Consider the following 53,930-nt stretch of genomic DNA (forward strand, 5'->3'; position numbering starts at 1 on the left):
CGATGATGCCCATCGGCCCGTACTTCCACTGCACGAGCTGCTCGAACCCGATGGCCAGAGCGGCGACGACGAGGGCGATGAGCGGCATGGTGGACCCCCTGTTCACCGTGGTGGCCAACCCTTGGGAGGTTCGACCACGTTGCTCAAGTTGGCTGCCAACTTCACTTTACTTATCTCCGCTTGGAAGCGACTCATAACCACCTTCGCTTGAACTGCCCAAAGATGGCGGGAAGTTGTAGTGTTTGGTCGTGGAGCCGGAACATGCCCCCGTCAACGGACGGAAGAGACCGCAGCGGCCACAGGTGACGCCTCGCGAGGTGGCCGACGAGCTGCGCGCCCGGATCAGGTCCGGTGAGCTGCGGCCGGGCCGGCGCATGCCCACCCAGGCCCAGCTGGCCGACGAGTTCGGCGTGGAGCGCGGCACCGTCCGCCAGGCCCTGCGCGTCCTGCAGTCGGAACGTCTGCTCACCAATGTGTCCAAGGGGAGCCCCGCGACCGTCGCGCCCGATCCGCGCGGCGCCCCGACCGGGTCCGAGGCGCCGCCGATGCCCACCACGGCCGCCCTCGCGCCCCGGATCGCCGAGGCCTTCGCCGCCCCCCACGTCGAGATCGACGCCCTGTGCCTGACCTCGGTCTCCCTCACCCTGGCCCTCGGCGAGGCCCTGCGCGAGGTCCACGCGGGGCGACGCAAACCGGCCAAGATCGACGTGCGCGTGCTGCTGCCGGGCCGGGACATCGAGCTGGCGTTCCCGGTGGCGGTGAGCGGCCGCGGGGACGGGGACCCGGTGCACGAGCGGTGGCTGGCGATGCGCAACGCCCAGGGCCAGGTGCTCCAGCACAATCTGCTGAGCCTGCGGGCCACGCACGGCATCGACGTGCGCGTCACCTTCCGGGCGCTGCCCTTCACGCCGCCCGTGAAGCTGTACGTGCTCAACCGCACGGAAGCCCTCCTCGCGTACTACACCGTCGGCCGGCGCGAGCAGGAGATCGATCACGAGCCGATGGAGACGTACGACGCGGAGGGCATCCGTTCGACGCTGTTCGCCTTCGAGCGGACCGGTGGTCTGCGCGACGGGGCGTTCGTGCGGCAGTCGCGGAAGTGGTTCGACGCGCTGTGGGAGACGATCAGTTCGGAGCTGCTGCTCACGGCGTGATCACCTCCCGGTCACAGCGCGGGGCCCGCGACCAGGAGGGCCAGCACCACCGCTCCGGCGGAGCTGACGGAAGGGCTCTTCGCCTTGATGCCCACGGTGAGCAGGAGCAGGCCGATGAGGCCGGTGGCGCCGTACTTCCACTGGACGATCTGCTCGAAGGCGACGACGAGGAGCGTGGAGAGAAGAGCGAGGACGGGCATGGTCTTTCCCCCTTCGGAAGTTCGGGACGGGAAAACTTCCGCCAACTAGACCAAGTTGGCAACCAACTCTGACTATGTTGTCCCCACTTGGCTGCTAGTTATAAACAAGTTTCAAACAACTCCCTCTAGGTAGGTCGGAGTTGTAGCGTTTGGTCGTGACTCAGGAGAACGTCTCGGTGAACGGCAGCAGAAGGCTCTCGTCCCAGGAGATCGCCGATGTCCTGCGGGAACGGATCCGCGGGGGAGATCTCAAGGCGGGCGACCGCCTGCCCACCCAGGCCGAGCTGGCCGACGAGTTCGGCGTGGAGCGCGGCACCGTCCGCCAGGCCCTGCGGGCGCTCCAGGAGGACGGCCTGCTCACCAACGTCAGCAAGGGCAGCCCGCCCCGCATCGCCGAGCCCGCCACCCCGCGGGGCGAACCGCAGCCGACCATGGTGTCCCTCGGACCCCGGCTGTCGGAGGCGTTCTCCGTACCGCGCGTACGGGTCGACGTCGTGTGCCACACCTCGGAGACCCTGATGCTGGCCCTGAGCGAGCCGCTCCGCCTGATCCACGAGGGCCGCATCCGTCCGGAGGCCATCGACTTCCGCGTCCTGATGCCGTCGCGGGACATCGCGCTGGCCTTCCCGGTCCTGGTCGAGGACGAGCCGGACGACCCGGTCCACCAGCGCTGGCTCCAGATGCGCAACGCCCAGGCCCGGGTGCTCCAGCACAACCTGCACGCCGTACGGTCCACCCACCGCGTCGACGTGCACATCGCCTTCCGCGCGCTGCCGTTCACCCCGCCGGTGAAGCTCTACCTGCTCAACGGCGAGGAGGCGCTGTTCGGCTACTACATGCTCACCCGGCGCGAGGAGGAGTACGAGAGCCGGACGCTGGAGATGTACGACGCCCTGGGCTCCCAGTCGCTGCTGTTCTCCTTCCTCAAGCGGGCGGGGCACCGGGACGCGGTGTTCGTGGAGGAATCGCAGAAGTGGTTCGACGCCCTCTGGGAAACCATCACCTCGGACATGACACTCTCCTAGTGACTTCTGATGCGACGCGGACCGGGCCGGCGGCGGACACGGGGAACCTCGAGCGACTGGTGAGCGGTGCCCGCTTCGTGCTCTGGGACTTCGACGGGCCGATCTGCCGCCTGTTCGCCGGGCACCGGGCGGATCTGGTGGCGGGCGACCTCGTCGACTGGCTCGAACGGCGGGGCCTGCGCGGGCTGCTGACCGAGGACGAACGGGAGTCCCCCGACCCCCACGCGGTGCTGCGCGCGGTCGACCGCCGGCACCCGCGCAGCGACCTGGTCGAGGAGCTGGAGGAACGCCTCACCCACGAGGAGCTGCGGGCCACCGCCTCCGCGATGCCGACCGCGTACGCCGATCCGCTGATCCGGACCTGGACGGCGGTGGGTGTGCGGCTGGCCGTCGCCACCAACAACTCCCCGCGGGTCGTGCGCACCTACCTCACCGGCCGCGGCCTGCTGCCGTGCTTCACCCCGCACATCTACGGGCGCACGCGGGAACTCGGCCTGCTCAAGCCCGACCCGCACACAGTCGTCCGCGCCCTCAGCGCGCTGGGCGCCGCCCCGTCCGACTCGCTGTTCATCGGCGACACCCCCTCCGACTGCGAGGCCGCCCGGCGGGCCGGCGTCCCCTTCCTCGGCTACGCCCGCGACGCACGCAAGGCGAAGCTCCTCAGGGACGCCGGCGCCCAGACGCTCGTCGACTCCTTCGAACCGCTGCTGCGCCTGCTGCGGAGCCCCAGGAGACCCTGACGTCCCCTCCGGGTGGTCCGACGGCCCGTCCGGGTGGTCCGACGTCCCGTCCGGGTGGACGGAACCGTTCGGGCGTGCGCCTGTTCCCCCGGGGGCGGGCACGAGGGTGTCCGAGGGCCGGGTTCTCCACGCGCGCTCCAGGACCGTGCAGTAACGTGCCGTCCGTCTTACCCCACTGGCACCACCGGGACGGGCAGAACGCACAGGATGACACCCCGACTGGCCTCGCCCGTCAGGCAGCGAGCCGAAGCGATGAGTGGTGGCGCGTCCCTGGTCAGGGGCCCGCTCCGGGGCTACCACCACGAGACGTACGTGCTCTCGCCGCCGGGCGGGGCGGGACCCGTGAAGCTGCGGGAGCCGCGCTCCACGAGCCTCTGGTTCGACCGCAGGTGCTTCCGGTCGGAGGAGGAGCTGCTCCGGGGCCTGAAGGGCCGGATCGACCGGGTGCCCGACGTCGTCGACGTCGAGGGCATGGGACTCCAGACGTTCATCGAGGGCCGGACCCTCGGCGCGCACCGCTGGTGGGGCCGGCGGGTGCCCGACCCGGTGTTCGAGCAGATCGTCGGCCTGTTCCGGCAGATGGTCCCCATCACGGCCCGGACGCTGCGCGTGGAGCGGCGCTGCTCACCGCGGGACGCTCCGGAGGACGGGGACACCGAGGGTTTCCTGCGACGCCTCGTCGCCTTCGTCGAGGAGCAGGTCTACGCGGCCAACCGGCCGGAGTTCGGCGCGCTCTTCGCGGACCTCGGCGTACGGGACGCATCCCTGGTCCGGCTCTCGGAGAACGTGACCGGACTGACCGAGCGGCCCTTCTGCCTGCTCCACGCGGACCTGCACCGGGAGAACCTCGTCATCGACCCGGAGGGCGGCCTCTGGACGATCGACTGGGAGCTGGCCATGGTCGGTGACCCGCTCTACGACCTGGCCACCCATCTCTACCTGATGCGGTACCCGGCCGATCAGGAGGAGCGCCTGATCCGGGAATGGTGCGGGGTGGTGGAAGGGATCTGCCCCGGCAGTTCCCGCGGATGGGAACGCGACCTGCGGTTGATCACGGATTTCAAGAGGGCTCAGTCGGTGTACACGGACATCGTGCGCGCCGCGATGTCCCTGCGCGACGAGACCGGCCTGCGCTGGTCCGCCCTTCCGCGGGTGGCCGGGAAGCTCCAGGACGTCCTGACCGCCGCCGCCGGACCGCTCGCCCTGGAGGACGTGCCGAACCGGCGGCAGATCATGGCGGCGCTGGTCCGCCGGCACCGCGAGTCCGCCGGGATGCCGGCCGGGGAGCCGGAGGCCCCGGGGCGCTAGCTTCCCCGGGAACGCCCCCTCCCCGCGGCGCCCTCCCGTCAGCGCCCCGTGATCACCTCGCCGACGCGGCTGTAGCCGTCGGTGCCGTGGCCGCGGGCGATGACCCGGCGGGCCTGGCCCTCGATCACCCGCATCAGGCTCGCGTCGATGCCGTGGGCCTCGGAGGCGTGGACGACGTGCGCCATGGTCGAGGCGGCCGAGGTGATCGGGTTCAGCTCGCCCGAGTACGTGCCGGCGTCGGTGTCGGCGGCGAACTCGGTGAACAGTTCCGGCAGGATCGCGGCGATGCCCTGGGCGAAGGGCGCGAACTCGGCGCCGGTGATGCCCTCCGCCCGGGCCAGGGCGAGGGCGTGCGTGAAGCCGGCCGTCGCCGTCCAGAAGACGTCGAGCAGCGCGACGTCGTAGGCGGCGGCCCGGCCGGCGTCCTCGCCGAGGTGGGTGTGGCTGCCGCCGAGCGCCGCCAGTACGGGGCGGTGTTCCCCGTACAGCTCCTCGGGACCGCTGTACAGGAACACCCCGTCGTCCGTGCCGATGGTCGTGGTGGGCGTCATGATCGCGCCGTCCAGGTAGCGGACGCCGTGCCGGGCGGCCCACTCGGCCGTGTCCCGGGCGCGCTCGGGGATGTCGGCGCTCAGGTTCGCGACCGTACGGCCCTTGAGGGCGGCGATGACGGCCTCCTGCCGCAGGACGGCGTCCGAGGCGTCGTAGTTCACCACGCAGACGACGGTCAGCGGGGATGCCGCGACGGCCTCCGCGGCCGAGGACGCCGACACCGCGCCCCGGGCGACCAGGTCGGTGTCCCGGCCGGGCGTGCGGTTCCAGACGGTGGTGCGCAGCCCGGCGTCCAGGAACGCGGCGGCCAGCGCCCGGCCCATCGGGCCGAGCCCGAGGACGGTGACGGCGGCGGGCTGGTCGGTCTGTGCGGTCATGCTGCAACTCCCGTAACGTAGTGAACAATTGCTGAGGAATGGGGGCGTGAGATGGCACACCGGCGCCACGATCCGAACGTCTGCGGAGTGACCGCCGCGATCGCCGTGATCGAGGGCAAGTGGAAGACCACGCTGCTGTGGCTGCTGGAGTCCGGCCCGCACCGGCCGGCCGAACTGCGCCGGAAGGCGCCCGGTCTCACCGAGAAGGTGCTGACCCAGGCGCTGCGGGAGATGGAGACGGACGGCCTGGTGGACCGACGGGTGTACGACGTGCTGCCGCTGAAGACCGAGTACTCGCTGACCGCGTTCGGCCGCGATCTCGCCGAGGCCCTCTCCCCCCTCTCCGACTGGGGCCACCGCCGCCTGGACCGGCTGGCCGGCCCGGAGGCCGCCGTACGCCCGGCCTCCTGATCCCTGCCCGCCCCCTCAGCTTCCGACGGTGGCCTCGCCCTGCCAAGTACCCACAAAAAAGTGGGTAGGGGGACACGCGGCGGCGTGTAGCGCACTATTGCAAGCACCTGCTTGCAATAGTTAGCGACGTGCTGCATGGTGGAGGCATGGCATCGCTCAACGTCGGCAATCTCGGTGAGTACCTGCGCGAGCAGCGGCGCAGTGCGCAGCTGTCGCTGCGCCAGCTCGCCGAGGCCGCCGGCGTGTCCAACCCGTACCTGAGCCAGATCGAGCGCGGGCTGCGCAAGCCGAGCGCGGAGGTGCTCCAGCAGGTCGCCAAGGCGCTGCGGATCTCCGCCGAGACGCTGTACGTGCGCGCCGGGATCCTCGACGCGGAGCGGGACCGGGACGACGTGGAGACGCGTGCGGTCCTCCTCGCCGACCCCTCGCTCAACGAGCGGCAGAAGCAGGTGCTGCTCCAGATCTACGAGTCGTTCCGCAAGGAGAACGGCTTCGGGCCCGACGCGGACGACGCGGACGGCGCGGACGGCGCGGACGGCGAGGCGGGGTACGAGGACGCGACGGCGGGCGGCACCGCCGGGGTGGCGGCCTCCATACCCGGCCACGACCCCCGTACGACCGGCGGCAGCGACGCCGGCCCGCCGCGGACGGCCGGATGAGCGGGAGCGAGCAGCCGACCGGGCGCGGGACCACCACACAACCCTCAGTCGAACGTATTTTCCGGAGGACCATCACCATGGCCATCACCGACGACCTGCGCAAGACCCTCAGCGACCCCACCCCGCTCTACTTCGCCGCGGGCACCGCCGACCTGGCCTTCCAGCAGGCCAAGAAGGTGCCGGTGCTGGTCGAGCAGCTGCGCGCCGAGGCACCGGCGCGGATCGAGGCCGTGCGCAACACCGACCCGAAGGCCGTCCAGGAGAAGGCGACGGCCCGCGTCAAGGAGACGCAGGGCAGCCTCCAGGCCAAGGCCAACGAGCTGTTCGGCTCCCTCGACTCCGACTTCAAGAAGTTCGGCGAGACCGCCCAGGACCTCGCGCTGCGCTCGGTCGGCGTCGCCGCCGAGTACGCCGTCAAGGCCCGGGAGGCCTACGAGAAGGTCGCCGAGCGCGGTGAGCACGCGGTGCGCACCTGGCGCGGCCAGGCCGCCGACGGCATCGAGGACGTCGCCGCGGAGGTGGAGGAGCTGGCCATCGCGGTCGAGCCCGCCAAGCCCGAGTCGGTCGAGGTCACCGACGACAAGTCGGCCGCGGCGAAGAAGACGCCCGCCCCGCGCAAGGCTCCGGCCAAGAAGAGCACCACCGGCAAGAAGACGGTGCCGCCCGCCCAGTAGGGGCGCGGGGCACGGCGAGTGGGGAGCGGGCCGGGCACCCTTGGGGTGTCCGGCCCGTTCTCCGGGTACGGTGACCGCGTAAGGACGACCCGAGTCTGGTGGTGGACGTTGTGCTGATGCAGGGGTTCGCAGGCTTCATGTGGCTGCTGAGCATGGCCCTGATCGTTTTCAGCGGCTTCGCTTTGATCGACGCCGCCACGCGCCGTGAGGACGCCTACCGCGCGGCCGACAAGAAGACCAAGCCGTTCTGGCTGATCATCCTCGCGCTCGCCTTCGTGGTGAACCTGATCTTCAACGTCCTGTCGTTCCTGCCGATCATCGGCCTCATCGCGACGATCGTGTACATGGTCGACGTACGGCCCGCGCTGCGCGGCCTGCCGGGCGGCGGACGCAGCAGCCGCCGCGGTTCCAGCAGCGACGGCCCGTACGGTCCGTACAACGGCGGGCGCTGAAGCCGGCCTCGGGCCGCGTACCCGGGAGCCGAGGCCGAGGCGGGACCGGGCGGCTCAGGCCGACCGTTCCGGCAGGACAGCTCAGGCCGACCGTTCCGGCAGGACAGCTCAGGCCGACCGTTCCGGCAGGACAGCTCAGGCCGACCGGTCCAGCAGGACCACGGCCACGTCGTCCGCCAGCTCGCCGCCGTTGAGCCGGCGGACCTCGTTGACGGTCGCCCGCAGCAGATGCTCGCCCTGCAGACCCTCGGCGAGCTGGCGGCGGACCATCTCCACCATGCCGTCCTGGCCGAGCCGCTCCCGGCCCTGGCCGACGTGGCCCTCGATGAGGCCGTCGGTGTAGAGCATCAGGCTCCACTCGGCGCCCAGCTCCACCTGCATCCGCGGCCAGCGGGCGCCGGGCAGCAGCCCCAGCGCCGGGCCGTTGTTGTCGTAGGGCAGGAGCCGTGCGGGCGTGCCCGGGCCGGCGATCAGCGGTGCCGGGTGCCCGGCCAGGCACAGGCCGGCGCGGCGGCCGTCCGGGGTGATGTCCACGGTGCACACGGTCGCGAAGATCTCGTCGTGCGCGCGCTCGTGCTCCAGCACCTGCTGGAGCGTGCCCAGCAGCTGGTCGCCGCAGAGCCCCGCGAGGGTCAGCGCCCGCCAGGCGATCCGCAGCTCCACGCCGAGGGCCGCCTCGTCCGGCCCGTGCCCGCAGACGTCGCCGATCATGGCGTGCACGGTGCCGTCCGGGGTGCGGACGACGTCGTAGAAGTCACCGCCGAGCAGCGCGCGGGAGCGGCCCGGGCGGTAGCGGGCGGCGAAGCGCAGCGGGGAGCCGGCCAGCAGCGGCGTGGGCAGCAGGCCGCGCTCCAGCCGGCGGTTCTCCTGGGCGCGCAGCCGGCCCTCGGCCAGACGCCGCTCCGCCGAGTCGGACCGCTTGCGCTCGACGGCGTAGCGGATCGCCCGGCTCAGCAGGCGGCCGTCCAGCTCGTCCCGGAACAGGTAGTCCTGGGCGCCGACCGCCACGGCCTCCGCGCCGCGCTCGGCGTCGCTGGAGGAGGTGAGGGCGAGCACGGCGTGCCGGGGCGCCAGCTCCAGCACGTGCCGCAGCACCGCCAGCTCGTCCGCTCCGTCACCGGCGCCGTCGCCGCTCTCGGCGCCGGTGCGGGCCGGTGCGGGCGACAGGGCGAGGTCCAGCAGGATGCAGTGGACGTCGTCGGTCAGCAGCCGCCCGGCCTCGGTGAGGTTGCGGGCCGTGCGGACGCGGATCGGCCGGCCCGCCGGGTCGAGCAGGTCGGGCACGATCGGCGAGCCGCCCGGATCGTCCTCGATCAGCAGCACCGTCAGGTTGGTGGGGACGGCGCTCTCGCGCTCGTCCCTGGTCCGTTCCGTCGTCTTCTCGCGCTTCTCCGTCGGGTTCTCTCGCTGACTGGTGGGGCTTTCGGCCGGGGTCGTCCCGGGCGGGGCCAGTTCCGTGGAAGGGCCGCTGTCCGGGGACGCGGCGGGCGCCTGACCACACTCCACGGCCGGGATCGCCCTCTGCCGCGGTACGGGTACGGGCATCGTCTTGGTTTCCTTCCCTCCCCCCGAGGGCATGGCGGGGCGAGGGACCTCGACCCACCGACGGGGACCATAGCGGGTGACGGCGCCGCTGCGGAATGGTCCAGGACACGCCGGACCGCCATCGGCCACTGTCATATGCCGCGTTATGTACCGCAGTTGGACACGTCGACTGGGTGCCGGGGATGACGAACGTCACGCGGGGGGCGCGTCAGGGCGTGGAGTGGGTCACGTGGCCCGCTTCACGCCCGTGGCGCGAGGCGTGTGGCCGGGGTCACCGCGAGGGGGTCGTGCCCGTGTCCGGGCGGACCACTCCGAGGATGGGCATCGAGCCGGCGCCCGCGATCGTGATCGAGCGTCCCGGGCGGGGGGCGTGCACGACGGAGCCGCCGCCGACGTACATGCCGACATGGCTGGCGTCGTCGAAGTAGATGATCAGGTCGCCGGGCCGCATGTCCTCGACGTCGACGCGCGTCAGCTGCTTCCACTGCTCCTGCGAGGTGCGCGGGATCGGCTGGCCGGTCGACACCCAGGCCTGGGAGGTCAGGCCGGAGCAGTCGTAGGCCTTCGGGCCCTCCGCCCCCCACTGGTACGGCTTGCCGACCTGGGCGGTGGCGTACTCCACGGCCTTCCTGCCGCGCTCGGTCGCCTCGGCGTCGAGGTCCTTCAGGATGCCGGAGGCGAGCCAGGCGGTCTGGGCCCTGGCCTGGGCCTCCCGCTCCAGTCTGGCGAGGCGCTCCTTCTCCTCCTGCGCCAGGTCGGCCTCCAGCTTCTCGGCCGCCGCGATCTGCTTCTCGATCTTCTTCTGGGCGGTGGCCTTGGCCTTGCGGTTCGCCTCCAGCTTCTGGAACTGGGCGGAGGCGTCCGCGGCGTAGGCCTTCAGGTCCTGCTGGGTGCGCGTCATCTCGCCGAGCAGGCCCTTGGTCGCGCGCTGGCCCTGCATCACCCGGCCGGTGCCGTCGAGGAAGTCCGCGGGGTCGTCGCTCAGCAGCAGCTTGGCCTCGTCGGGCAGGCCGCCGGTGCGGTACTGGGAGCGGGCCGCCGCTCCCGCGCGGTCCTTCAGGCCGTCCAGCTTCTCCTGGCCCTTGACGATCTTCTTGGCCAGTTCGACGATCTCGGCGGACTGCCGGTCCGCCTTCTCCTGGGCGGCGTTGTACTCGTCGGTGGCCGAGGCGGCCGCGCGGTAGAGCTTGTCGAGCTTCTTGCGTACGGCCTCCAGGTCCTTGCCGGGCGTTGCCGCCGGGGCGGGGGAGGCGCTGGGGGTGCCGGGGGTGCCGGGCGACGGGGTGGGTCCGGGGTCGGCGAACGCCGTGCCCGGTGCCGCGAGCACGGTGACCGCGCACACCACGGTCACGGCAGCGGTCATCAAGCCATGCTTCCCCGTACGCATACCTCGCCCCCAAACTGATTAACCGTCAGTAACATAGGTCGCCTGGGGGATCGTGCCACGTCGGCGGGGAAAGCGACAGAGGTCGTGCTTTCCTTCTCCTTCCCCCCTTCTGTCTCGCCGTACGACGATTCCCCCGCTGTGTGACGAACGCCGCGGGGAGATCGTTCCCGGGGCTGGGCTGGGCTGGGCTGGGCTGGGCGGGGCTGGGCTGGGCGTGCGGGACCTGTTCGGCCGTTCACCCGCGCGGCGCCAACGCCTCCCACCGCACCGTCACTTCGCCCTGGCGCCACCGCACCGGCCCGTCCGACACCGGCCAGTCGGCCCGCAGGTCCCGCACGGCCCGCATCCAGCGCTGGCGGGCGCCGTAGGAGGCGTAGGGCGCGGCGGCGGCCCAGGCGCGGTCGAAGTCGCGCAGGAAGGCGTGCACGGGCTCCCCGGGGACGTTGCGGTGGATGAGCGCCTTCGGCAGCCGTTCCGCCAGGTCGGAGGGGCGGTCGAGGGAGCCCAGCCGGGTCGCGAAGGTGACCGTGCGCGGTCCCTCGGGTCCGAGCGCCACCCACACGTGCCGGCGCCCGATCTCATCGCAGGTCCCCTCCACCAGGAGCCCCCCGCGGGAGTGCTCCGAGGCCGGCGCGAGGCGCGCGCACAGCCGCTGCCAGACGGCGGCGACCTCGTCCTCGTCGTACTGGCGCAGCACGTTCGCCGCACGGATGAGGAGGGGTCGGCGGGAGAGGGGGACCTCGAAGCCGCCGTGCCGGAAGACGAGCCCCTCGCGCGCGTACGGCTCGGCCGCCGCCACCCGCGCCGGGTCGATCTCCACGCCCACCACGCGCACGCGCGGCGCGACCGTGCGCAGGCGGTGCAGCAGTTCGACGGCGGTCCAGGGGGCGGCGCCGTAGCCGAGGTCGACGGCGACGGGATCGGCGGCGCGGCGCAGTTCCGCGCCGTGCGCGGCGGCGATCCAGCGGTCCATGCGGCGCAGCCGGTTCGGGTTGGTCGTCCCGCGTGTCACCGTGCCGACGACCTGGGGTCCCCTGCCCGACGGGCCGGGCCGGGAGCGGGGGTGGTCGGTCGGGCGGGGAGGCATGCGTACGAGGGTATGCGGCGGGATGCCGGGGGGCGTACGGGCGGGGGTGGGGCCGGGAAGGGGTGCGACCGGGCGGCTGCGGCCGGGCACGGATGCGGCCACGAAGGGCTGCGGCCGGGAAAGGGTGCGGCCACGAAGGGCTGCGGCCGGAAAAGGGCGTCCACCCCTGGGCGCACCTCTCCCTTCCGACGCTTCTGACGCAACGACCGCTCGAACGGTTGATCGATCGGCGGTAATGATTCGGCAAAGGTCGGAAAACCGGAAATGGAGCACCGTGATCGGGTGTTCCCACCTCTTGGAGGGCGGCGCGTGTCCTCCGACCGGCATGCCCGCAGCGAGGAGGATCGGCTCGTGAGCCAGTACGTCAGCAGGCTCGGGCGTCGCTCACCGGCGGCTTCCCCGCGGCTCCGGCTGCTGCGCAGGCCCCGCCGCGTCGCCATGCTCTCCGTGCACACCTCACCGCTCCACCAGCCCGGCACCGGGGACGCCGGCGGCATGAACGTCTACATCGTCGAACTCGCGCAGCGCCTCGCCGCGATCAACATCGAGGTCGAGATCTTCACGCGCGCGACGACCGCCGCCCTGCCCCCCACCGTCGAGCTGGCGCCCGGCGTCCTGGTGCGACACGTCGACGCGGGCCCCTACGAGGGCCTGGCCAAGGAGGAGCTGCCCGCCCAGCTGTGCGCCTTCACGCACGGGGTGATGCAGGCCTGGGCCGGTCACCGTCCCGGCTACTACGACCTGGTCCACTCCCACTACTGGCTCTCCGGTCACGTCGGCTGGCTCGCCGCGCAGCGCTGGGGCACCCCCCTGGTGCACGCCATGCACACCATGGCCAAGGTCAAGAACGCCAGCCTGGCCGAGGGCGACACCCCCGAACCGGCCGCCCGCGTCATCGGTGAGACGCAGATCGTCGCCGCCTCCGACCGGCTGATCGCCAACACGGCCGAGGAGGCCGACGAACTCGTCCGCCACTACGCCGCCGACCCGGCGAAGGTCGCCGTCGTCCACCCCGGCGTGAATTTGGACCGGTTCCGTCCCTTCCCCCGGGGCTCCGACCCCGGCGCCGGGGACATCGCCTCCGCCCGGGCCGCCGCCCGCGCCCGCCTCGGACTGCCCCAGGACGCCCTGATCCCGCTCTTCGCCGGCCGCATACAGCCCCTGAAGGCGCCGGACGTGCTGCTGCGCGCCGTGGCCGTCCTCCTCGGTGAACGCCCCGAGCTGCGCTCCCGCATCGTCGTCCCCGTCGTCGGCGGCCCCAGCGGCAGCGGCCTCGCGAAGCCGGAGGGGCTCCAGAAGCTCGCCGCGCGGCTCGGCATCGCCGACGTCGTACGATTTCGGCCGCCGGTCGGTCAGGAGCAGCTCGCCGACTGGTTCCGGGCCGCCTCCGTGCTGGTGATGCCCTCCTACAGCGAGTCCTTCGGGCTGGTCGCCATAGAGGCCCAGGCCGCCGGTACGCCGGTGCTCGCCGCGGCGGTCGGCGGTCTGCCGGTGGCCGTGCGGGACGGGCACACCGGCCGGCTCGTCGAGGGGCACGACCCCGCCGCGTACGCGCGCGTACTGCGCGACTTCGCCGACCACCCGGAGCTGACGTCCCGGATGGGCGAGGCCGCCGCCCGGCACGCCCGGTCCTTCGGCTGGGACGCCTCCGCCGCCGCCACGGCCGACGCCTACACGGCCGCGATCCAGTCGCACCGCCGTCGCGTACGCTCCCACCATGGCTGACGCACCGAAGACGGCTGACGCACCGAAGACGGCTGACGCACCGAAGGCGGCCCAGATCCTGGAAGGCGCCCTCAAGGACGCCGAGCTGGAATGGGAGAGCCCCGAGCCCGGCACCTACGTCGCCAAGCTCCCCGGCACCCGCAAACTCTCGACGACGGTCTCCCTCATCGTGGGCCGCCACTCGCTCTCCCTGAACGCGTTCGTCATCCGCCACCCCGACGAGAACGAACCGGCCGTCCACCGCTGGCTGCTGGAGCGCAACCTCAAGCTGTACGGGGTGAGTTACGCGGTCGACCGCCTCGGCGACATCTACGTCACCGCGAAGCTCCCCCTGGCCGCCGTCACCGCCGACGAGATCGACCGCCTCCTCGGCCAGGTCCTGGAGGCCGCCGACGGCTCCTTCAACACCCTGCTGGAGCTGGGCTTCGCGTCCGCCATCCGCAAGGAGCACGCGTGGCGCACCTCGCGCGGGGAGTCGACCCGCAACCTGGAGGCGTTCCAGCACCTCATCGAGCGCCCCGGCGACTGACCCGGCCCCCCGCTCACCGTCCGCCGGCGCGGTACCGCCCCGGTGTGACCCCCACCAACCGCTTGAAATGCCGGGTCAGATGGGCCTGGTCGTAGAAGCCGGTGGCCCCCGCCACGTCCGCCGGGGAGCGCCCCGCCAGCAGCAGCCGCCGGGCCCGGTCGACGCGGCGGGACATGAGGTACTGGTGCGGCGCGATGCCGTAGGCGCCGCTGAACGCCCGTACGAGATGGGCCGGGTGAGCGGGCACGAGCGAGGCCGCCTCGGCCAGCCCGATCCCCGGCACGACCCGCTCGTCGAGCAGCTCCCGCAGCCGCCGCGCGAGAACGGGGTCCCGGCGCACCCCGCGCGCGTCGTCCCCGGGCCGCAGGTGCTCGTGCAGCCGCTCGCCGATCAGCGTCAGCCTGCTCTCCGCCTCCAGCTCCTCCCCGGGCCGGGCGAGCGCGGCGTGCAGCTGTCCGACGCGCCGCCGCAGCACCGGGTCCCGCAGGTCGGGAGCGTCCACGGCCGGGCCGATCAGGTCCTCGCCCAGCCGGGTGGCGTCCAGGTACAGGACCCGTTTGCGGAAGCCGTCCGGAGTGGCGGGGGAGCCGTTGTGCGGCACGTGCGGCGGCAGCAGCGTCACCGTGTCGTGCGGGGTGCCGTGCTCGTGCCGGTCCAGGTCGTACCGTACGGCCCCGGCGTCGACGATGAGCAGCGTCCAGGCCTCGTGGACGTGCATCGGATAGGCGTACTCGGTGTAGTGGGCGTGGAAGACCTCGACGACGCCCGGGACATGGGGTCGCCAGGCGGAGACGGTCCGCAGGTCGCTGCCGTCCCTCCCGTCGTTCCCGTCCTTGCGCCGGCCGGCCATGCAAAAAACGTACAAGACCGGGCCGCCCGCCGACCGGCAGTCTCACTCCATGAGCATGCGCGACACCGACGAACCCATCCGCTTCGACACCAAGATCGCTGTCCTGCTGCGCGAGGACCTGGAGACCTGGCAGCGCCTCAACGTCACGGCCTTCCTGGTCAGCGGCCTGAGCACACAGTTCCCCGAGGTGATCGGGGAGCCGTACGAGGACGCCGACGCGGTGGGCTATCTGCCGATGTTCCGCCAGCCGGTGCTGGTCTTCGAGGGCACCAAGGAGACGCTGAGGAACGCCCACACCCGCGCGTTGTCCCGGGCCCTGCCCCGCGCGCTGTTCACGTCCGACCTCTTCACCACGGGCAACGACCGCGACAACCGAGCGGCGGTGCGGGCGGTCACCACGGCGGAGCTGGACCTGGTGGGCCTCGCGGTGTACGGCCCGAAGAACGCGGTGGACAAGGTGCTGAAGGGGGCGCGGATGCACCCGTGAGGGGAGGGAGGCGGCAGGGGCGCCGGCGTGCGTCAGGCGGCGCCGACCTCGTCCTTCGTCGGCGCGGCGGCCTGGGAGGGGCCGGCTCCGGAGAGGGCCGTCGCATCGTCGTCCTCGCGCGGCAGCCCCCGCATCAGCGCCCAGTACCCCGCCGCGGCCACCGTGCCGACGACGGCGCAGACGCCCCACAGCCACTCGGCGCCCCAGTGGTCGATGACGAAGCCGGACATCAGCGGGGCGACGAGGGCGGCGACCGCCCAGGACATGGTGTACATGCCCTGGTAGCGCCCGCGCCCGTGCACGGGGGAGAGGCGGACGACCAGCCCGGTCTGGGTCGGCGCGTTGACGATCTCGGCCAGCGTCCACACGCACACGGTCAGGGCGAACACGCCGACGGACCCGGCGAAGGCGGTGAGCCCGAAGCCGTACCCGGCGAGCAGGGACGAGGCGACGAGCAGCAGCCGCGGGTCCCGGTGCTGGATGAACCGGGTGACGGGAATCTGCAGGACGACGATCAGAACGCCGTTGACGGCGATCGCGAGCCCGAAGTCCGCGGGGGTGAACCCGGCCTCGCCCATCGCCACCGGCAGCCCCACGTAGGCCTGCTGGAAGATCAGGGCGATGAGGAAGGACAGCCCGACGACGCTCATGTAACGCCCGTCGCGCAGCACCGTCCCGAGGGAGACGGCCGGCTCGCCCGCCGCGGGGACGTCGCCGCCGGGGCCCTTCCCGGGCGACCGCTCCGGCCGGGACTCGGGCAGCTTGACGAAGATCAGGACCGCGCAGGCCATGGTCATGCCCGCCTCGATCAGGAACCCGGCGAGGTAGCTGGCCTCGGCGATGAACCCGGCCGCCATGGAGGAGATCGCGAAGCCGAGGTTGATGGCCCAGTAGTTCAGCGAGAAGGCCCGGATACGGTCCTCGGGGCGCACGATGTCCGCCATCATCGCCTGCACGGCGGGCCGGGAGGCGTTGCTGGCCATACCGACCAGGAAGGCGACGGCCGCGATGGCGACGGGGTCGCGCACGAAGCCGAGCAGGGCGACGGACAGCGCGGTGGAGACCTGGGCGACGAGCAGCGTGGGCCGCCGCCCGAACCGGTCGGTCATCACCCCGGCCACCAGCGAGGACACGACCCCGCCGAGCCCGTGCAGGGCGGCGACCATACCGGCGTACGAGGCGGAGTAGCCGCGGTCGACGGTCAGGTACAGCGCCATGAAGGTGGCGACGAAGGCCCCGAGCCGGTTGACCAGGGTGCTGGTCCACAGCCACCAGAACTCGCGAGGGAGCCCGGAGACGGTCTCGCGTGCGGCACGTCTCAGTCCGGCGACTGACATGGGACCCCCGTTGAGTTGGCGCGACCGGCAGGTGTAAGCGGCGGAGGCGGCACGCACGTCTTACGCACCCCCTACGACGCACAACCTACGAACGGGCGGCCCGACCCGGCCAGTGAATTAGCACTTCCCGTCAACCGTCCGTCCATCGGGCGCCCCGCGCGGACGGTGAGGGGGTTCGATTACGCTCGGACCCATGGCCGACGCACCGTACAAGCTGATCCTCCTCCGCCACGGCGAGAGCGAGTGGAACGAGAAGAACCTGTTCACCGGCTGGGTGGACGTCAACCTCACCCCCAAGGGCGAGAAGGAGGCGACGCGCGGCGGCGAGCTGCTCAAGGACGCCGGCCTGCTGCCCGACGTGGTCCACACGTCCGTGCAGAAGCGCGCCATCCGCACCGCCCAGCTCGCACTGGAGGCCGCCGACCGCCACTGGATCCCCGTCCACCGCCACTGGCGCCTCAACGAGCGCCACTACGGCGCCCTCCAGGGCAAGGACAAGGCCCAGACCCTCGCCGAGTTCGGCGAGGAGCAGTTCATGCTGTGGCGCCGCTCCTACGACACCCCGCCGCCGGCGCTGGACCGCGACGCCGAGTACTCCCAGTTCTCCGACCCGCGCTACGCGACCCTCCCGCCGGAGCTGCGCCCGCAGACGGAGTGCCTCAAGGACGTCGTCGTCCGGATGCTCCCGTACTGGTTCGACGCGATCGTCCCCGACCTCCTCACCGGCCGCACGGTCCTGGTCGCGGCCCACGGCAACTCGCTGCGCGCCCTGGTCAAGCACCTGGACGGCGTCTCGGACGAGGACATCGCGGGCCTGAACATCCCGACCGGCATCCCGCTCTCCTACGAACTGGACGCCGAGTTCAAGCCCCTCAACCCGGGCGGCACCTACCTCGACCCGGACGCGGCCGCGGCGGCGATCGAGGCGGTCAAGAACCAGGGCAAGAAGAAGTAGCCTTCGTGATCATGCCCCCACCCTGCGCATACGGCACTGGGTGGGGGCTTTGGTATACCGGCTGATGCGCCTTGCATACTCCAGTATGCTGGCCCTATGTCGTCGACGACTCGCATCACCGTCACGCTTCCCAGTGATCAGGTGGCGGAGCTCCGCAAGCTCACGGACAACGTCTCCGGCTATGTAGCGGAAGCCGTGGCCCGCCAGATCCGGCACCAGCTTCTGGGTGACGACCTTCGCCGGTACGAAGAAGAGCACGGAGGCTTCAGCGACGAGGAGCTCGCCGAGGCGCACGCGAAGATCTTCGGCGGCGACGGTTCCGCCGAGGGCGCGGACGCCGCGTGAGTGAGCGCATCGAGACCGTGGTCCTGGACGCGGAAGGGCTCTCCGCCTGGATCGCACAGGACCGCAAGCTCCTCGCGATGCTCCAGGTCTTCCACGACATGGGCGCCGACCTGGTGATCGGGGCCAACACCATCGTGGAAGTCACCCACTCCCGCACCCACATGCCCCGCCTGAACTGGGCCCTCTCCCGCGTCAAGGTGGAGCCGGTCACCGAACAGGCGGCGAAAGCGGCAGCGGAACTGCTCAAGGGCGCCGGGCTGCATGGGCACAAGTACGCCCTCGACGCCACGGTCGCCGAGGTCGCACTGCGCCAGCCGAAACCCGTTGCCCTCCTGACTTCCGACGGTGACGACATTTCCAAGCTCTGCGGAAACCAGGTCCGCATCATCTCCCTCTGACGCGTCGGCCCACCCGGAGCACACTCCGCCGGGCACGGGGCTTCCTGCTGTCCCGCGTCCCGGGGAGATGCGTGTCCGCGGATGTGGGTGGAGGGTGGAAGGGGCGGTTGTTGCGGCCGCCGAGCCGGGGTGCGGGGCTGTGTCGTGCGCGGGGTGCGCAAAGGGCGCGCGGGGGCTGGGGCGGCGCGGTCGTTCGTGACCTGAGCAGCCCGATTCCGCTGACTGGACTTGAGGCCATTCATGGAAAACGAAACGAAAGCCACTCTGGGCGCGGCCCTCGCGGCCGGATATGTCCTAGGACGCACGAAGAAGGGCAAGGTCGCCGTCGGGGCCGCCTCCCTGCTCGCCGGACAAGGGCTGCTGACCCCGAAGAAGTTGATCACGCGGGCCCTGCACACCGTGGCCGAGAGTCCGCAGGCCGTACAGCTGCTGGGCCAGGTCCGCGGGGAGCTGATGGACTCCGCCCGGTCCGCGCTGTCCACGACGGCCGACCGCGGCCTGGGAGCACTCGCCGACTCGCTGCAACAGCGCACCGAGTCTCTGGTGCGGCAACCCGACGACGAGGAAGAAGAGCCGGCCGAGGACTCGGAGGACTCGGAGGACTCGGAGGACTCGGAGGCAGAGGGCGAGGAGCAGCCGGACGACGAGCAGGCGGACGACGAGCAGCCGGACGACGAGGAGGAGCGGGAAGAGGAGACCGAGGCGCCGCCCCCTCGAAGCGCGGCCAAGAAGAAGACTGCCGCGAAGCGGCCCGGAGCCGGAGCGCCTCCGGCGAAGAAGGCGCCCGCCGGGAAGAAGGCCGCCGCGTCGAAGAAGCCTGCGGGAAAGAAGTCCGCCGCACCGAAGCCTGCCGGAAAGAAGACCGCCGCAGGTAGGGATGCGACCCGCAGCAGCCGTAGGAGGTAGGCCATGGCCAAGACGGAGGAGAAGTCCACCCCCACCGGTACCTCGGGCCTGGACCGGCTCAAGGAGCAGGTGGCGGCCTACGCCACGGCGCAGGGACAGCGGATGGCGGACAAGGCCGGGGGCAAGATCGGTGATCTCGCGCAGGGCCTGGGAGACGTCGGCGACGGCAACAGCACGTTGCTCAACGTCGGCAAGCGCGTCCTGGGTGAGGGGGATTCGCCGGTCAAGGCGTTCCTCGGCGAGAAGACCGGCGAGATGAAGGACAAGGTGGTCGACACCGTCAAGGGCGCCTTCGGCCGCGGTGGCAAGGCGGGCAGCGTGAAGGTCACGAACATCGTCGAGGTCATCGACGTTGGCAAGCCGCTACGTACCGTGTACGACCGCTGGACCCAGCTCGAGGAGTTCAGCGGCTTCACCAAGGGTGTCCAGAGCGTCTCCCAGTCGGACGAGACGGAGAGCGACTGGAAGGCGAAGATCGCGTTCTCCAGCCGCAGTTGGAAAGCCACCGTGCAGGAGCAGATCCCGGACAAGCGCATCGTCTGGAACTCCGAGGGGGCCAAGGGCACCACGCGCGGTGCCGTCAGCTTCCACGAACTGGCCCCGGAACTCACGCGCGTCGTCGCCGTCATCGAGTACTACCCGTCCGGCTTCTTCGAGAAGACCGGCAACATCTGGCGAGCACAGGGGCGTCGCCTGCGCCTCGACCTCAAGCACTTCCTGCGGTACGCCACCCTCTCCGACGACGAGGATCTCGAAGGCTGGCGCGGTGAGATCCGCGACGGCGAAGTGGTCCGCTCCCACGAGGAGGGCCTCGAGGCGGACAGTCAGAACGAGGAGGAGCAGGACGGCGAGGAGCAGGGTGACGAGTCCGAAGAGGACGACACGGACAACGACGACGCCCGCTACGAGGACGACGAGGACGAGGAAGACGAGGAGGAGGACGAGGACGACGAGGAGGAGGAAGACGAGGAGGAGGACTACGAAGACGAGAAGTAGGCCCACCCGAGCAAACCCTCAGTCCACGGTTTCCCCCGGGGGCGGGGCTTGCTCGTCGGTGCGGGCCTACTGACCTGCCGTGCTCCAGCGACTCCGACGCCGTCGGCCGTCTCGGTTGTCGCCTCGCAGGCGATGACCCGGCCCCCGCGGAGTCTCGTGCGAGGCGGCCGGCGGAAGGGAGACAGTACGCTGAGGGCCGCGGGAGTGGACCCGCCGCGCAGTGTCCGGGAGGCATGTCATGAGTGCCGAGATGGTGGCCCCGGCGTGGATGCACGAGCAGATCACGGCGGAGGAGTACGAGTCGTGGTCCGCGGAGCAGTGCGCCGGCGTCGAGATCGTGGACGGAATGGTCGTCGTGAGTCCCAGTGCGTCCAAGCGGCACAACCGTCTCGCCCGGGTTCTGGCGAACGCCCTGGATGCCGCTGCCGGACCCGACTGGAACGCCGACACGGACTTCGACGTCCGGTTGCAGGACGTCCCGCTCACCAATCGCCGCCCCGATGTCATCGTCTACCGCGCGGACACGATCGACGTCACGCCCACCCGGCCCGAGCATGTGCTCCTGGTGGCCGAGGTGGTGTCGCCGGGTTCGGAGACCACCGACCGGGTCGTGAAGGTCGACCAGTACGCCAGGGCCGGGATCGGCTTCTACTGGCGGATCGAACAGGCCGCGACCGGCGTTCCGTTGGTCTACACGTACGTACTCGACCCCGCGACGAGGACCTACCGGGAGGGTGACGTGTTCGCCGGTGTGGTGAAGGTCCTCGCTCCCTTCGAGGTCGAGGTGGATCTCGGCCTAGTCTGAGGCGGGCGTCGGCGCCCCGGGCTCGGTGAGGGTCGTGCGCAGGAGGTGGGCCATCGTGCGGCCGGCCACGCGCAGGGGTTCCGGGTCGCGGGTGGCCCTGCTGAGCATGAACGCGCCCTCCAGCATCATGACCAGGGAGTACGCGAGCGACCGGGCCGCCTCCGGGTCGGGGACCCAGCGGGTGAACCACCCGGCCGCGGCTTCCACCCACTCCTCGAAGACCTCCGCCGTCGCCGTCCGCAGGACCTCGTTGCTGCTCGCCACCTCCAGGGCCACCGTCCCGATCGGGCAGGCGTCGGCGTAGTCGGCGGCGGCCAGGTCGGTCGCGGCCGCGTCGAAGGCGTGGACGAGGGACTCGGCGGGGTCCGGGACGGAGTCGAGCAGGGCCAGGACCATGCGGCCGTACGCGGGGCCCGAGGTGCGGATCATGTCCTCGGCCAGTTGCTGCTTGCCGCCGGGGAAGAAGTGGTAGATCGAGCCGAACGGCGCCTGGGCCTCCGCGGCGACCCGCTTGAGGCCGGTCGCGGAGTAGCCGTGGCGGCGGAACAGGGTCCCGGCCGCATCCCGGATTCTGGCCCGCGTGTCCGGTCGTCCCGTTCCCGTTCCCGTTCCCGTTCCCGTTCCCGTATCCGTTCCCGTGTCGGGTCGTCCCGTTCCCGTACCCGGCTCCGCTCCCATTGCCGTCCGCCTTTCCGGCCGTCACACTGGCAGTAGAACACTCTATCAAGTGGGGGAGCCGCGATGCCGAGTGTCGAGCTGTCGTCCGGGCCGGTCGAGTACCAGGACACCGGGGGTGAAGGGCCGGTCCTGGTCTTCGGCCACGGGATGCCGATGAGCGGGACCCAGTGGCGCAAGGTGGTGCCGCTGCTGGACGGGTACCGGTGCGTGCTGCCCACGTTGCCGCTCGGCGGACACCGCCGGCCGATGAAGCCGGACGCCGACCTGTCGCAGCGCGGTGTGGCCCGGCTGCTGGGGGAGTTCGTCGAGCGGCTCGGGCTGGAGGAGGTGACGCTCGTCCTCAACGACTGGGGCGGGGGCCAGTTCCTGGTGACGGAGGGGCGGGACGAGCGGATCGCCCGCATGGTGCTGGTGGCCTGCGAGGCCTTCGACAACTTCCCGCCCGGGCCCGCGAAGGCCATGTCCCAGGTGTGCCGCATCCCCGGTGGCGTCCGGCTCCTGATCCGGCTGATGGGCGTCCCGGCCGTGCGGCACATGCGCTCCGGCTACGGCGGGATGAGCCTGCGCGGCATCCCCGACGAGGTCATGGACGACTGGCTCGCCCCCGCCGCCCGCAGCAGGGACATCCGCCGGGACCTGGCCAAGTTCGCCACCGGGGCGCCCGACCGCCGGACCCTGCTGGCCTGGAGCGAGGGGCTGCGGGCGTTCGACCGTCCGGTCCTGGTCGTCTGGGCGAAGGAGGACCGGCTGATGCCGCGGGAGCACGGCCCCCGGCTGGCCGCGCTGTATCCCCGGGGGCGGCTGGTCGAGATCGCCGACTCCTCCACCCTCGTCCCCGAGGACCAGCCCGAACGGCTCGCCGAGGTGCTGACCGACTTCCTCGTCGAGACGGGGGCGGAGCCGGCCCGGCGCACCCCCTGAGGAGCGGTCCCCGGGGCCGCCGTCCGGCCCGCCCGCTCAGGACCGCACGCGGTACGTCACGTGCGTGACCTGGGTCGCCGGGCGGGACTCCACCTGGTCCAGGCGCAGGGGCGGTACGTCCTCGAAGAGGCGGGTGCCGGTGCGCAGGGTGAAGGGGGCGATGTGCAGGCGCAGTACGTCCGCCAGACCGGCGGCGAGGTACTGGTTGATCGTGGTGGCGCCGCCCAGGACCAGGACGTCACCGTCGCCGGCCGCCGCGCGGGCCCGGGCCAGCGCCGGGGCGATGCCGTCGGTGACGAAGTGGAACGTCGTACCGCCCGCCATCGGCTGCGGCTCGCGGGCGTGGTGGGTGAGGACGTACACCGGCGCGTGGAACGGGGGGTCCTCGCCCCACCAGCCGTTCCAGGGCCGGTCCCACGGGCCGCGCACCGGGCCGAACATGTTGCGGCCCATGACGAACGCGCCGGCGTCGGTCATGGCCGCGATCTCGGCCCGGTTCTCGTCGGGGGTGTCGAACATCCAGGCGTGCAGCCCGGCGCCCGTACCGTCGCCGCCGTCGTCGCCGAAGGGGCGCTCCTCGGTCTGGCCGTGGCCCGCCGAGAAGCCGTCGGCCGAGATCGTGATGTCGCAGATCACTCTGCCCGTGCGTACGGTCATGGCGCTCTCCTGCTCCCGGGTGGTCGCGTCCATCCTCCCGTGCCGGGGTGCCCCGCCGCAGGGCGTCGCCTCAGCCCGCCGTCGTCAGCCGGCTCCGGCGTTCCCGCCGCCCGCGCAGGGCCCGCCAGGCCGTGCCCAGCGCCAGCGACTGGGCCAGGGCCGAGACCGCGATGCCGCCGACGAAGAACCAGGTCGGCGCCTCGCCGCCCCAGGTCGCCTCGCCGAGCCACGCCACGAAGCCGAAGGCCGGGAAGGTGAGCAGGGCCGGCCAGACCCAGGCGAGGGAGGCGTCGGGGCCGGACGCGAACAGGGGCTCCAGCGCGGCCACGGCCGTCGCGCCGCCGACCAGCGCGAGGTACGCGGCCGAGGCGGGGTTGGCGACGGCGCGGCGGGTGAGCGCGCGTATCGGGCTGGGCTTCGTCGGTTCCGGGTCGGGCTTCATACGGTTCTCGTCTCCCCGTGGGTCACCGTGGGTCGTGGGTCGTCTTCCGTGTCCAGGGTGGGACGGAGACAGGCCCCCGGGCCTGAGTAGCCGTACTCAGGTCGAGGGACGCGGCACCCAGGGGAGCCGGGACCGGAGGAGGCTCACACCGTCAGCGGGACCTCGTGGATCTCGTCCGCCCGGTGGCCCGCGCGCTCGTGGACGCGCTGGACCGCCTCGGCCGACGGTCCCTCGGAGAGGCAGTAGACGGTGCCGGAGCCCGGGTCCGCCCAGGCGCGTTCGAAGTGGACGTCCTCGTCCTTCTCGACGGCGAGGTCCGCCTGGTGGGCCTCGTGGAGCTGGTCCGAGGTGATGCCGTGCATCCCGTGGTGCACGTCCATGAAGTGAGCCATGGCCTCGCACCCCCTTCAGGGTCTCCCCTCCAGGGTGCGCCCCCTCGGCGGCCGGGGCGAACCCGGTCGCCGAGGGGGCGCGTGTGGGCCTGCCGCTGCCGTCGGCGGGTCAGCCGCACTGGCAGGGGTTGCCCGACTGACAGCCGCAGCCGCAGCCCGAGCCGCAACCGCAGGCGGCGACCAGGGGCAGGCTGCGGAGCTCGGGCGGTCGCTCGGTGCGGCGTTCCTCGGTGGGAGTGGGGTCGGTGCTGGGGGACTCGGCCATCGGGTTCCTCCTGGGGGCTGGTGCCTGGCCCCATTGCACGCCCCGAGCGGCCGTCGCATCAACGGCGCACTGGGGCGATGGCGCGCGCCCCCGGCCCGCCGCGCCCGCGCGGCGGAGTCAGGCCCCCTCGACCTGGGTGGGCGGCTGGATGTCCGCCTGGAGGTCGTCCGCGTGCTCGCCGGTGACCAGGTAGACGACCCGCTTGGCGACCGCGACGGCGTGGTCGGCGTAGCGCTCGTAGTAGCGGCCGAGGAGGGTGACGTCCACGGCCGTCTCGATGCCGTGCTTCCACCGGTCGTCCATCAGGTGCTGGAAGAGGGCGCGGTGCAGGAGGTCCATCGCGTCGTCGTCCTGCTCCAGCTGGAGGGCCAGGTCGACGTCCTTGGTGATGATGACCTCGGCTGCCTTCGCCATCAGGCGCTGCGCGAGCTGGCCCATCTCCAGGATCGTGGCGTGCAGGTCGCTCGGGACCGCGCGCTCCGGGTAGCGCAGCCGGGCCAGCTTGGCCACGTGCTGGGCCAGGTCGCCCGAGCGCTCCAGGTCGGCCGACATCCGCAGCGACGTGACGACGATGCGCAGGTCCGTGGCGACCGGCTGCTGCCGGGCCAGCAGGGCTATCGCCCGGGCCTCCAGCTCGTGGTGGAGCTCGTCGACCTTCTGGTCGCCCTCGATCACGTTCTCGGCCAGCTTCAGGTCCGAGTCCAGGATGGCGGTCGTGGCGCGCCCGATCGCCGACCCGACGAGCCGGGCCATCTCCACCAGGCTGTCGCCGATCGAGTCCAGTTCCTCGTGGTACGCGTCCCGCATCAGGATTTCCCTCTCGTACGTCCATTTCGGGGGCTCGCACCGGCTCGGCACCGGCTCGCACCCTTGCCGTGCCCCCACGCTTACACGGTCCGGCCCCTACGCGTCCGTTTCCGGCATCACAAATGAACCATCCCTGGCTCCAAGGTGAACTCTGGGCGACGAGTGTTCGAGGTCGCAGTCCGATGGCTGGGGCGGGGCCGTTCGGCATGCCTAACCTGGATGCATGGACGTGAACGCGGCGGTCGCCGCAGCGGCAGCGATCGCCGGAGTACTCACCGGTGTCATCGCCGTGCTGGCGTTCCGCTGGAGCGAGCGCGACCAGAAACGCCCCACGCGGACCTCCCTGCACACCGATCCGGTGCTCCCGCCCGGTGTGGACACCGTCCTGTCGGTGCTCCGCTCCTCCGCGGTCGTCCTCGACGAGGCCGACGCGGTGGTCAAGGCCAGCTCGGCGGCGTACGCCCTCGGCCTGGTCCGGGGCGGCAAGCTCGCCGTCGAGCCGATGCTGCAGATGGCCCGGGACACCCGGCGGGACGGTGAGATACGGCAGGTCGAGCTGGACCTGCCGAGGCGGGGCACCGGACGCGGTGAGGCACTGGCCGTCTCCGCGCGCGTCGCCCCGCTCGGCTCCCGGCTGGTGCTGCTGCTCGTCGAGGACCTCACCGAGGCCCGTCGCATCGAGGCCGTACGCCGCGACTTCGTCGCCAACGTGAGCCACGAGCTGAAGACGCCGGTCGGCGCCCTCTCCCTGCTCTCCGAGGCCGTCATGGACGCCTCCGAGGATCCGGAGGCGGTGGAGCGGTTCGCCGGACGCATGCAGATCGAGGCGACCCGGCTCACCAACCTCGTGCAGGAGCTGATCGACCTCTCCCGGGTCCAGAACGACGACCCGCTCGACGACGCCGAGCCCGTCCGGGTGGACGAGCTGGTCGCCGAGGCCATCGACCGCTGCCGGCACGCGGCCGGCACCAAGCAGATCACCATGGCCGCCGGAGGAACGGCGGATCTGCACGTACGAGGCAACCGCGGCCAGCTCGCCGCCGCCCTCGGCAACCTGGTCGAGAACGCCGTCAACTACTCGCCCGCCCGCACCCGCGTCGGCATAGCCGCCCGCCGGGTCGGAGCCCCCGGTGGCGACCTGATCGAGATCGCCGTGACCGACCAGGGCATCGGCATCTCGGAGAAGGACAAGGAGCGCGTCTTCGAGCGCTTCTACCGCGTGGACCCCGCCCGCTCCCGGGCCACCGGAGGCACCGGTCTGGGTCTGGCGATCGTCAAGCACGTGGTCGCCTCGCACGGCGGGGAGGTCACGGTGTGGAGTGCCGAAGGCCAGGGCTCCACGTTCACCCTGCGACTGCCGGAGTCGGGCGCGTCCCGCGACCGCGCACCGCACGGTTCGGACCGCGCCGGACTCAGTGCCGAGACCGAGCGGCCCCCCTCTTCCCCCCATACTTCCCCGTACGCAACGCTTCCCGCCCCGGAGGTCCTTCCGTGACCCGTGTGCTCGTCGTCGAGGACGAGGAGTCCTTCTCCGACGCCCTGTCGTACATGCTCCGCAAGGAGGGCTTCGAGGTCGCCGTGGCGACCACCGGCCCCGACGGACTCGACGAGTTCGAGCGCAACGGCGCCGACCTCGTGCTCCTCGACCTGATGCTGCCCGGCCTTCCGGGCACCGAGGTGTGCCGTCAGCTGCGCGGCCGCTCGAACGTCCCCGTGATCATGGTGACCGCCAAGGACAGCGAGATCGACAAGGTGGTCGGGCTGGAGATAGGGGCCGACGACTACGTCACCAAGCCCTTCTCCTCCCGCGAGCTGGTCGCCCGCATCCGCGCCGTACTGCGCCGCCGCGGCGAGCCGGAGGAGGTCACCCCGGCCGCGCTGGAGGCCGGTCCCGTCCGCATGGACGTCGACCGGCACGTGGTGACGGTCGGCGGCACCAAGGTCGACCTGCCGCTGAAGGAGTTCGACCTGCTGGAGATGCTGCTGCGCAACGCCGGCCGGGTGCTGACCCGCATGCAGCTGATCGACCGGGTGTGGGGCGCCGACTACGTCGGTGACACCAAGACCCTCGACGTCCACGTCAAGCGGCTGCGCGCCAAGATCGAGCCCGACCCGGGCGCGCCGCGCTACCTGGTGACGGTGCGGGGCCTCGGCTACAAGTTCGAGCCGTAGAGCGCCCGGCGCGTCCGGCGTCCGCGTCCGGGAAGCGCCCAGCGGCGGTACGAAGAAGGGCGGGACCTCCGAGGAGGTCCCACCCTTCTTCGTACCGCGCGGCTCAGTGACCCGCGTCGGCCTCGTGCGAGGAGCCGTCCGTCGCCGTGCCGGTGCCGGACCCGTCCTCGGTCCCGGCGGCGGACTCACCGGCCGCGGGGGACTCGCCGGTGCCCGCGGTGGACCCGCCGTCGGCCGGCGCGCCCGAGGTCTGGCCGTCGGACGGCTCACCGGAGGTCTCCTGCGACGGCTGTCCCGACGCGCCGGGGGCCGCCGGGACGTCGCTGGGGCCCCAGCCGGAGAAGTAGCTCTCGGCGGGGACGACGAACGCCTTCAGGCTGACCTCACCGGTCTTGCTGAAGGTGAAGGTGATCTCCTGCGCGTTGCCGTCCCTGATGGCCTCGCGGCTGCTGGGCAGGACGGCCGAGGCGTTGTTCTCGCCGCCGATGACCACGGAACCACCCGCGGGGACGGTCAGGCCGTTGCCGCCCTTCTCGCCCTCGGCGGGCTTCAGCTCGGCGGACTTGTCGGTGCCCACCACGGAGATGGACTCGAGCGTCTGGTCCGTCCTGCCGTTGTTGAACAGGGTGGCGGAGACCACGGCCGGGCCGGTCGACTCCAGGTCGGGCTGCGTGATGACGATCGCGTTCTGGATCTGGATGTCACCGACCGTCGTCGCGGCGTTGTCCGGCTTGATCTCCAGCGTCTGGGCGTTGTGACCGGCACCGCACGCGGCGAGCGAGGCGATCGAGAACGCGATGGCGGCGGCGGCGAGGGCGCCGCGTCGAAGGCTGCTGCTCACGGCGGCGGCAACTCCTAGACTCGAGCGAGACGGCGGCACGGATAAAGCCGCCCTAAGTGGCTGTCAGCGGCCTTAGGCTACCGAGCCGTTCCCGGGCGGCCGCACCCGACCCTCCCCGAAGGCGCCCGGCTTCGCCCGGCAGGCGGTAGGAGAGCGGTGGGACGGCGGCGGGGCGACGCTGAGACGGCGGGGAGACAGTGAGGAGACAGCGGGGAGACGGCGGTGGCGCCGGGCGGCTCGGGGACCGCGGGCGGGGAGCGCGGAGGGCGTCCCGCGGGAGCGCCCGCAGCGGTCGCTTTGCGGTCGGCACTCGTCCGTCATTCACATAAGAAGCCCTCGTGATACGCGTCGGCCGACGGGTGCGCGAGATTTCCCGGAGGAATGCGCGGGCGGCCCGAAAATTGATCATCGGCGGGCCCGCCGGAGCACCGCGTGATCAATTCCGGATTCGTCCGGAAGCCCGCCTCGGCCACCGAACGGAGTAGCGGAAGTCGCACGCATGGAACCGGACATAGGGCGTGTTTCGGGCGGGCGGAGGGCCCTCCGGAGGTGTGTGACGTGCGTGTTTCGCCCTACCTGAAGAGCCGCTCCGACCTGCGAATACTTTCTTCCGCTCGCCCGCCGCAGCACGTTCCTGTTGCTGTTGTCAAGCCCCGAGATATGCCCTGACCTGCGAAAACGCCATTCAGAAGACGCCGTATCCGTGTTACCCTGGATAGCCACGGAAGGGGTACCTGTCACATGACGTTCAAGGTTGGCGACACCGTGGTCTATCCCCATCACGGGGCCGCGCTGATCGAGGCTATCGAAACTCGCCAGATCAAAGGCGTGGACAAGACCTACTTGGTGCTGAAGGTCGCCCAGGGTGACCTGACGGTACGTGTGCCAGCGGACAATGCGGAGTTCGTCGGCGTGCGTGATGTGGTCGGTCAGGACGGACTGGACCGGGTCTTCGAGGTGCTGCGCGCGCCGTATGCCGAGGAGCCCACGAACTGGTCGCGTCGTTACAAGGCAAACCTGGAGAAGCTCGCCTCCGGCGACGTCATCAAGGTCGCGGAAGTCGTACGCGACCTGTGGCGCCGGGAGCGCGAGCGCGGACTCTCCGCCGGTGAGAAGCGCATGCTCGCCAAGGCCCGCCAGATCCTGGTGAGTGAACTGGCTCTCGCGGAGAACACCAACGAGGACAAGGCGGAGGCCCTGCTCGACGAGGTGCTCGCTTCCTGAGCCGCCTCCCGAGGTGAGTCGCCTCCCGAGGCGGAACGCAGCCCGCTGCCCGCTCGGATCAGCGCACTGAAATGCCGCGGTGCCCGATGACATCTTTGCTGTCGCCGGGCGCTGCGGCATGTTCGTACCCGGACAGCCGTCCCGGTACGCCCTCGTGTTCGTAGGCTCTTCCCGGGGGCTTGCCCCCGGGTACTGGCGTGCCGGGCCCGGGCTGCTGGCTCGACCGGGGTCACGGAAGGGTCCGGTCGGGGCTTCGCGCCCGGCACGGTGAGGCCATACCCAACTAGGTCGAGCACACAAACCTGACAGGAACCGATGTCTGACGAATCGCGTCCCTCGCCCGCGCAGACGCCCTCCGACGCCCGTACGCACACCCGCACCGCGGCCGTGATCCCGGCCGCCGGCCGGGGCGTACGGCTCGGTCCCGGCGCGCCGAAGGCCCTGCGCGCGCTGGGCGGCACGCCCATGCTCATCCACGCCGTCCGGGCGATGGCCGCGTCCCGGGCCGTCTCCCTGGTCGTCGTCGTGGCGCCGCCCGACGGCGCCGCCGAGGTCAGGAACCTGCTCGACGCGCACGCGCTGCCGGAGCGGACGGACTTCCTCGTCGTGCCCGGCGGCGCGTCGCGGCAGGAGTCCGTACGGCTCGGCCTGGACGCGCTGCCGCCCGCGTACGACATCGTCCTCGTGCACGACGCGGCCCGGCCGCTGGTGCCCGTGGACACGGTGGACGCCGTGATCGAGGCGGTGCGCGAGGGCGCGCCCGCCGTGGTGCCGGCGGTGCCGCTGGCCGACACGGTCAAGCAGGTCGAGCCCGCCACGGCGCCGGGGGAGCCCGAGCCGGTGGTCGCGACGCCGGAACGGGCGCGGCTGCGGGCGGTGCAGACGCCGCAGGGCTTCGACCGGGCGACGCTGGTGCGGGCTCACGAGACGGTGACCGGCGAGGTCACCGACGACGCGAGCATGGTCGAGCGGCTCGGGCCGACGGTGGTGGTCGTGCCGGGGCACGAGGAGGCGTTCAAGGTGACGCGCCCCCTCGACCTGGTGCTCGCGGAGGCGGTACTGGCGCGACGGAGGCTGAACGATGGGTTCTGAGACGGACGAGGCGTCGCTGCCCCCGCTGCCGCAGGTCGGGATCGGTACGGACATCCACGCCTTCGAGGACGGCCGCGAGCTGTGGTGCGCCGGGCTGAAATGGGAGGGCGAGGGCCCCGGGCTGGCCGGGCACTCCGACGCGGACGTCGTCGCGCACGCGGCGTGCAACGCGTTGTTCTCCGCGGCCGGAGTCGGGGACCTCGGGCAGCACTTCGGCACCGGGCGGCCCGAGTGGTCCGGGGCGTCGGGGGTGACGCTGCTGACCGAGGCGGCGCGGATCGTGCGGGCGGCCGGGTTCCGGATCGGGAACGTCGCGGTGCAGGTGGTCGGGGCGCGCCCGAAGGTCGGCAAGCGGCGCGAGGAAGCGCAGGCGGTGCTGTCCGCGGCGGTGGGAGCGCCGGTGTCGGTGTCCGGGGCGACGACGGACGGGCTCGGGTTCCCCGGGCGGGGAGAAGGGCTGATGGCGGTGGCGACGGCGCTGGTGGTCCGGGTGGGGTGACGGTTCCCGGCGGGGCTTCGGCGGGTACGGCGGGTGCGGGAGCGCCGGCCCTGGTGCGCGCCGGGCGCTGCGGCTCCGTGCGGGCCCCGCCCCGCGCCCCGCCAGGGCCTGCGTCCCTCGCGCGGGGGTGGAAGCGGGGTGGGGGGAAGGGGCGCGTGGGGCCGTGTGCCCTTGGCACTGCCCGGCGCCTACTACCCTGGAGTCGTGACTATTCGCCTGTACGACACCAGCGCCCGGCAGATCCGTGACTTCGCCCCCCTCGTGCCGGGCTGTGTCTCGATCTACCTGTGCGGTGCCACCGTGCAGGCGGCCCCGCACATCGGGCACATCCGGTCGGGCCTGAACTTCGACATCATGCGCCGCTGGTTCGCCTACCGCGGCTACGACGTCACGTTCGTCCGCAACGTCACCGACATCGACGACAAGATCATCAAGAAGGCGGCGGAGCAGAACCGCCCCTGGTGGTCCATCGGTTACGAGAACGAGCGGGCCTTCAACAACGCCTACGACGCCCTCGGCTGCCTGCCGCCGACGTACGAGCCCCGCGCCACCGGCCACATCACCGAGATGGTCGAGATGATGCGCGGCCTCATCGAGCGCGGACACGCCTACGAGGCCGAAGGCAACGTCTACTTCGACGTACGGTCCCTGCCCGGCTACCTGTCGCTGTCCAACCAGGACCTCGACGAGCTGCGCCAGCCCTCCGGCGAGGGCGAGGGCGGCAAGCGGGACCCGCGGGACTTCGCCATGTGGAAGGCGGCCAAGCCCGGCGAGCCGAGCTGGGAGACGCCGTGGGGGCGCGGCCGGCCCGGCTGGCACCTGGAGTGCTCCGCCATGGCGCACAAGTACCTGGGCAGCGAGTTCGACATCCACGGGGGCGGGATCGACCTGATCTTCCCCCACCACGAGAACGAGATCGCCCAGGCCGAGGGCTTCGGCGACGCCTTCGCGCGGTACTGGGTGCACAACGCCTGGGTCACCATGAGCGGCGAGAAGATGTCGAAGTCGCTCGGCAACAGCGTGCTCGTCAGCGAGATGGTCAAGCAGTGGCGGCCGGTCGTGCTGCGGTACTACCTCGGCACCCCGCACTACCGCTCCACCATCGAGTACAGCGAGGAGTCGCTGCGCGAGGCCGAGTCGGCGTACGCGCGGATCGAGGGCTTCGCGCAGCGCGTCACCGAGCTGGCCGGCCGCGCCGTCGAGCCCGCCGCCGAGGTGCCGCCCGCCTTCGCCGAGGCGATGGACGACGACCTGGGCGTCCCGCAGGCCCTCGCCGTCGTGCACACCACCGTCCGGCAGGGCAACAGCGCGCTGGCCGCCGACGACAAGGAGGCCGCCGTCGGCCGGCTCGCCGAGGTGCGGGCCATGCTCGGCGTGCTCGGGCTCGACCCGCTGGCCCCGCAGTGGGCGGGCGAGCAGGAGCAGGGCGGGGACCTCAAGCACGTCGTCGACAGCCTCGTACGCCTCGTCCTCGACCAGCGCGAGGCCGCGCGGGCGCGCAAGGACTGGGCCACCGCGGACGCCATCCGCGACCAGCTCGGGCACTCCGGTCTCGTGATCGAGGACAGCCCGCAGGGACCCCGCTGGAGCCTCGGCTCCCGCTGACCCGACCGGCTCCCCGCGATCCGGTCCCGTAGATCGATTGTGCCGCCCGGCCTTCCGGGCGGCACACTGCATGTGAAGCAAGCAGCACGCACACTCCCGTAGAGAGCGGAGACAGGTAACTCATGGCCGCGAACAACCGCCGCATGTCCGGCAAGAAGGGCGCGCAGGTCGGCAGCGGCGGCAAGCGACGCCGGGGCCTGGAAGGCAAGGGGCCGACGCCTCCCGCCGAGATGCGCAAGGGGCACGTCAAGCAGCGCGCCGCCAACGCCAAGGCGCGCCGCGCCACCGGACGCACGCCGCAGCGGCGCGGGGGCGGCCGGTCCACGTCCGAGCTCGTGGTCGGCCGCAACCCCGTCTTCGAGGCGCTGCGCGACGGCGTGCCCGCCTCGACGCTCTACGTCCAGCAGTTCATCGACAACGACGAGCGGGTGCGCGAGGCGCTCCAGCTCGCGGCCGAGCGCGGCAACATCAACCTCATGGAGGCGCCGCGTCCCGAGCTGGACCGGATGACCAACGGGCTCAACCACCAGGGCCTCGTCCTCCAGGTCCCGCCCTACGAGTACGCGCACCCCGAGGACCTGGTCGCCGCCGCCCACGACGAGGGCGCCGACCCGCTGATCGTCGCCCTCGACGGCGTGACCGACCCGCGCAACCTCGGTGCCGTCGTCCGCTCCGTCTCCGCCTTCGGCGGCCACGGCGTCGTCGTGCCCGAGCGGCGCGCGGCCGGCATGACGGCGGGTGCCTGGAAGACGTCCGCCGGTACGGCCGCCCGTACGCCGGTGGCGCGCGCCACCAACCTCACGCGCGCCCTGGAGTCGTACCAGAAGGCCGGCATCACCGTCGTGGGCCTCGCCGCCGACGGCGAGGTCGAGATCGGTGACCTGGAGGCCCTGGGCGGCCCCGTGGTCGTCGTGGTCGGCAGCGAGGGCAAGGGCCTGTCGCGGCTCGTCGGGGAGACCTGCGACCACCGGGTGCGGATCCCGATGCCGGGTGGCGCCGAGTCCCTCAACGCCGGTGTGGCGGCGGGGATCGTGCTCTACGAGGCGGCGCGCCGACGGGCGTGAACGAGGGTTCGACACCGTAGCCCGTACGGGGTGTTCCGGACGGTCCGGACATGCTTGACGCGGTCCGGACAGATCCGGCCGGTCAAGGCAGTGTCCTAACGACACATCACTCGGTTAGATGAGTGTGGACACCAGAACACCCCGCACACCCACGGGGGACCGCTCGTCGGGAATCGACGACGCTCCCGCGCTGAGCATGGTGAAGGTGCCGAGCGATCCGGCCCAGGTCATCGTCAACCACGCGAGTTTCCGCGTGCAGCTCGGTGCCTCCGCGCGGCGGACCCGGTCCCCGCGGATCGCGCGGCACTTGAGCGCCACCCAGGACACCGCCCGCATGCCCGTCGTGGGCACCGCCCCGGGCCCTGCCGGCTCCGTCGCCCCGGCCGCCGCCCGGCGCCGCGCCGTCGTCTGGAGCGGACGCTCCGACCCGGACGACACCGGAGCCCACCGTCTGCTCCAGGCGGTGCGGGCCGGAGCCGGCCGGCACGTCGCGGACCAGACCGCCGACGGCCCGGCCGACGCCGGGGCCACCCAGGTCATCCCCCGCGTCGACGGGGGCGCACCGGGTTACGACGGCTACGACGGCTACGACGAGGGCCCCGCCACCCAGACCCTCGAGACCCCCCTCGTGGGCGCCCAGCGGGGCCCCGTCCCCGACGGCACCCGGCTGCTGCCCGCCATGCGCACCGTCGGCAGCGCCTACGACGAACCCGCCTACACCGGCGAAGACTTCGAGGCCGGCCCCGACGGCTACGGCGAGGACGAGACCGCACCGGCCGAGCCGCGCACCAGGCGCCACGCCGACGACCCGGCGCGGCACGCCTACTTCCCCGGCCGCCGCATGAACCTCGGCGTCGTGCTGCTGCCGCTGCGCGTCTTCCTCGGCTTCATCTCCATCTACGCCGGCATGGGCAAGCTCTGCGACCCCGTCTACTTCGACGGCGGCGAACGCGGCTCCATGGTCAAGTGGCTCAACACCCTGCACCCCTGGGACGTCGCCGAGCCGCTGCGCCAGTTCGCCCTCGCCCACCCCGTCGGCGCCGGCCTCGTCATCGCCTTCCTGCAGGTGCTGGTGGGCGTCCTGACCATCTTCGGCTGCTGGCAGCGCGTCGCCGCCGTCTTCGGCGCCGGCCTGTCCGCCGCGCTCCTGGTCACCGTCAGCTGGAAGAGCGTCCCCGTCTACGACGCGCCCGACATCATCTACCTCGCCGCCTGGTCCCCGCTGATCATCGCCGGTGCGCCCGTCTACTCCGTGGACGGCCGGCTCGCGGGCAGCGCCTGGCGACGGCTCGGCCCCCGCGCCGACATCTGGGACCTGCGCCGCTACGTCCTGCGGCGCGGCGCGCTCGTCACCTTCCTCGTCGCCGGAGTCACCCTCCTCGTCGGCTCGCTGCTCGGCGGTGCCGTCAGGGACGCCGACCGCGTGGTCGTGCCCGGCCCCGGTGAGGCACCGCGCAACGAGCTGCCCGGCTCCCCGCTCCCGCAGGAGCCCGGCACGCGCGAGCCGAAGTCCCCCGAGGCCTCCGCCTCACCCACCCAGGGCGCCACCAGCGGCGCGGCGACCCCCTCCGAGGACGCCGCGGCCACGGCCGGGGCCACCCGCGACAGCGGCGGCACCGCCCCCGGGGGCACCGTGCCCAGCCAGACCCAGGGCACCACGGGCCAGGCCCCGCCGCAGCGGTCCACCCCGGCCGGGCAGGCGCCGAGCACCACCGCGGGGCCGACCTCCGGCGGCACCACGACCGGCGGCGGCAGCGGCACCACCGGCGGCACCGGAAGCGGCAGCGAGGGCGGGGACTCCTCCACCACCGGGGAGCCCGGCAGCCGGCTGGTGGGCGGCCTCCTGGGCTAGCCCACGGGGCCGGACCGGCCCCGCCCACGCCAAGGGGCCCCGCACGTCGTCCGTGCGGGGCCCCTGTTACGTGCCGCGGGCGCCCGACCGATCGGCGCGGGACGGGAGGCCGAGAGACCGCGCCGAGGGCTCCGGAGGGTTCAGCGACCCTGGGCGGCCAGTTCGCGGGCCGCCTCCGTCAGGTCCTTCGCGGTGTCGATCGCCCGCCAGTAGGAGCCCTGCGGGATCGGGAAACCGGCCAGCCGGCGCTCCCGGGCCAGCCTCGGGAACGTCGTCCGCTCGTGGTCACCGCGTTCCGGGAGCATCGCCGCGAACCCGGGCGAGAAGACGTACACCCCGGCGTTGATCTCGAAGGTCGACGGGGGTGCCTCGATGAAGTCGGTGATGTGGCCGAAGCCGTCCGTCTGCACGGCGCCCCAGGGCAGCCGCGGACGGGCCAGGGAGAGGGTCGCGACGGCGTCCCGCTCGGCGTGGAAGTCGGCCATGTCGCGCAGCGAGAAACGGGTCCAGATGTCACCGTTCGTGGCGTACCAGGGCCGGTCGGGGTGCGGGAGGCGCGCGGCGGCGTACTTGAGGCCGCCGCCCCGGCCGAGGGGCTCGGTCTCGACGACCGTGGTGACGGAGAGCGGCAGGTCGGCGGTCTCCAGCCACTGCTGGAGCACCTCGGCCAGATGGCCGCAGGAGACGACGACGTCCGTCACGCCCTCCTCGGCGAGCCAGGCGAGCTGGTGCCCGATGATGGGAGTGCCCGTGCCGGGGATCTCGACCATCGGCTTGGGCCGGTCGTCGGTGTAGGGGCGCAGCCGGGAACCCTGTCCGCCGGCCAGGACGACGGCTTGAACGGGGCGGCGGGACGCGGCGTTCGGATCGGTCATGCCCGAACTGTACGCGGCGCCCCGCCGGCCACCGAAGCGCGTTCAGCCGTGCGCGGCCAGCACGCCCGAGGCGAAGGCGGTGTCGCAGACCGGGCGCGCGTAGGACTGGGCGCGGGTCGGGCCGTACACCTTGACCGCGGCGCGGCCGAGGGCGCGGGCCAGGGACGCGCAGTGCCCGGCGAGCGACGGGCGCTCGTCCACAGCCTGCTGGAGGTGGGTGAGGGCGACGCCCGGGTCCTCCTCCTGGAGTTCCGTCAGCAGCCGGTCGCGCAGCACCTCGTGCGGCGCGCGGGCGGCGGTCCGGGAGGTGGCCTTGGACGAGGAGGCCTCCGACGCGGCGAGCACCGAGTCGGAGGGATCGCCCGACCAGTTGACCCGGGTGACCGCGAGAGTCCCGGAGAGCACCAGGACGACGGGCAGGACGAAGGCGAGAGAGCGGCCGATCCGGTGGGCGGGGCCCCGGCCGCGTCGCGTCTGTCGGGTGGTGGAGTGCTTCACGGAATGCTTCACGCGAGTGAGGGTAGCGCCCGGTAACCATATGGCGACATTTGGTCACCCCTTCGGGTGACGAGGAAGGGCTACCCAGTGGGTGGGGGGTTGACGTACGTCGCTCGAAACGTCCGTTGTGCCGGGGTATTTGTCGACAACGGGAAGGGCCCCGCGGCCGGCCGCGGGGCCCTTCCCGTCAACTCGGGTGAAATCAGTCGGAGAGACGCTCGCCCGTGGAGGACGAGAAGACGTGGCTCTCGCCCGGACGCGGCACGACGTGGACGATCGCGCCCTTCTCCGGCACCGCGCGGCTGCTGACGCGGACCACGAGGTCCTTGCTCTCGCCGCCGACGTCGACGGTGCCGTAGACGTAGCCGTCGGCGCCGGTCTCCTCCACGACGTTCACGGTGACCGCCATGCCCGCCGGGGCGTCCTCGCTGCCCTTCGTCAGGGTGGCGGACACGCCGCCGTTCAGCTCGACCACGTCGAAGTGCTCGGGGCGGACGCCGACGGTGACCGTGCGGTCGCCCTTGTCGGCGGCGGCCTTCAGGGCGTCCCGGTTGACGGGGACGACGCTGTTGCCGAACTTCACGCCGCCGTCGGTGATCGGCACCTCGATCAGGTTCATGGCGGGGGAGCCGATGAAGCCGGCCACGAAGAGGTTCGCGGGCTTGTCGTACATGTTCCGCGGCGAGTCGACCTGCTGGAGCAGACCGTCCTTGAGGACCGCCACACGGTCGCCCATCGTCATGGCCTCGACCTGGTCGTGGGTGACGTAGACGGTGGTGATGCCGAGGCGGCGCTGGAGCGAGGCGATCTGCGTACGGGTGGAGACGCGGAGCTTGGCGTCCAGGTTGGACAGCGGCTCGTCCATGAGGAACACCTGCGGCTCACGCACGATCGCGCGGCCCATCGCCACACGCTGGCGCTGACCGCCGGAGAGGGCCTTCGGCTTGCGGTCCAGGTACTCGGTGAGGTCGAGGATCTTCGCGGCCTCCTCGACCTTCTGCCGGATCTCCGCCTTGTTGACGCCGGCGATCTTGAGCGCGAAGCCCATGTTGTCGGCGACCGTCATGTGCGGGTACAGCGCGTAGTTCTGGAACACCATGGCGATGTCCCGGTCCTTCGGCGGCAGGTGCGTGACGTCGCGGTCGCCGATGCGGATGGCGCCGCCGTTCACGTCCTCGAGCCCCGCGAGCATGCGGAGCGAGGTGGACTTGCCACAGCCGGAGGGTCCGACGAGGACGAGGAACTCGCCGTCCTCGATCGCGATGTCGAGACCGTCGACGGCGGGCTTGGTGGAACCCGGGTAGACGCGGGTCGCCTTGTCGAACGTAACAGTGGCCATGGTGATGGGCCCCCTTCTACCGGCAGGAACGTGCCGGACGATCCGTTGTAGGAAGGTGGTGTGGTGTAGTCCACACGGGTGAACTGGGTCAGGACGGTACCTGGCGTTCACCTGGTCTGTCAGTACCTGTGGGCCTGTGAACTTCGCCGAAAATTTTCGCGTCACACCGTTCACCGCCGCTGTGTACAGTGGAGCAGCCTCCGCGCGCGCAGCCGCGCGACGCCTCCTTAGCTCAGATGGCCAGAGCAACGCACTTGTAATGCGTAGGTCGTCGGTTCGAATCCGACAGGGGGCTCTTCGTACGACGTCGGCCCCCCGGCCTGTGAGCCGGGGGGCCGAGGTCGTTCTCGCGAGGGTCAGCGGTTCGCGCTGGACGGGCCGAAGAACTCGATCTCGGCGATGGCGACCTGCTTGTCGGCGGAGGCCGCGTGGGCCGACTCGATGGTGAAGCGGACCTTGGTGACCTCGCCCACGCGGAAGGGGCGGCGCTGGCCGCCGGGGCCCTGGTCGAGGGTGAGGTCGCGGGTCGTGGTCCGGCCGTCCTTGGTGGTGACGGCGGCCCTCACGCGGTGCGGCAGGGCGGACTCGCTCAGCCGGTCGGCCTTGGTGGAGACGCCCGGGGTGATGATCAGGTCCAGCAGGCGGGTCGGTTCGGTGAAGGAGACCTCGAACCACTCGCCCTGGCCGGACTGCGAGATGCCCGGGCCCCACCAGGTGTTGCTGTGCTTGTCGATGAGGAGTTCCGGCTTGTGGCCGGCGTAGGACCGGGAGGCCGTGATCCGGTCCGGGGAGACCGGGGCGCGCTTGGCGAAGTGGTCGCGGGTGGCCTGGACGCCGTCGGGGATGTAGACGAAGCCGAGGACCGCCAGGGTGACGACGACGGCGAGGGTGATCCAGGTGCCGATGCGGTCGAACACCCGGCGCAGGCGCGGGCGGTCGCCGGCCCACGGGGTCTCGCGGCGCCGGCCGCCGAAGAGGCGGCGCCACCAGGGGGCGGGCGCGGTGGTGTGCTCGCCGGTGCGCACCAGGGGCATCGCGCAGCGGGCGCAGTAGTGGCGGTCGGGCCGGTTGGGGGTGGAGCACCACGGGCAGGGCGGGCCGTCGGCGAAGTCCGGCTGGTGGCCGGGCGCGCGGACCTGGGGCCGGTCGGCGTCGGGGCGGCCGGGCAGGACGGGGGCGACGGCGGGGGGCGCGGCGGGCACGGGGGCGTTCGGGTCGGCGACGGGGACGAGGAGGGAGCGGGCCCGGTCGGACATGGTGTCGGTGAGGGCGTTCGGGGCCGGGGCGGACGGTATCGGGGTGGTGGGGGCGGTCTCGTCGACGCCGGGGACGCGGGGGCCGGTGGCGGGCGTGCCGTCCGGCCGGGCGGTGGCGGGGGGTGCGGCGGGTGCGGGGCCGCCGGCAGCGGTGGTGCCGGGCACGCGGGGTGCGGCCGGCCCCGCGGCGGCCGCGGCTCCTGCGGCTCCCGCGGTCGCGGTGGTCGTGGCGCCGGGTTCCCGGGGCGGGGTCGCCGGGCCGTCGGCGGTGCGGTCCGGGGTGCCCGGTGCGTGCGCGGCGGCGGGTGGGTCCGCGGGGTCCGTCCCGCCGGGCCCGTCCGCGTCGGCCGGGCGGCGCGGGTGGGGCACCACCGGCGGGCCGGCCGTGTCGGCGTCCCCGCGCCTGCCGCCGGTGGGCTCCGGGGCGGGCAGGCCGTTGCGGGCGGGGGGCACGCCGGTGCCGCCGGGGCCGGGGCGCGAGAAGGCGTCCCAGCCGGGGCCCTGGTCGGGCGAGGAGGCCGCCGGCTGCGTGGTGCGGGCGCCGGCCTGGTCCCAGCGGAGTACGGCGCCGCACGCGTCGCAGAAGGACTGGCCCGGTTCCGCGCGGGTTCCGCACTCGGCGCAGTTCTGGGTGGTCATCTCTCCGGGGTCCTTTCGGAGGCGGTCACTTCGACGGTGTAGGGCATGTGGGCGGGGCGGGCGGTGGCGACGAGCCGGTCCAGGCGGTGGGTGTCGGCCGGGGACGGGTCGGGCAGCCGCAGGGCGACGTGCAGGCGGGGGCGCGGGGCGCCGGGGAACGGGCCCAGCGGGCGGGCGTTCCAGGCGGCGCCGCCGCTCTCGGTGATCTCGGGTGCGACGCCGAACGCGAGCCGTACCGCCTCGGACAGACCGCGCCGGGTGCCGCGTACGCGGTGCAGGCGGGCGGCGGCGGACACGGCGGCGCGCAGCCGGTCCTCGGGTTCGGTGCCGTCGGTCTCGGCGCCGACCCAGGTGCCGAGCCACCGGGCGAAGTCGGTCGGGGTGAGGGCCGGGTCGAAGTAGGCGTCCAGGCAGTCCAGGACGTTCAGGATCGGGGCGAGGACGTCGTCGAGGCCGCCGACGAAGCGCTGGGCGAGGTCGTCGTCGGCGAAGACGGCCGGGAGCATCGAGCCGATGGGCAGCGAGGAGCCGAGGCCGTCGACGGAGCCCCGGCGGGAGCCGGCCGTCACCCGTTGTCCCCGATCACGCGGACCCGGTGGTCGAAGGAGAAGACCAGGGCGGGGGCTTCGAGGTCGATGCGGTCGGTGGGGTCGCCGCGCTTGCCGGTGAGCGGGTCGGCGGGGTGCAGGACGACCTCGTCGACGAGTTCGACGCCGGGCACCCGCTGGAGGACGGCGAAGACCTCGCCGGCCTGCACGGGGCGCCCGAAGGGCCAGCCCGTGCCGTCCGCGCCGCCGGTGAGCGGGTCCAGGTGCCGGTAGAGGGCGTCGTGGGCCTGGCGGCGGACGCGGTCGGTGTCGACGCCGCGGAAGGCGTGCACGGTCGCGACGACGGTGACGCCCTGGTAGTACGGCGGGCCGACGGCGAGGCGGGTGCCGATCAGGCGTCGCTCGTCGAGGTGGCGGGTGATGCGGTCCAGCAGGGCGTCGCCGGGCACGAGTTGCTCGAAGCGCAGCCGCCCGCCCGGGTCGGGCACGGCCTGCGGCACGACCAGGACACGGACCGCGTAGGCCCCGTGGTCGCCCTCCTCGCCCTCCAGGCAGGTGATGCGGGCGGTCTCGGGGGCGGCCCGGCGGGCGAGTTCCTCGTAGTCCCGCAGGGTCACGGCGCGCTCCTGGGCCCGCAGCGTGATCGGGGCCCGCAGCTTCGCCTCCTCGACGGTCTCGCCGTCCACGCCGCCCCGCGCGGCCTCCCGGTTGACGACCTCGGAGACGTACGGGATGGAGGTGCGCAGCACCTGCACGGCGCCGCGGGCCACGTTGCCGGCCCGGCCGCCGCCGGTGCGGTAGCGCAGGGCGCGGACGACGGCGCCCTTGGGGGCGACGGCGCCGTACTGGCGCAGGGTGCCGTCGGCCTCGCGGACGGCGGGGCCGAAGGCGATCCGGCCGGTCGCGGCGTCCAGGGTGATGTGGTGGTCGCCGGGCCGGGAGCCGGCGAAGTGCGGGACGACCTGCCAGTCCTGCCAGCCGTCGTCGGCGGCGGTCTGGAGGACGACGGGCGGGTCGTCGGCGACGACGGGGGCGTGTTCGAGCCGCAGCCGCTGGCCGGGCAGGCCGGTGGACTCGCCGAGCGCCTCGTCGTGCACGGTCTCGGCGTGCACGGTGCCGGTGGTGCCGCCGATGGTGTACGCCTCGGCGGAGTGGATGGTCGGCGAGGTCGTGTAGAACGGCTGGCCGGGCAGCGGGTCGGTGACCCGGCAGCGGATCCAGCCGGCCTCCTGGCCGCCGTTGCGGGACAGGACGTGGCCGCCGGGGACGTGGAGCACGATGTCGCCGGGGCGGTTGAGGCCGCCGGTGCCGTCCCGGTCGACCTCGCAGGGCTGCCAGCCGTCCTCGGTCCAGGCCTCCCACACCAGGGGCGGCTGGCGGGGGTCGACGCCGACGCCGTCCACACGGCTGTCGAGTTCCAGGGCGAGCGCGCAGTGCGGGACGGCCGCGGTGAGGCCGATGAGCATGCAGTCGCCGGGGGCCGGGGCCTCGGAGAAGCACATCAGGTGCTGGCCCTCGGCGAGGTCCGTGGTCCGGTCGGTGACGGCCTCGCCGCGGTGCTGCACCATCAGCCGGCCGAGCGCGCACGGCAGGACGGTCAGGTCGCCGACGGTGGCGAAGACGACGGCCTCGTCCCGCTCGGTGCGCAGGGTGGCGACCTCGGTGCCGGCCGGGACCAGGACGGAGTCCTCCTGCGGCGCGGACAGCCAGAAGGTGACGTCCGTGCGGGCGGCGGACGGCGGGAAGAGGGTGATGCCGACCAGGTCGAGGAAGGCGAGGTGGTTCTTCTCCGGCACCCGGTTGAGCCGGTAGACGATCTGGTCGGCCATGTGGGCGACCGTCTCGACGAGGGTGACACCGGGGTCGGAGACGTTGTGGTCGGTCCACTCCGGGGCGCGCTGCTGGATGTAGCGCTTGGCGTCGTCGACGAACTGCTGGAAGCGGCGGTCGTCGAGGTTGGGGGAGGGCAGGGACATCAGCGATCGCTTTCGAAAGAGCCCGGGAGGCCCGCGGGGCCGGCGGGACCCTCGGTGAGGTCCGGCTCGTCGTGGGAGGGGATGACGTAGAACGGGAAGACCAGGCTGCGCGGGTTGTTGGTGCCGCGGATCGAGTAGCGCACGTCGATGTAGAGGACGCTCTGGTCGCCGCCGGTGGTGACCTCCACCTCGTGGACCTCGATGCGCGGCTCCCAGCGGTCCAGGCTCGTGTACACCTCGTGCTGGATGCGGCCGGCGGTCTGCTCGTTGACCGGCGCGAAGACCAGGTCGTGGATGGCGCAGCCGAACTCGGGCCGCATCGGCCGCTCGCCCGGGGCGGTGGCCAGCACCAGCTGCATGGCCTCCTCGATCTCGCGCTCGCCGCTGACCAGGGCGATGCCGCCGGTGGGCCCGATGCGCAGCGGGAACGACCAGCCGGAGCCGACGAACTGTTCGGCCATCAGAGGGCCACCTGCCTTCCTCGGGGACGGTTCACGACGCACCGGGCACGGGGATCGTGATGACCTTGAACGAGGGGGCCAGGACGGAGAAGCTCGCTCCGACGACCCTCGTCGTGGCGGAGTTGAGCTGGAGACTGGCGCCGCCGGTGATGTTCGTGGCGGCCCCGCCGGTCAGGCTCGCCGCGCCGCCCGCCACCAGGTTCAGGGCGCCGCCCGCGTTCACCCCGATCTGGCCCGCGCTGCGCAGGTTGATCACGCTGCCGCCCTGGAGGGTGAGCGGGCCGCCGCTCTTGATGGTCAGGGAGCGCCCGGCGCTGAGCGACAGGCTGGTGCCCGCCTCCACCGACACCGAGCGGCTGCCGGTGATGCTGACCGTGCCGGCGCTGTCCACGGTGATCTCGGTCTTGGTGCGGTCGAGGTTGATGGTCAGCTTGTCGTTGCCGCTGGCGATGCGGACCCCCTGCTTGCGCCCGCCGGTGCGCTGGCTGAGCAGGTCGACGCGGTTGCCCTGGCGGTCGGACAGGGTGTGCCGGACCGCCTTCTTCTTCAGGCCGTCGTGCAGCGGGACGTCCACCTTGGTGGGCAGGTCCCGGCCGTTGTAGAGCCCGCCGATGACGAACGGGTGGTCCAGTGCCCCCCGGTCGAAGGCGACCAGCACCTCGTCGCCCACGTCCATGGGGAAGACGCCGCCGCCGCCCACGCCGCCCATCTGCACGCTGCGCGTCCAGTCGCTGACGTAGGTGTCGTCCAGCCACGGGAACTGGAGCTTGACCCGGCCCTGCTTCAGCGGGTCCTGCACGTCGGTGACGAGGGCGTTGGCGACGCTGGGCAGCCGGGCCGCGCTCGCCGGGTCCGCACCGCCGCCTCCCGAGGCCAGCCCGTACAGGGAGCGCCACTGGCGTCCGCTGACGGTGATCCAGGACTGGTAGGGCTCGCTGTCGCCGAAGTGGTGGCGTACCGAGGTGACGGTGTACTTGCCCTCGAAGGGCCTGCCGACGTCGCTGAGCGCCACGGGTACGCCGGGCCGCAGGTCGGGGCTGCCCTTCACCGCGATCTCCAGTTCGGCGAAGGAGGACGTGACGTCGGCGGCGAGGGACTGCGCGGCGTGCCGGACCTCGTCCTGACGGTCGTAGGGGTTGGCGGTCCCGACGAGTTTGGCGGCCTTGAACTTCCCGGCGGCCTCGCCCGGGGTGGAGCCGATGGTGAGGCCCGGGTCGGTGGTGGCGGGCGCGACCTCGGTGATCTTCTTCTTGGTGGTGACGTTCCAGCCGCGCGACTCGACCTTTCCGGTCTGGTCGGCGGCGGTCACCGCGGCCCGCAGCCGCATGATGTCGTGTCGGGCCTGGAGGACGAAGGCGCTCTGGTCGCCGTCGGTCTTCGGGGAGGGCGCTCCGGCGGAGGGGGTCGGCCTGACGAACCGGAACTTCCCCCTGGCGTCCACGGACATCACCATGTTGTTCTCGTCGGCGAGCCGGGCGAGGAAGTCCCAGTCGGTGACGTTGGACTGGCTGATGAACCCGTACGCGCCCTTCGTCGGCTCGATCCGGCCGATGGACACGCCGTCCATGGCGGCGAGTTTGCGGGCGATGTCGGAGGCCTTCTGGTTGCGGTAGGCGGCCACGCGGCGCTGGCGCATCATGCGGTGCCCGAAGTCGTAGCCGCGGATCACCGTGTAGCTGCCGGTGCCGTCGTAGTCGGCCTCCATGGCGGTGACCTCGCCGGTCAGCAGGGGTTTGCCGACGCCCTGGCCGTCGGCGACCGGGGTGATGACGACCCGGGTGCCGAACTGCACGTTCAGCTTGCCGAGGACCAGGTGGTCGGGGTCGCGGAAGGTGATGCGGAAGGCGGCGGGCACACCGATGCCCTGGTCGACCCAGCCGTCGACGAGCATCAGGGCGATGTCGTCGGGCAGCTTCGCGGCGCCGATCCGGACCTGGACGATGCTGGAGAACGCGGGGCGCACCATCAGTGCGGCACCTCCTCGGCGGCGGGCAGCATGAGTTCGGTGCCGGTCGGCAGGCGCGCGGGGTCGTCGATGCCGTTGGCCTCGGCGATCGCCCGCCACGCGTTCGCGCTGCCGTACTCGCGCCAGGCCAGCGACTGGAGCGAGTCCCCGGCGACGACCCGGTGCACGCGCTGGGCGGTGAGCGCGCCCGAGGTCGGGTTCTGCCCCCGGGTCGGGCCGGGGATCTCGACCAGGTGCACCTGGCAGGTGGCGCGGATGGGGATGCCGGTGGTGCCGAAGAGGGTGTAGGAGGCCTCGACGGACGCCACGTACGCGGTGAACCGGGCCGTGGAGAAGGAGCCCCACTCGAAGACCACCCAGGGCGGCGACGGCTGGTCGGCGGCGAGGCTCTTGGCGGTCACCTCGCAGCAGCGCAGCAGCGACTCGACCTTCTTCAGCACGGTGTTGCCGCCCGGCTTGGTGGAGGAGTCCAGGAAGATCTCCAGCGTCATCTCCCGCGGCTCGGCGCCCATGAACTGCGGCTTCGCGGCCTTGCGCACGGCCGCCGTCGGCGTCGCCTTCCACTGGGTCCGCTGGGAGAGGGACAGCTGGGCCGGGTTGAACTCGAAGCCGAAGGTGCGCATCAGCGCCCCGGGTGTGGTGGTCGTGCCGGTGGGGGGCTCGTGGATGGCGAGGTTGGCGCGTACGAGGCTCTTGCCGGCGCCCTTGCCGCTCTGTGCCATGGGTCTTCCTCTCTGCTCCGCGACGCCGTCAGTCGGTGAAGCCGTGGTGGGTGATCTCCAGCACCTCGTTGGCCACGGCCGGGTTGCCGGGGTCGAGGCTGGGGCCCTGCCAGCTGACGGGCAGTACGTCGATGAGCCCCCAGCGGGCGACCAGGGAGCCGTCCGCGCGCAGCGCGGAGATCTGCGCGGTCGGCCGCTTGATCCCCGTCTGCACGGAGGAGATCCACTTGGCGACCTTGGTCGTGTCCGGCGTGAGGGGGCGGGTCAGGCGGATGTTGGAGAAGGAGACACGGGTGGGCAGTTGCCACACGAACCCGTTGTTGCCGCCCTCCTGGCGCTGCTCGATCTCCACCTGGGACGACAGGCCTTCGCACCCGTTCCAGTAGCCGAGGCTCTCGCCGTCGATGGTGAGGGTGAACCAGATCGTGGAGCCCGGGTCCTGGCGGGGCATCGGGGGTGGGCCTTTCTGTCGGGCGGGGCGGGTCGGGCAGGCGCGTCGGGGGCGGGCTCGGGGGCGGGTGGGGTGCGCGGGCCGGTGGGCCGGTCAGTGGCGGGGGTCGCGGAGCCTGCCGATCCGTTCGCGGTCCATGCGCAGTTCGGTACGGACCTGGCGGGTGACGCGGCCGATGATGCGGTGCACCAGTTCGTCCAGCTGGAACTCGGAGAGTTCGCGCGGGTCGAACCCGCCGGCCGGGACCGCCGTGTAGGCCGGCGGCGGGTCCTCCCGGGCCGGGGAGGCGGAGAGCGCCGAGTGCGGGGGCGGGCCGCCGGGCGGTGCGGCGCCCGGGGTTTCCGGCGGGCTGTAGGGCGGCGGCGGGTCGGCCGGGGTGTGCCGGCGCGGCGGGGTCTGCAGGCGGCTGAGGGTCTCGGCCACGGCGACCGACGTCGCGGCGGCGAGGGCACCGGTGGTGGTGCGGTGCCGGCCGAAGAGACGCTGGACGGTGGGCGCGGAGGCGGCCCCGGGTGCCGTGGGTGCCGTGGGTGCCGGCGGCGCCGTCGGTGCGACGACCGGCCGCGGCGGACCGGAGGGTGACGGCGCGGGGGGCGCGAGGGGAGTTACGGGGAGCGGGGCCCCGGTGACCGTGGCTCCGGCGGGTGCGGGCCGGCGCAGGGGTACGGCCTGGGCGGGGGCGGGCCGGGCGGAGCGCTGGACGACGGGGCGTTCGGTCCGGTGCGCGGCGGCCGTGGGCGCGGGGCCGGCCGGGGGCGCCGGTACGGGTACGGCGGGGGGTGCGGGGGTGAAGGGCGGCGTCGGTGCCGTGAGGGCGGAGGCCGGGCCGGTCGGGGATGCCGGTAGGGGGGCGGCGGGGGGTGTGGGGGTGGAGGTCGGGACCGGTGCTGGGACGGTGGGGGCCGGACCGGCCGGGGTGGTGGCCCGTTGGACCGGCGGCAACGGTGAACGGGCGGCGACGCGGCCGGTGCCGGAGACCGGTACCGCCGCCGACGAGTGTGCGGTGAGCGAGGTGGCGTCGGCCGGCGGGGCGGAGCGGGGAGCGCCGAGGGGCGAACGCCGCGGCGCCGGGGCGGGAGGGGCCGACGGTGCGGGGCCGGGGGCCGGGGCGGGGGCCGGGGCGGGAGGGGCCGATGGTGCCGGGCCGGGGGTGGGGTGCGTGTGCGGGGCGGCGGCGGGTGCCGAGGGCGGGCGTACGGGGGTGGCGGGCCTGGCCGACAGGGGGGCGCCGAGCCCCGGCCGGGGCGCCGTGGCACTGCGCTGCACCGGTCGTGCGGGGGCGGCGGCGGGCGGCTTCCCGGCCCCCGGGCGGGCGAGGGGCACGGCTGCCGGTCCCGCGCCGGTGCCGACCGGTCCCGCGCCGGTGTCGGCGGGGGCGTCGCGGTGGGCGGCGGCGGGTGGTGTGGTGACGGGGGGTGAGGTGGCGGGACGTGCGGCGGCGGGTGGGTTCGGCGCCGTGGCCGCCCGGGCTGCCGTGGAGCGCTGTACCGGGGGTGGTGCGGGGGCCGTGGGGGTGGGTGCGGGCGTGGCGGGGGCGTGGCGGGCCGGGGCGGGCTGTGGGGGCTGCGCGGACTGCCGGGGGGGCGTGGACTGCGTGGGGTGGGGTGGCTTCGCTCGGTCGGCGGGCGTCGTCTGCCGCTGTACGGGGGGCTGGGCGCCGGTCGGGGAGGCGGGAGGTGAGGCGGGGCGCGGCGGCTCGGTCGTGCCACGGGGGCCGCGGGAGGGGGTGGGGCCGGGAGTGCTGGGGGTGCTGGGGGTGCCGGGGGCGCTTCCCGCGACCGCGGGGCGGCTTGACGGTGGGGCCGTTGCGCCGCTGGACAGCGGGTTGTTGCCGGTCGGCAAGGTGGTGCCGGACGGCAGGGTGGTGCCGGTCGGTGGGCGGGACGCCGGGGGTGTGCCCGTGTCGTCGCCCGGGGTCGACGGAGGGCCGGTCCGGACCGCCGCTCGCTGCAACGGCGCGGGTGGGGACGCCGGTCGGGCCGGGGCGTCGGGCCGGGGGGCGGTGCCCTGGGGAGCCGTGTCGGCTCGGCTCGCGTCGCGCTTCCCGGGAACCGCGGGGGAGCGGTCGGGCGGTGAGGCGGTGTGCCGGGCCGGGGTGCCGGGGGGCGCTGTGCGGCCGGTGCTGGAGGAGGGGGCGCGCGGTGCGACGACCCGCTGCACGGGCGGGGTGGCACCCGACGGAGACGGCGACGGTGCCGACGACTGGGTCGGTGGCTGTGACGGTGTCGGCGACGGTGCCGGACCCGATGACGGCGCTCCCGGAGCGCGGCCGGAACGCGCGGGGTGGGCGCCGGACGAGGGCGGGACGGGGGCGGGCTGCGCCGCCGCACGCCGCACGGGTGACGTGCCCGGCGCACCGTCGGCCGAGGTGGCCGACCGGCCGGTCGCGGGCGGGGAGGCGGGCACCGCCGGGGACGCCGGAGGGCTGCTGCTCACGTCGCTCCGGGTGGGCCCGGGCTGGGCCACCGCCCGCTGCACCGGCGTGTCGGCGCCGGGTGGGGGCGTGGACCGGTCCGCCCGGGTGGTGCCGCCGACGGCCGGGTCGGCGCCGGGCTGCGGTACGGCGCGCTGCACCGGCCTGCCGGGGGTGTCCGGCGCGGAGGTCCGGCCGCCTCTGACGGGGCCGGCCGTGCCCGTGGTGCCGGAACCGGGGGCGGGAGCGGGGTCGTTCACCGCCTGCCGCGGCGGGGCGCCGGGCGCGGTGGCCGGGGCGGCGGTCGGTGCGGGACCGGTCCGGGCCCTCGCGCGCTGGACGGGCGCACCGGTCGGCGAGCTGTCGCCGGGCGGGGCGGCTGTCGGTGCCGGGGCGGTCTGCCGGGCGGTGGTCGACGGCGCGGGGCCGGGCCGCGGTGTGGCGCGCGGTACGGGGGAGCCGGCCGCCGCGCCGGCGTCGCCGGTGGCAGCGGTGGGTGCGGTGCGGTGCGCGGGAGCGGGGGGCGCGGAGGCGGGGGCGGTACGCCGCCCCGCGGGCCGCTGACCGGCGCCGGAACGCGGCACCGCGCGCTGAACGGGCAGGCCGGTGGCGGCGCCGCCGGGTGCGGTCGCCGTGGCGGAGTTCGGTGCCGTCGGTGGGGTCACCGCGGCGCCGGGCGGGCGGGCCGGGGAGGGGGCCGGGCCGGGCTCCCCTCGGTCGCCGTCCGCCGACGACGGCGCCGGGCCCGGTGCGGCCGTCGGGGCGTCGGTGGTCCGGCGGCTCGCGGGCAGGGACCGGCGCTGCACGGCCGCCGAACCGGAGGGGGCCTTGGTCAGCGGGGGCCGGGGGTGGGGCGCGGCGGAGGGCACCGGTGCCACGCGGACCCCGCGGGCGGAGCGGGGCGGCGTGGTGGCCGGCGCGTCGGACGACGCCGGGTCGGTGGACCGCGTCCGTCGGACCGGCGCGGCCTGTGCGGGCGCTGTCGCGGGCGGGACGGTCGCCTCCGTACCCGCACCCGGGCCCCGCACGGGGCCCGTGGGCGTCGACGGGGCCGTCGCGGGTATCGCCCGCAGCGGCACGACCGGCATCCGCTGCACCGGGGCCGTGCCCGCCGGGGCTGCCGACGGCTGCGACGGAGCGGGACCCCGGGGCCCCGCTCCCGGTCGGGCCGACTCGGCGAACGCGCCGGACAGCATGGCGTTGCCCGCCGCCGGGTCCAGTACCGCGGGGGACGGCGCCCCCGTGAACGACGGGTTCTGCCAGGTCGGTAGCCGGCCGCCGAACCCGGCGTCCGCGACTCCTGTACGGGCACCCCCCGTCGCCCGCTGGATCGGCGGCAGACCCGTCCAGGCGGCGACGGCCACGGGCGCGGCAGCAGAAGCGGGAGCGGCCGTACCCGACACACCGGTCGTACCCGACGCACCGGCTGCATGCGACGCACTCGCCGTACCCGCCGTACCCGACGCGGACGCCGCACGCGACGCACTCGCCGTACCCGACGCGGACGCCACACGCGACGCACTCGCCGTACCCGACGCACCCGCCGTGCCCGACGCCGACGCCGTACCAGCCGTGTCCGCCGTACCCCCGGCGGCGCCGTCCGGCGCGCCGTCGCGACGGCCTCGCAGCCGGTCCAGGAATCCCACCGATCAGCCCTCCGCCGCGCCCCGCGTCACGAGGGACGCGATCTGGTCCGTGTACCGGCGGCGGTCCTGGTGCTCCAGGTCCAGGATCGCCTCCAGGCTCCAGTGGAAGTGGTAGGCGACGTACGCGATCTCCTCGTGCAGCCGGTCGGTCGCGTACGTCACGATTCCCCCAGGCGGCTCCCGCCGAGTTCCACCTCGAAGGGCTCCGTGCAGTGCGGGCACTGGACGGCCGCTCGGGTGTGGCCCTCCGCGTTGATCTGCCGGTAGAAGTCCTGGAGGAACGCGAGGTCGGAGGCGAACATGTTCTCCACGATCCCGTCGTGCACCATCGCCAGCGTGCCCAGCCGGGTGATCACCCGGCCGAGCAGCACCACCGACAGGTACGCCGGGTTCTCCTGCACCCGCACGTCGCGCAGCGGGATGAGTTCGTCCCGCGCCGTCGACAGGCGCATCACGCCGTCCCGGTGCACCGTGCCCGAGTCGTCGACGTAGCCGCGTGGCAGCTCGAAGGGGAACTCGGTGCGCAGCTGCTGCCGCGGGACCGCTTCGGCAGGAGTCTCCGGTGGTGCGGCGGCGGGAGCAGAACGGGGGAAGTCCGCTCCCGCCACCGCGGTCTGGGGGTCCTCGGGGGCCGCGACGGGCGCCCCGACAGCCGCGCGCCGCATTATTCGATGACCAGTTCTTCGAACACGATGGTGACCGTCTCGGTCAGCGCGGAGGTGTCGCCGGCCTTCACCGCGCTGGCGTCGATCTTGCTGCACCAGGCGTTGCGCAGGTTGTAGCGCTTGACCGGGGTGTCCTCGGAGTCCATCAGGATGATGGAGGCGTTCTTGCGCGCCGTGGACATGCGGCCGTTCATGGAGTCGTTGATCCACTGGGTGAACGACGACGACTGGGTCATGCCCCGCACGACGGTGCACTGACCGTCCTTCTTGTTGCCCGGGAGCACGGCCGTCTCGTGCTTGCCGGTGGTGCTGTTGTTCTGCGGGTACTTGATGACGTCCTGTTCGAGGGTGAGGCCGTTGACCTCGGCGAGGTACTCGACCATCACCCCGTCGATCTGGAGCCCGAAGTTGTTCGCTGTGAGGGAGTCACCCGGCATCAGAGCCATGTGTTCGCTGTCCTTCCGAGGAATCTGTGAGTGGAGGGAGGGGGCGGGGCCCCCGGGAGGTGGTGGACGCGCGTGGCGTCCTACTCCTCCAGCTCGCCGCTGCCGCTGGAGAACTGCGCCAGCCGGAAGATCACGAACTCGGCGGGCTTGACCGGCGCGATGCCGATCTCGCAGATGACCCGGCCGAGGTCGACCGACTCCGGCGGGTTGGTCTCCTCGTCGCACTTCACGTAGTACGCCTCGGCCGGGCTCTGGCCGAACAGGGCGCCGCTGCGCCACTCGTTGACGAGGAACGCCGACACGTTGCGGCGGATGCGGGCCCAGAGGTTGTGGTCGTTCGGCTCGAACACCACCCACTGGGTGCCGATCAGGATCGACTCCTCCAGGTAGTTGAAGTACCGGCGGATGTTCAGGTAGCGCCAGGCCGGGTCGGAGGAGAGGGTGCGGGCGCCCCAGACGCGGATGCCGCGGCCCGGGAAGGAGCGGATGCAGTTGACGCCGATCGGGTTGAGCAGGTCCTGCTCGCCGCGGGTGATCTGGAGTTCGAGGTCGACGGCGCCGCGCACGACCTCGTTGGCGGGGGCCTTGTGCACGCCGCGCTCGGTGTCGTTGCGGGCCCAGATGCCGGCGACGTGGCCGCTCGGCGGGATCAGGCGGGACTGGCCGGAGGCCGGGTCGAAGGACTTGATCCAGGGGTAGTACAGGGCCGCGTACTTGGAGTCGTACCCGGCCGTCTCCTGGCGCCAGACGCGGATCTGACGGGCGTTCTGGCCGGGCGGCGGGTCGATGATGGCGACCCGGTCGCCCATCAGCTCGCAGTGCGCGATGAGGCCCAGCTGGACGGCCTTGACGGCCTCCAGGTCGATCGCGCCGCGCTGGTAGGCGGCCATCAGGTCGGGCACCGCGACCATGGAGATCTCGTCGATGGCCTCCAGGCCGCCGAAGCCGGTGCGGTCCGCGGAGTCGCCGAGGTAGTGGGCCGGGCCGGGGTGCGCGCTCTCGTCCTTCTCGACGGGGGCCGCGGGGGCGGCCGGCGGGGCCGGCAGCGTCAGGCTCTGGTTCTCCGGGCGGGCCAGCTGCGCGGTGGGCGCGGCCTCCGTCACGGTGATGAGCTTGGAGCGCTCCTTCACCTGGGTGACGACGTAGGAGCGGTTGCCCTTCTTGGCGCTCACGTCGAAGGTCTCGACCGGCTTGTCGCCGTCCTTGACGACGAGCTTGAAGCGCTCGGCGGGGCCCTCGCCCTCGGGGTCGGCGACCTCGACGGAGAGCGGGCCGTGCTGTCCGGCGGCGGTGGCCGTCACGGCGAACGTGCCCAGCTGCCGGGGCTCGGCGGCGGGCAGCGCGGCCGGGGCGGAGGTGCCCACCGCCGCGGTGGGAGCGGACGTACCGTCCCGGCCGGCGGCGGCGTCCTCGGCGGAGCCGCCGACCCGGACGACGTACGCGGCGCTGCCGCCGTTGTTGAAGAACCCGTAGACGGAGTGCGCGAGGTAGTACCCGTCGGTGAAGTCCCCGAAGGCCGCGACGTACTGCGTCCAGTTGGTCACCAGCGTGGGCTCGTTCAGCGGGCCGGTCGGCGCGAGCCCGACGAAGGCCGCCACCGAGGTGCCCACCCCCTCGATCGGGCGCGAGCCGCTGGCCACCTCCTCGACGTAGACGCCGGGCGACAGGTAGGACGGCATGCTCTGCTCTCCTCGGGGTACGAGACAGGACGCCCCTCACCCTCGCGCGCGCGTTGATTCCGCCGAAACGTCCCCGGGTGCCGGAGCGGGGGCACAGGACCTGCCCCCGGCTGTGCCCGTAGGGGCAGGGCCGGGCGTCCGGCCGCTGGTGAGAGTGCCGGCGCCGCCCCGTTTCCCGTCCGCCGGCGCGGAGTTCGGTTCGATCTCCACCCGGTGGCCACGTGCGCCGGACCGTACTGAGGCCGGTCCCGTTCGGGCAACCAACGCTGCCCTCACGGCTCCTGACGGACCGTCGGTGGCCCCGTAGCGTCGGCGTGTGAGCCTTTGGACATCCCTGGAGCCCGCGTCCGCCACCGTCGACCCCGGCAGCAGCACGCGCGTGCGGCTGCGGGTGCGCAACACCGGTGATGTCGTCGACGAGTACCGGTTCGAGCCCGTGGGGGACGTGGCGCCCTGGACGACGGTGGAGCCGCAGACGCTGCGGCTCTACCCGGGGACGACGGGGACGGTGGAGCTGACGTTCGCGCCGCCCCGGACGTCCGACGCGACCGCCGGGCCGAACCCGTACGCGGTGCGGATCACGCCGACCGAGCACCCGGACGCGGTGACGGTGCCGGAGGGGAACCTCACGATCACCCCGTTCACCGAGGTGCGGGCCGAACTGGTGCCGCCGACGGTGAAGGGCCGGTTCCGGGGGCGGCCGCGGCTGGCGGTGGACAACCTCGGCAACACCAAGGTGACCGCCTCCGTCGCCGGCAGCGACAACGGGGACCACCTGTCGTACGACATCCGTCCGGGGAACGTGCAGATCGATCCGGGCCGCGCGGCGTTCGTGGAGACGACGCTGAAGCCGCGGCAGATCATCTGGTTCGGCTCCAAGGAGGAGCGGCCCTACACGCTGGCGGTACGCCGGTCCGGGGTGGAGCCCACGGAGG

The 53,930-nt window shown here is 73.0% G+C and carries 58 protein-coding genes and 1 tRNA gene (2 of these 59 cut by a window edge); 29 read left to right on the forward strand and 30 right to left on the reverse strand.

From position 1 onward, the window contains the following. Positions 1 to 88: the start of a hypothetical protein gene (locus ACGF5T_RS07105; RefSeq protein WP_053133286.1), read on the reverse strand. 98 nt of this gene lie to the left of the window's left edge; the window shows 88 of its 186 coding nt (coding positions 1-88); it begins with the start codon at positions 86 to 88; its stop codon lies beyond the left edge, outside the window. A 154-nt stretch (positions 89 to 242) separates the two neighbouring features. Between ACGF5T_RS07105 and ACGF5T_RS07110 the strand changes: the two genes are divergently transcribed. Next, complete coding sequence (locus ACGF5T_RS07110; protein ID WP_366768630.1) at positions 243 to 1,154, forward strand: winged helix-turn-helix domain-containing protein; 912 nt, start codon at positions 243 to 245, stop codon at positions 1,152 to 1,154. An 11-nt stretch (positions 1,155 to 1,165) separates the two neighbouring features. On the opposite strand, the gene ACGF5T_RS07115 is transcribed toward ACGF5T_RS07110, so the two are convergent. Then, positions 1,166 to 1,354, reverse strand: coding sequence for a hypothetical protein (locus tag ACGF5T_RS07115; protein WP_356608594.1), 189 nt, complete (start codon positions 1,352 to 1,354; stop codon positions 1,166 to 1,168). A 149-nt stretch (positions 1,355 to 1,503) separates the two neighbouring features. On the opposite strand from ACGF5T_RS07115, the gene ACGF5T_RS07120 reads away from it, so the two are divergent. From ACGF5T_RS07120 to ACGF5T_RS07130, 3 genes are all read left to right on the forward strand, one after another. After that, complete coding sequence (locus ACGF5T_RS07120) at positions 1,504 to 2,379, forward strand: winged helix-turn-helix domain-containing protein (protein WP_356608592.1); 876 nt, start codon at positions 1,504 to 1,506, stop codon at positions 2,377 to 2,379. After that, positions 2,379 to 3,119 (forward strand): HAD-IA family hydrolase, encoded by a 741-nt coding sequence (locus ACGF5T_RS07125; RefSeq protein ID WP_366768629.1) that lies wholly within the window; start codon positions 2,379 to 2,381, stop codon positions 3,117 to 3,119. The genes ACGF5T_RS07120 and ACGF5T_RS07125 overlap by 1 nt, the downstream gene beginning before the upstream one ends. 252 nt (positions 3,120 to 3,371) lie before the next feature. After that, positions 3,372 to 4,427: a phosphotransferase gene (locus ACGF5T_RS07130; RefSeq protein WP_366768628.1), complete on the forward strand. Its 1,056-nt coding sequence runs from the start codon at positions 3,372 to 3,374 to the stop codon at positions 4,425 to 4,427. 38 nt (positions 4,428 to 4,465) lie between these two features. Here ACGF5T_RS07130 and ACGF5T_RS07135 read toward each other — a convergent pair whose 3' ends face one another. After that, the gene (locus ACGF5T_RS07135) at positions 4,466 to 5,356 is read right to left on the reverse strand and encodes an NAD(P)-binding domain-containing protein (protein ID WP_366768627.1); all 891 of its coding nucleotides are present in this window, start codon (positions 5,354 to 5,356) and stop codon (positions 4,466 to 4,468) included. A gap of 51 nt (positions 5,357 to 5,407) precedes the next feature. On the opposite strand from ACGF5T_RS07135, the gene ACGF5T_RS07140 reads away from it, so the two are divergent. The 4 genes from ACGF5T_RS07140 to ACGF5T_RS07155 all read left to right on the forward strand — a co-directional run bounded on the left by ACGF5T_RS07140 (position 5,408) and on the right by ACGF5T_RS07155 (position 7,552). Continuing rightward, a complete protein-coding gene (locus ACGF5T_RS07140) occupies positions 5,408 to 5,767 on the forward strand; it encodes a helix-turn-helix domain-containing protein (protein ID WP_356608584.1) in 360 nt (119 codons plus the stop codon). A gap of 146 nt (positions 5,768 to 5,913) precedes the next feature. Next, positions 5,914 to 6,426 (forward strand): helix-turn-helix transcriptional regulator, encoded by a 513-nt coding sequence (locus tag ACGF5T_RS07145; protein ID WP_366768626.1) that lies wholly within the window; start codon positions 5,914 to 5,916, stop codon positions 6,424 to 6,426. Between the two features lie 77 nt (positions 6,427 to 6,503). Next, positions 6,504 to 7,100 (forward strand): hypothetical protein, encoded by a 597-nt coding sequence (locus tag ACGF5T_RS07150; RefSeq protein ID WP_356608580.1) that lies wholly within the window; start codon positions 6,504 to 6,506, stop codon positions 7,098 to 7,100. Between the two features lie 116 nt (positions 7,101 to 7,216). Further along, complete coding sequence (locus ACGF5T_RS07155) at positions 7,217 to 7,552, forward strand: DUF2516 family protein (protein WP_356608578.1); 336 nt, start codon at positions 7,217 to 7,219, stop codon at positions 7,550 to 7,552. A 135-nt stretch (positions 7,553 to 7,687) separates the two neighbouring features. On the opposite strand, the gene ACGF5T_RS07160 is transcribed toward ACGF5T_RS07155, so the two are convergent. The 3 genes from ACGF5T_RS07160 to ACGF5T_RS07170 form a co-directional block, all read right to left on the reverse strand. Beyond that, positions 7,688 to 9,097, reverse strand: coding sequence for a SpoIIE family protein phosphatase (locus ACGF5T_RS07160; protein WP_366768625.1), 1,410 nt, complete (start codon positions 9,095 to 9,097; stop codon positions 7,688 to 7,690). Between the two features lie 271 nt (positions 9,098 to 9,368). Then, positions 9,369 to 10,484 carry an NlpC/P60 family protein gene (locus tag ACGF5T_RS07165; protein WP_366768624.1) on the reverse strand — a complete coding sequence of 372 codons (1,116 nt, stop codon included), beginning with the start codon at positions 10,482 to 10,484 and terminating at the stop codon, positions 9,369 to 9,371. A 235-nt stretch (positions 10,485 to 10,719) separates the two neighbouring features. Then, the gene (locus ACGF5T_RS07170; protein WP_366768642.1) at positions 10,720 to 11,457 is read right to left on the reverse strand and encodes a class I SAM-dependent methyltransferase; all 738 of its coding nucleotides are present in this window, start codon (positions 11,455 to 11,457) and stop codon (positions 10,720 to 10,722) included. Positions 11,458 to 11,922: 465 nt separating this feature from the next. On the opposite strand from ACGF5T_RS07170, the gene mshA reads away from it, so the two are divergent. Then, positions 11,923 to 13,296, forward strand: a complete 1,374-nt coding sequence (gene mshA / locus ACGF5T_RS07175) for a D-inositol-3-phosphate glycosyltransferase (protein WP_356608572.1) — start codon at positions 11,923 to 11,925, stop codon at positions 13,294 to 13,296. Continuing rightward, complete coding sequence (locus ACGF5T_RS07180; protein WP_366768623.1) at positions 13,289 to 13,825, forward strand: YbjN domain-containing protein; 537 nt, start codon at positions 13,289 to 13,291, stop codon at positions 13,823 to 13,825. Before mshA ends, ACGF5T_RS07180 begins: the two co-directional genes overlap by 8 nt. A gap of 13 nt (positions 13,826 to 13,838) precedes the next feature. Here ACGF5T_RS07180 and ACGF5T_RS07185 read toward each other — a convergent pair whose 3' ends face one another. Continuing rightward, positions 13,839 to 14,675, reverse strand: coding sequence for an AraC family transcriptional regulator (locus ACGF5T_RS07185; RefSeq protein ID WP_366768622.1), 837 nt, complete (start codon positions 14,673 to 14,675; stop codon positions 13,839 to 13,841). A gap of 49 nt (positions 14,676 to 14,724) precedes the next feature. Here ACGF5T_RS07185 and ACGF5T_RS07190 point away from each other — a divergent pair, with 49 nt between their 5' ends. Then, positions 14,725 to 15,162, forward strand: coding sequence for a DUF2000 domain-containing protein (locus ACGF5T_RS07190; RefSeq protein WP_361018989.1), 438 nt, complete (start codon positions 14,725 to 14,727; stop codon positions 15,160 to 15,162). A 32-nt stretch (positions 15,163 to 15,194) separates the two neighbouring features. Here ACGF5T_RS07190 and ACGF5T_RS07195 read toward each other — a convergent pair whose 3' ends face one another. Then, positions 15,195 to 16,499 (reverse strand): MFS transporter, encoded by a 1,305-nt coding sequence (locus tag ACGF5T_RS07195; RefSeq protein ID WP_366768621.1) that lies wholly within the window; start codon positions 16,497 to 16,499, stop codon positions 15,195 to 15,197. A 193-nt stretch (positions 16,500 to 16,692) separates the two neighbouring features. Between ACGF5T_RS07195 and ACGF5T_RS07200 the strand changes: the two genes are divergently transcribed. The 6 genes from ACGF5T_RS07200 (at position 16,693) to ACGF5T_RS07225 (ending at position 20,904) form a co-directional block, all read left to right on the forward strand. Next, entirely contained in the window at positions 16,693 to 17,454 is a 762-nt protein-coding gene (locus tag ACGF5T_RS07200) for a phosphoglyceromutase (protein WP_356608562.1), read from the forward strand. Between the two features lie 96 nt (positions 17,455 to 17,550). Beyond that, complete coding sequence (locus tag ACGF5T_RS07205; RefSeq protein ID WP_361018982.1) at positions 17,551 to 17,799, forward strand: type II toxin-antitoxin system CcdA family antitoxin; 249 nt, start codon at positions 17,551 to 17,553, stop codon at positions 17,797 to 17,799. Continuing rightward, positions 17,796 to 18,197 carry a DNA-binding protein gene (locus tag ACGF5T_RS07210; RefSeq protein WP_361018979.1) on the forward strand — a complete coding sequence of 134 codons (402 nt, stop codon included), beginning with the start codon at positions 17,796 to 17,798 and terminating at the stop codon, positions 18,195 to 18,197. The genes ACGF5T_RS07205 and ACGF5T_RS07210 overlap by 4 nt, the downstream gene beginning before the upstream one ends. A 240-nt stretch (positions 18,198 to 18,437) precedes the next feature. After that, the gene (locus ACGF5T_RS07215; protein WP_366768620.1) at positions 18,438 to 19,103 is read left to right on the forward strand and encodes a hypothetical protein; all 666 of its coding nucleotides are present in this window, start codon (positions 18,438 to 18,440) and stop codon (positions 19,101 to 19,103) included. 3 nt (positions 19,104 to 19,106) lie between these two features. Next, positions 19,107 to 20,099 (forward strand): SRPBCC family protein, encoded by a 993-nt coding sequence (locus ACGF5T_RS07220; protein WP_366768619.1) that lies wholly within the window; start codon positions 19,107 to 19,109, stop codon positions 20,097 to 20,099. Between the two features lie 238 nt (positions 20,100 to 20,337). After that, positions 20,338 to 20,904, forward strand: a complete 567-nt coding sequence (locus ACGF5T_RS07225) for a Uma2 family endonuclease (RefSeq protein ID WP_356608554.1) — start codon at positions 20,338 to 20,340, stop codon at positions 20,902 to 20,904. Here ACGF5T_RS07225 and ACGF5T_RS07230 read toward each other — a convergent pair. Further along, the gene (locus tag ACGF5T_RS07230) at positions 20,896 to 21,582 is read right to left on the reverse strand and encodes a TetR/AcrR family transcriptional regulator (RefSeq protein WP_366768618.1); all 687 of its coding nucleotides are present in this window, start codon (positions 21,580 to 21,582) and stop codon (positions 20,896 to 20,898) included. The two genes, ACGF5T_RS07225 and ACGF5T_RS07230, sit on opposite strands and share 9 nt — an antisense overlap. 63 nt (positions 21,583 to 21,645) lie before the next feature. Here ACGF5T_RS07230 and ACGF5T_RS07235 point away from each other — a divergent pair, with 63 nt between their 5' ends. Continuing rightward, complete coding sequence (locus ACGF5T_RS07235; RefSeq protein ID WP_361018968.1) at positions 21,646 to 22,503, forward strand: alpha/beta hydrolase; 858 nt, start codon at positions 21,646 to 21,648, stop codon at positions 22,501 to 22,503. Between the two features lie 36 nt (positions 22,504 to 22,539). Here ACGF5T_RS07235 and ACGF5T_RS07240 read toward each other — a convergent pair whose 3' ends face one another. From ACGF5T_RS07240 to phoU, 5 genes are all read right to left on the reverse strand, one after another. Further along, a complete protein-coding gene (locus ACGF5T_RS07240; protein WP_361018965.1) occupies positions 22,540 to 23,160 on the reverse strand; it encodes a dihydrofolate reductase family protein in 621 nt (206 codons plus the stop codon). 70 nt (positions 23,161 to 23,230) lie between these two features. Next, positions 23,231 to 23,602, reverse strand: a complete 372-nt coding sequence (locus ACGF5T_RS07245) for an SCO4225 family membrane protein (RefSeq protein ID WP_361018962.1) — start codon at positions 23,600 to 23,602, stop codon at positions 23,231 to 23,233. A gap of 143 nt (positions 23,603 to 23,745) precedes the next feature. Beyond that, complete coding sequence (locus tag ACGF5T_RS07250; protein WP_356608544.1) at positions 23,746 to 23,994, reverse strand: SCO4226 family nickel-binding protein; 249 nt, start codon at positions 23,992 to 23,994, stop codon at positions 23,746 to 23,748. A 109-nt stretch (positions 23,995 to 24,103) separates the two neighbouring features. Beyond that, positions 24,104 to 24,259 carry a hypothetical protein gene (locus ACGF5T_RS07255; RefSeq protein WP_356608542.1) on the reverse strand — a complete coding sequence of 52 codons (156 nt, stop codon included), beginning with the start codon at positions 24,257 to 24,259 and terminating at the stop codon, positions 24,104 to 24,106. Between the two features lie 117 nt (positions 24,260 to 24,376). Then, positions 24,377 to 25,066 (reverse strand): phosphate signaling complex protein PhoU, encoded by a 690-nt coding sequence (gene phoU, locus ACGF5T_RS07260; protein ID WP_356608540.1) that lies wholly within the window; start codon positions 25,064 to 25,066, stop codon positions 24,377 to 24,379. Positions 25,067 to 25,289: 223 nt separating this feature from the next. Here phoU and ACGF5T_RS07265 point away from each other — a divergent pair, with 223 nt between their 5' ends. Beyond that, entirely contained in the window at positions 25,290 to 26,561 is a 1,272-nt protein-coding gene (locus tag ACGF5T_RS07265; RefSeq protein ID WP_356608538.1) for an ATP-binding protein, read from the forward strand. Then, positions 26,558 to 27,238 (forward strand): response regulator transcription factor, encoded by a 681-nt coding sequence (locus ACGF5T_RS07270; protein WP_004929857.1) that lies wholly within the window; start codon positions 26,558 to 26,560, stop codon positions 27,236 to 27,238. Before ACGF5T_RS07265 ends, ACGF5T_RS07270 begins: the two co-directional genes overlap by 4 nt. Positions 27,239 to 27,341: 103 nt before the next feature. On the opposite strand, the gene ACGF5T_RS07275 is transcribed toward ACGF5T_RS07270, so the two are convergent. Further along, positions 27,342 to 28,079, reverse strand: coding sequence for a DUF461 domain-containing protein (locus ACGF5T_RS07275; RefSeq protein ID WP_356608536.1), 738 nt, complete (start codon positions 28,077 to 28,079; stop codon positions 27,342 to 27,344). 741 nt (positions 28,080 to 28,820) lie between these two features. Here ACGF5T_RS07275 and ACGF5T_RS07280 point away from each other — a divergent pair. The 6 genes from ACGF5T_RS07280 to ACGF5T_RS07305 all read left to right on the forward strand — a co-directional run bounded on the left by ACGF5T_RS07280 (position 28,821) and on the right by ACGF5T_RS07305 (position 35,415). After that, positions 28,821 to 29,303, forward strand: coding sequence for a CarD family transcriptional regulator (locus tag ACGF5T_RS07280; protein WP_003953493.1), 483 nt, complete (start codon positions 28,821 to 28,823; stop codon positions 29,301 to 29,303). Positions 29,304 to 29,618: 315 nt separating this feature from the next. Further along, on the forward strand, positions 29,619 to 30,395 hold the full coding sequence (gene ispD / locus ACGF5T_RS07285) for a 2-C-methyl-D-erythritol 4-phosphate cytidylyltransferase (protein ID WP_366766743.1): 777 nt from the start codon (positions 29,619 to 29,621) through the stop codon (positions 30,393 to 30,395). Further along, on the forward strand, positions 30,385 to 30,894 hold the full coding sequence (ispF, locus tag ACGF5T_RS07290) for a 2-C-methyl-D-erythritol 2,4-cyclodiphosphate synthase (protein ID WP_356608532.1): 510 nt from the start codon (positions 30,385 to 30,387) through the stop codon (positions 30,892 to 30,894). The genes ispD and ispF overlap by 11 nt, the downstream gene beginning before the upstream one ends. Before the next feature lie 204 nt (positions 30,895 to 31,098). Further along, entirely contained in the window at positions 31,099 to 32,499 is a 1,401-nt protein-coding gene (gene cysS / locus ACGF5T_RS07295) for a cysteine--tRNA ligase (protein ID WP_356608530.1), read from the forward strand. A 122-nt stretch (positions 32,500 to 32,621) separates the two neighbouring features. Continuing rightward, on the forward strand, positions 32,622 to 33,563 hold the full coding sequence (gene rlmB / locus ACGF5T_RS07300) for a 23S rRNA (guanosine(2251)-2'-O)-methyltransferase RlmB (RefSeq protein WP_356608529.1): 942 nt from the start codon (positions 32,622 to 32,624) through the stop codon (positions 33,561 to 33,563). Positions 33,564 to 33,681: 118 nt separating this feature from the next. Continuing rightward, entirely contained in the window at positions 33,682 to 35,415 is a 1,734-nt protein-coding gene (locus ACGF5T_RS07305; protein WP_356608527.1) for a DoxX family protein, read from the forward strand. 140 nt (positions 35,416 to 35,555) lie between these two features. On the opposite strand, the gene ACGF5T_RS07310 is transcribed toward ACGF5T_RS07305, so the two are convergent. The 3 genes from ACGF5T_RS07310 to msiK form a co-directional block, all read right to left on the reverse strand. Further along, positions 35,556 to 36,290 carry a nucleotidyltransferase family protein gene (locus ACGF5T_RS07310; protein ID WP_356608525.1) on the reverse strand — a complete coding sequence of 245 codons (735 nt, stop codon included), beginning with the start codon at positions 36,288 to 36,290 and terminating at the stop codon, positions 35,556 to 35,558. Positions 36,291 to 36,332: 42 nt separating this feature from the next. Beyond that, positions 36,333 to 36,788 carry a hypothetical protein gene (locus tag ACGF5T_RS07315; protein WP_356608718.1) on the reverse strand — a complete coding sequence of 152 codons (456 nt, stop codon included), beginning with the start codon at positions 36,786 to 36,788 and terminating at the stop codon, positions 36,333 to 36,335. Between the two features lie 202 nt (positions 36,789 to 36,990). Further along, positions 36,991 to 38,127 (reverse strand): diacetylchitobiose ABC transporter ATP-binding protein MsiK, encoded by a 1,137-nt coding sequence (msiK, locus tag ACGF5T_RS07320; RefSeq protein WP_356608523.1) that lies wholly within the window; start codon positions 38,125 to 38,127, stop codon positions 36,991 to 36,993. 221 nt (positions 38,128 to 38,348) lie between these two features. Between msiK and ACGF5T_RS07325 the strand changes: the two genes are divergently transcribed. After that, a tRNA-Thr gene (locus ACGF5T_RS07325) sits at positions 38,349 to 38,422 on the forward strand. A 61-nt stretch (positions 38,423 to 38,483) separates the two neighbouring features. Here the strand turns inward: ACGF5T_RS07325 and ACGF5T_RS07330 are convergent. The 8 genes from ACGF5T_RS07330 to ACGF5T_RS07365 all read right to left on the reverse strand — a co-directional run bounded on the left by ACGF5T_RS07330 (position 38,484) and on the right by ACGF5T_RS07365 (position 46,569). Continuing rightward, entirely contained in the window at positions 38,484 to 40,022 is a 1,539-nt protein-coding gene (locus ACGF5T_RS07330; RefSeq protein ID WP_361015690.1) for an NADase-type glycan-binding domain-containing protein, read from the reverse strand. Beyond that, on the reverse strand, positions 40,019 to 40,528 hold the full coding sequence (locus tag ACGF5T_RS07335; protein WP_356608716.1) for a phage tail protein: 510 nt from the start codon (positions 40,526 to 40,528) through the stop codon (positions 40,019 to 40,021). The genes ACGF5T_RS07330 and ACGF5T_RS07335 overlap by 4 nt, the downstream gene beginning before the upstream one ends. A gap of 59 nt (positions 40,529 to 40,587) precedes the next feature. Next, entirely contained in the window at positions 40,588 to 42,546 is a 1,959-nt protein-coding gene (locus ACGF5T_RS07340; protein WP_361015688.1) for a putative baseplate assembly protein, read from the reverse strand. After that, on the reverse strand, positions 42,546 to 43,007 hold the full coding sequence (locus tag ACGF5T_RS07345; protein WP_356608517.1) for a GPW/gp25 family protein: 462 nt from the start codon (positions 43,005 to 43,007) through the stop codon (positions 42,546 to 42,548). Before ACGF5T_RS07345 ends, ACGF5T_RS07340 begins: the two co-directional genes overlap by 1 nt. Positions 43,008 to 43,038: 31 nt before the next feature. Further along, positions 43,039 to 44,973 carry a VgrG-related protein gene (locus ACGF5T_RS07350; protein ID WP_366766741.1) on the reverse strand — a complete coding sequence of 645 codons (1,935 nt, stop codon included), beginning with the start codon at positions 44,971 to 44,973 and terminating at the stop codon, positions 43,039 to 43,041. Further along, a complete protein-coding gene (locus ACGF5T_RS07355) occupies positions 44,973 to 45,695 on the reverse strand; it encodes a LysM peptidoglycan-binding domain-containing protein (protein WP_356608513.1) in 723 nt (240 codons plus the stop codon). Before ACGF5T_RS07355 ends, ACGF5T_RS07350 begins: the two co-directional genes overlap by 1 nt. A 28-nt stretch (positions 45,696 to 45,723) precedes the next feature. Next, positions 45,724 to 46,146, reverse strand: coding sequence for a phage tail protein (locus ACGF5T_RS07360; RefSeq protein ID WP_121747713.1), 423 nt, complete (start codon positions 46,144 to 46,146; stop codon positions 45,724 to 45,726). A gap of 93 nt (positions 46,147 to 46,239) precedes the next feature. Continuing rightward, positions 46,240 to 46,569, reverse strand: coding sequence for a hypothetical protein (locus ACGF5T_RS07365; protein ID WP_392887157.1), 330 nt, complete (start codon positions 46,567 to 46,569; stop codon positions 46,240 to 46,242). A gap of 1,744 nt (positions 46,570 to 48,313) precedes the next feature. On the opposite strand from ACGF5T_RS07365, the gene ACGF5T_RS07370 reads away from it, so the two are divergent. Beyond that, on the forward strand, positions 48,314 to 49,123 hold the full coding sequence (locus ACGF5T_RS07370) for a hypothetical protein (RefSeq protein WP_366766739.1): 810 nt from the start codon (positions 48,314 to 48,316) through the stop codon (positions 49,121 to 49,123). Between the two features lie 1,085 nt (positions 49,124 to 50,208). Here ACGF5T_RS07370 and ACGF5T_RS07375 read toward each other — a convergent pair. The 4 genes from ACGF5T_RS07375 to ACGF5T_RS07390 form a co-directional block, all read right to left on the reverse strand. After that, on the reverse strand, positions 50,209 to 50,367 hold the full coding sequence (locus ACGF5T_RS07375) for a DUF6760 family protein (protein ID WP_167392550.1): 159 nt from the start codon (positions 50,365 to 50,367) through the stop codon (positions 50,209 to 50,211). Then, positions 50,364 to 50,870 (reverse strand): hypothetical protein, encoded by a 507-nt coding sequence (locus ACGF5T_RS07380; RefSeq protein ID WP_366766738.1) that lies wholly within the window; start codon positions 50,868 to 50,870, stop codon positions 50,364 to 50,366. The genes ACGF5T_RS07375 and ACGF5T_RS07380 overlap by 4 nt, the downstream gene beginning before the upstream one ends. Then, positions 50,870 to 51,316, reverse strand: coding sequence for a phage tail protein (locus ACGF5T_RS07385; protein WP_053133134.1), 447 nt, complete (start codon positions 51,314 to 51,316; stop codon positions 50,870 to 50,872). The genes ACGF5T_RS07380 and ACGF5T_RS07385 overlap by 1 nt, the downstream gene beginning before the upstream one ends. Before the next feature lie 80 nt (positions 51,317 to 51,396). Beyond that, on the reverse strand, positions 51,397 to 52,995 hold the full coding sequence (locus ACGF5T_RS07390; RefSeq protein ID WP_356608505.1) for a phage tail sheath subtilisin-like domain-containing protein: 1,599 nt from the start codon (positions 52,993 to 52,995) through the stop codon (positions 51,397 to 51,399). A gap of 316 nt (positions 52,996 to 53,311) precedes the next feature. Here ACGF5T_RS07390 and ACGF5T_RS07395 point away from each other — a divergent pair, with 316 nt between their 5' ends. After that, positions 53,312 to 53,930: the start of an RICIN domain-containing protein gene (locus ACGF5T_RS07395; RefSeq protein WP_356608503.1), read on the forward strand. 821 nt of this gene lie beyond the right edge of the window; only the first 619 of its 1,440 coding nucleotides appear in the window; the start codon lies at positions 53,312 to 53,314; the stop codon falls past the right edge of the window.

Origin of the sequence: Streptomyces sp. NPDC047853, from assembly GCF_043204535.1 — a bacterium.
Taxonomy (GTDB): Bacteria; Actinomycetota; Actinomycetes; order Streptomycetales; family Streptomycetaceae; genus Streptomyces.

Coding starts and splice junctions, on each gene's coding strand:
- ACGF5T_RS07115 (WP_356608594.1), bottom strand. CDS start 1,354: ATGCCCGTCCTCGCTCTTCTCTCCACGCTCCTCGTCGTCGCCTTCGAG.
- ACGF5T_RS07130 (WP_366768628.1), top strand. CDS start 3,372: ATGAGTGGTGGCGCGTCCCTGGTCAGGGGCCCGCTCCGGGGCTACCAC.
- ACGF5T_RS07135 (WP_366768627.1), bottom strand. CDS start 5,356: ATGACCGCACAGACCGACCAGCCCGCCGCCGTCACCGTCCTCGGGCTC.
- ACGF5T_RS07140 (WP_356608584.1), top strand. CDS start 5,408: ATGGCACACCGGCGCCACGATCCGAACGTCTGCGGAGTGACCGCCGCG.
- ACGF5T_RS07145 (WP_366768626.1), top strand. CDS start 5,914: ATGGCATCGCTCAACGTCGGCAATCTCGGTGAGTACCTGCGCGAGCAG.
- ACGF5T_RS07150 (WP_356608580.1), top strand. CDS start 6,504: ATGGCCATCACCGACGACCTGCGCAAGACCCTCAGCGACCCCACCCCG.
- ACGF5T_RS07155 (WP_356608578.1), top strand. CDS start 7,217: ATGCAGGGGTTCGCAGGCTTCATGTGGCTGCTGAGCATGGCCCTGATC.
- ACGF5T_RS07160 (WP_366768625.1), bottom strand. CDS start 9,097: ATGCCCGTACCCGTACCGCGGCAGAGGGCGATCCCGGCCGTGGAGTGT.
- ACGF5T_RS07165 (WP_366768624.1), bottom strand. CDS start 10,484: ATGCGTACGGGGAAGCATGGCTTGATGACCGCTGCCGTGACCGTGGTG.
- ACGF5T_RS07170 (WP_366768642.1), bottom strand. CDS start 11,457: ATGGACCGCTGGATCGCCGCCGCGCACGGCGCGGAACTGCGCCGCGCC.
- ACGF5T_RS07180 (WP_366768623.1), top strand. CDS start 13,289: ATGGCTGACGCACCGAAGACGGCTGACGCACCGAAGACGGCTGACGCA.
- ACGF5T_RS07185 (WP_366768622.1), bottom strand. CDS start 14,675: ATGGCCGGCCGGCGCAAGGACGGGAACGACGGGAGGGACGGCAGCGAC.
- ACGF5T_RS07190 (WP_361018989.1), top strand. CDS start 14,725: ATGAGCATGCGCGACACCGACGAACCCATCCGCTTCGACACCAAGATC.
- ACGF5T_RS07195 (WP_366768621.1), bottom strand. CDS start 16,499: ATGTCAGTCGCCGGACTGAGACGTGCCGCACGCGAGACCGTCTCCGGG.
- ACGF5T_RS07200 (WP_356608562.1), top strand. CDS start 16,693: ATGGCCGACGCACCGTACAAGCTGATCCTCCTCCGCCACGGCGAGAGC.
- ACGF5T_RS07205 (WP_361018982.1), top strand. CDS start 17,551: ATGTCGTCGACGACTCGCATCACCGTCACGCTTCCCAGTGATCAGGTG.
- ACGF5T_RS07215 (WP_366768620.1), top strand. CDS start 18,438: ATGGAAAACGAAACGAAAGCCACTCTGGGCGCGGCCCTCGCGGCCGGA.
- ACGF5T_RS07220 (WP_366768619.1), top strand. CDS start 19,107: ATGGCCAAGACGGAGGAGAAGTCCACCCCCACCGGTACCTCGGGCCTG.
- ACGF5T_RS07225 (WP_356608554.1), top strand. CDS start 20,338: ATGAGTGCCGAGATGGTGGCCCCGGCGTGGATGCACGAGCAGATCACG.
- ACGF5T_RS07230 (WP_366768618.1), bottom strand. CDS start 21,582: ATGGGAGCGGAGCCGGGTACGGGAACGGGACGACCCGACACGGGAACG.
- ACGF5T_RS07235 (WP_361018968.1), top strand. CDS start 21,646: ATGCCGAGTGTCGAGCTGTCGTCCGGGCCGGTCGAGTACCAGGACACC.
- ACGF5T_RS07240 (WP_361018965.1), bottom strand. CDS start 23,160: ATGACCGTACGCACGGGCAGAGTGATCTGCGACATCACGATCTCGGCC.
- ACGF5T_RS07245 (WP_361018962.1), bottom strand. CDS start 23,602: ATGAAGCCCGACCCGGAACCGACGAAGCCCAGCCCGATACGCGCGCTC.
- ACGF5T_RS07250 (WP_356608544.1), bottom strand. CDS start 23,994: ATGGCTCACTTCATGGACGTGCACCACGGGATGCACGGCATCACCTCG.
- ACGF5T_RS07255 (WP_356608542.1), bottom strand. CDS start 24,259: ATGGCCGAGTCCCCCAGCACCGACCCCACTCCCACCGAGGAACGCCGC.
- phoU (WP_356608540.1), bottom strand. CDS start 25,066: ATGCGGGACGCGTACCACGAGGAACTGGACTCGATCGGCGACAGCCTG.
- ACGF5T_RS07265 (WP_356608538.1), top strand. CDS start 25,290: ATGGACGTGAACGCGGCGGTCGCCGCAGCGGCAGCGATCGCCGGAGTA.
- ACGF5T_RS07280 (WP_003953493.1), top strand. CDS start 28,821: ATGACGTTCAAGGTTGGCGACACCGTGGTCTATCCCCATCACGGGGCC.
- ispD (WP_366766743.1), top strand. CDS start 29,619: ATGTCTGACGAATCGCGTCCCTCGCCCGCGCAGACGCCCTCCGACGCC.
- ispF (WP_356608532.1), top strand. CDS start 30,385: ATGGGTTCTGAGACGGACGAGGCGTCGCTGCCCCCGCTGCCGCAGGTC.
- rlmB (WP_356608529.1), top strand. CDS start 32,622: ATGGCCGCGAACAACCGCCGCATGTCCGGCAAGAAGGGCGCGCAGGTC.
- ACGF5T_RS07305 (WP_356608527.1), top strand. CDS start 33,682: ATGAGTGTGGACACCAGAACACCCCGCACACCCACGGGGGACCGCTCG.
- ACGF5T_RS07310 (WP_356608525.1), bottom strand. CDS start 36,290: ATGACCGATCCGAACGCCGCGTCCCGCCGCCCCGTTCAAGCCGTCGTC.
- msiK (WP_356608523.1), bottom strand. CDS start 38,127: ATGGCCACTGTTACGTTCGACAAGGCGACCCGCGTCTACCCGGGTTCC.
- ACGF5T_RS07330 (WP_361015690.1), bottom strand. CDS start 40,022: ATGACCACCCAGAACTGCGCCGAGTGCGGAACCCGCGCGGAACCGGGC.
- ACGF5T_RS07335 (WP_356608716.1), bottom strand. CDS start 40,528: ATGCTCCCGGCCGTCTTCGCCGACGACGACCTCGCCCAGCGCTTCGTC.
- ACGF5T_RS07340 (WP_361015688.1), bottom strand. CDS start 42,546: ATGTCCCTGCCCTCCCCCAACCTCGACGACCGCCGCTTCCAGCAGTTC.
- ACGF5T_RS07345 (WP_356608517.1), bottom strand. CDS start 43,007: ATGGCCGAACAGTTCGTCGGCTCCGGCTGGTCGTTCCCGCTGCGCATC.
- ACGF5T_RS07350 (WP_366766741.1), bottom strand. CDS start 44,973: ATGGTGCGCCCCGCGTTCTCCAGCATCGTCCAGGTCCGGATCGGCGCC.
- ACGF5T_RS07355 (WP_356608513.1), bottom strand. CDS start 45,695: ATGGCACAGAGCGGCAAGGGCGCCGGCAAGAGCCTCGTACGCGCCAAC.
- ACGF5T_RS07360 (WP_121747713.1), bottom strand. CDS start 46,146: ATGCCCCGCCAGGACCCGGGCTCCACGATCTGGTTCACCCTCACCATC.
- ACGF5T_RS07380 (WP_366766738.1), bottom strand. CDS start 50,870: ATGCGGCGCGCGGCTGTCGGGGCGCCCGTCGCGGCCCCCGAGGACCCC.
- ACGF5T_RS07385 (WP_053133134.1), bottom strand. CDS start 51,316: ATGGCTCTGATGCCGGGTGACTCCCTCACAGCGAACAACTTCGGGCTC.
- ACGF5T_RS07390 (WP_356608505.1), bottom strand. CDS start 52,995: ATGCCGTCCTACCTGTCGCCCGGCGTCTACGTCGAGGAGGTGGCCAGC.